Raw genomic sequence first — 56,906 nt, 5'->3', positions numbered from 1 at the left:
TGGAGATGATCGCGAAGGGCGCGCCGAAGCCCGCCGCGATCATCGGCATACCCGTCGGCTTCGTCGGCGCCGCCGAGTCGAAGGACGCGCTCGCCGCGAACGAACTGGGCCTCGAACACCTCGTCGTACGAGGACGCAGGGGCGGCAGCGCCATCACCGCCGCCGCGCTGAACGCGATCGCGACCGAGGCGGAGATCATGGAGGACCGGGCATGAGCGGGAAGCTGTATGGCGTCGGGCTCGGGCCCGGTGACCCGGAGTTGATGACCGTCGCGGCCGTGAAGGTGATCGCCTCCGCCGACGTCATCGCGTACCACTGCGCGCGCCACGGGCGTTCCATCGCCCGCTCGATCGCCGCGGAGCACATCCGCGAGACCCAGATCGAGGAGCGGCTGATGTATCCGCTCACGGTCGAGACGACGGATCATCCCCGCGGATACCGGGGCGCGCTCGACGACTTCTACGAGGAGGCGGCCGCCACCCTTGCCGCGCACCTCGACGCCGGGCGCACGGTCGCCGTGCTCGCCGAGGGCGACCCGATGTTCTACGGCTCGTACCAGCACATGCACAAGCGGCTCGCCGACCGGTACGAGGCGACCGTGATCCCGGGTGTCACGTCCATCAGCGCCGCCGCCGCACGGCTCGGGCAGCCGCTGTGCGAGGACAAGGAGACGCTGACCGTCATCCCCGGCACGCTGCCGGAGGACGAGCTGTCCGCGCGGATCGCCGCCGCGGACTCCGCTGTCGTCATGAAGCTGGGGCGTACGTTCACCAAGGTGCGGGCGGCGATCGAGAGTTCGGGGCGGCTCGACGACGCGCGTTATGTCGAGCGGGCGTTCATGGACGGCGAGCGGACGGGGGCGCTGGCCGACATCGACCCGGAGTCCGTGCCGTACTTCTCCGTCGCCGTGCTGCCCTCCCGGGTCGACGCGGTGCCGGTGGCGGACCTGGACGCGGAGCTGGATCCGGCTCGGGGCGAGGTCGTGGTCGTGGGTACCGGGCCCGCGGGTGCGCCCTGGCTGACGCCGGAGTCGCGCGGCGCGCTGGCCAACGCCGACGACCTGGTCGGGTACACCACGTACCTCGCGCGTGTGCCCGGACGGCCGGGGCAGGTGCGGCACGGGTCGGACAACAAAGTCGAGTCCGAGCGTGCCGAGTTCGCCCTCGATCTGGCGCGGCGCGGGCATCGTGTCGCGGTCGTCTCCGGGGGTGACCCCGGTGTCTTCGCGATGGCGACGGCGGTGCTCGAAGTCGCCTCGGAGGAGCGGTACTCGGGGATTCCGGTGCGGGTCCTGCCGGGGGTTACGGCGGCGAACGCGGCGGCGGCGAAGGCGGGGGCGCCGCTCGGGCACGACTACGCGACGATCTCCCTTTCCGACCGGCTGAAGCCGTGGGAGGTCATCGCGGAGCGGTTGCGGACGGCTGCGGCGGCGGATCTGGTGCTGGCCCTTTACAACCCGGGGTCGCGGAGCCGGACGTGGCAGGTGGGCAAGGCGCGGGAGTTGTTGCTTGAGCTGCGGCTGCCGGATACGCCGGTGGTTCTTGCGCGGGATGTCGGCGGGGCCGAGGAGAGCGTACGGGTCGTCCGGCTCGCCGATCTTGACCCCGAGGTCGTCGACATGCGTACGTTGCTGATCGTCGGGTCGTCGCAGACCCAGGCGGTGGTCCGTGCGGACGGCCGAACGGTGACATGGACCCCGCGCCGCTATCCAGAACCCGGCACCGCGTAACGGCCACGGGGCTCCGCCCCGGACCCCGCGCCTCAATCGCCGGCGGGGCTTGAGCTATCAAGCCCCTGCGGCGATTGAGCAGCGGGGTATGGGGCAGAGCCCCAGTCTTTCAGGGCCGGGGGGCGTTGAGCCAGTGTGTGGCTTCCTCCACGGTGGTGGCGACGGGGACACCGGTCGGCACCGGGGGGCGGCGGACCACCACCACCGGGATGCCCGCCTCCCGCGCAGCGGTCAACTTCGGGGAGGTCGCGGCGCCGCCGCTGTCCTTGGTCACGAGGACGTCGATGGCGTGGTCGGAGAGGACCGCGCGTTCGCCGGACAACGTGAACGGGCCCCGGTCCAGCAGCACCTCCATCCGCGGCGGCACCGGCGCCTCAGGCGCATCCACGGACCGCACGAGGAACTCCGCGTCATCGACGTGGGCGAACGCGGCAAGCCCCATCCGCCCCGTGGTGAGGAAGACCCGCCCCGCCCCCCGCACCGCCTCGGCCGCCTCCGCCAGGGAGCCGACCTCCCGCCAGTCGTCCCCCGGACCCGGCACCCAGCCGGGCCGCCGCAGCGCGAGCAGGGGAACATGGGCGGTGGCGGCGGCCCGCGCCGCGTTGAAACTGATCGTCTCGGCGAAGGGATGGGTGGCATCGATGACCGCGGACACGGCCTGCTCGAGGATCCACTCCGCCATGCCGTCCGCCCCGCCGAACCCGCCGATCCGCACCTCACCGGCCGGCAGCCGGGGCGCCGCGACGCGGCCCGCGAGCGAGCTGGTCACGCGGACCCGCGGGTGCAGGGCCTCGGCCAGGTGCCGGGCCTCGGTCGTCCCGCCGAGAATCAACACGTGCGGCATCGGGGAACTCCATGAACGAATCGACTGAGCCGAAAGGCGGGCGCAGCGCCCAACTCAAGCACACCGGTCTGCGGCCCGGCTGGACGACCGGCGCCTGCGCGACCGCCGCGACCACGGCCGCGTACACGGCGCTGCTGACCGGCGAGTTCCCCGACCCGGTGACGATCACGCTGCCGAAGGGCCAGACACCGGCCTTCGCGCTCGCGGTGGAGTCCCGCGACGCGGAATCGGCGACGGCCGGTGTCGTCAAGGACGCCGGCGACGACCCGGACGTCACGCACGGCGCCCTCGTACGGTCCACGGTGCGGCGCCTCCCGCCCGGCTCGGGAGTGGTGTTCAAGGCGGGGCCGGGCGTCGGCACGGTCACCCGGCCCGGACTTCCGCTGCCGGTCGGCGAACCCGCCATCAACCCGGTGCCGCGCGAGATGATCCGCACGCACCTCGACCGGGTGGCAGCGGAACAGGGCGACCCCGGCAACGTAGACGTAGAGGTCACGATCTCCATCGACCACGGCGAGGAGATCGCCCGCTCGACCTGGAACCCGCGGCTCGGGATCCTCGGCGGTCTGTCGGTGCTCGGCACGACGGGGATCGTCGTGCCCTACTCGTGCTCGGCGTGGATCGACTCGATCCGGCGGGGCGTCGACGTGGCGCGCGCCGCGGGCCGTACGCATGTCGCGGGCTGCACCGGCTCGACGTCCGAGAAGACGGTCGTCCGTGAACACGCCCTGCCCGACGACGCGTTGCTCGACATGGGCGACTTCGCGGGCGCGGTCCTGAAGTACATCCGCCGCCACCCGGTCGACCGTCTGACCATCTGCGGCGGCTTCGCCAAGCTGTCGAAACTGGCGGCGGGCCATCTGGATCTGCACTCGGGCCGTTCCCAGGTCGACAAGGGTTTCCTGGCCGAACTGGCGCGCGGCGGCGGGGCGTCGGAGTCCCTCGCCCAGGAGGTCGCCGAGGCCAACACAGGACTCGCCGCCCTCCAACTGTGCACGGCGGCGGGTGTCCCGCTCGGTGACCTGGTGGCGAGGGCGGCCCGCGACGAGGCTCTCGCGGTCCTCCGCGGCGCCCCGGTGGCCGTGGACGTCATCTGCATCGACCGAGCAGGGAACGTAGTAGGCAAATCAAGCCCCTGCGGCGATTGAGCAGCGGGGCCCGGGGCAGAGCCCGGCAACCTAGGCCCGTTCCCGCCCCACGGAGTACAGGTGGCTGTCCCGGAACTGGGAGGCGCCCAACGTGCGGCCCACGATGATCACGGCGGTCCGCAGCACACCCGACGCCTTCACCTGGTCCGCGATGTCGGCGAGGGTGCCGCGCAGGACCAGTTCGTTCTCGCGGCTGGCGTAGGCGACGACCGCGGTGGGGCAGTCCGCGCCGTAGTGCGGAAGCAGTTCGGAGACGATCCGGTCCACGTAGCGCGCGCCGAGGTGCAGGACGAGGAGCGCGCCGCTCGCGCCGAGTGTCGCGAGGTCCTCGCCGGGCGGCATCGGTGTGGCCTGCTGGGCGATACGGGTCAGGATCACCGTCTGGCCGACCGTCGGCACCGTCAGTTCGCGCTTCAGCGCCGCTGCCGCCGCCGCGAACGCCGGGACTCCGGGGACCATCTCGTACGGGATGCCGAGCGCGTCCAGGCGGCGCATCTGCTCGGCCACCGCGGAGAACACGGACGGGTCGCCGGAGTGCAGGCGGGCCACGTCGTGTCCTGCCTCGTGCGCCGCCGCGAACTCCCGCTCGATGGCGTCGAGATCGAGGTTCGCCGTGTCGATCAGCTTCGCGTCCTGCGGGCATTCGGCGAGGAGTTCGGCCGGGACCAGCGAACCCGCGTACAGGCACACCTGGCAGTTCGCGAGCGTGCGCGCGCCGCGGACCGTGATCAGGTCGGCGGCGCCGGGGCCCGCCCCGATGAAGTAGACGGTCATGGCTGTCCCACCTTTAGAGTTCCGCTGTTTTCGTTACCGACCATTGCGTGACCGGCATCGCCTGCCGCCACCCCGTGAAGCCGCCGACCGGCACCGCGTGCGCGACGGACAGCTTCACCAGGTCGCCACCGTGGCGCCGGTACCAGGTGGCGAGCAGCGCCTCGGATTCGAGGGTGACGGTGTTGGCCACCAGGCGGCCGCCCGGTGCGAGCGCTGCCCAGCAGGCGTCGAGGAGGTCGGGGGCGGTGAGGCCGCCGCCGATGAACACGGCGTCGGGGGGCGGGAGTTCGGCCAGCGCCTTCGGTGCGGGGCCGGTGACGGCGGTCAGGCCCGGCACGCCGAGCCGCGCCGCGTTCCGCTCGATGCGGGCCGCGCGCTCCGGGTCCCGCTCCACGGCGTACGCGCGGCAGGACGGGTGCGTGCGCATCCACTCGATGCCGATGGAGCCCGAGCCGCCGCCGATGTCCCACAGCAGTTCGCCGGGGGCGGGGGCGAGCGCGGCGAGGGTCGCGGCGCGGACGTGGCGCTTGGTGAGCTGGCCGTCGTTCTCGTACGCGGTGTCGGGCAGGCCGGGGGCGGCGCCGAGGCGCAGGGTGTCGGGGGCGCGGCGGCAGTCGACGGCGATCACGTTCAGCGGGTCGCCGGGCGCGTGCGTCCAGGCCTCGGCCACGCCCTCGTACGACGTCTCCTCCTCGGCGCCGAGGCGTTCCAGGACGGTGAGGCGGCTCGGTCCGAAGCCGCGCTCCGTGAGCAGCTTCGCGACCTCGGCGGGGGTGGCCGCGCCGGCGGAGAGGACGAGTACGTGGCGGCCGTGGTGCAGTGCGGCGGCGAGCCGGTCGGCCGGGCGGCCCACCAGCGTGACCACCTCGGTCTCCTCCACGGGCCAGCCGAGGCGGGCGCAGGCGTAGGAGGTGGAGGACGGGTGCGGCAGCACGTGCAGTGCGTCGGGGCCGACGATTTCGGTCAGCGCCCGGCCGATGCCGTAGAACATCGGGTCGCCGCTGGCCAGGACGGCGAGGCGGTGGCCCGCGTAGCGGGCGAGGAGGGTCGGGACGGCGGGGCGCAGGGGGGTGGGCCAGGGGACGCGGTCGCCCTCGCACTCCGGGGGGAGCAGGGCGAGTTGGCGGGGCCCGCCGATGACTGCGGTCGCGGTGCGGAGGGCCTCGCGGGAGGTCTCCGGGAGGCCCGGCCAGCCGTCCGCGCCGATTCCGACGACGGTGGCCATCGGTGGGGCCGGGTTCGCGGGGGTCACTGCCAGGTACCTCGGGTCGTCAAGAGCGCCAACGTCGAAGCCGCACTCTATCGGGCGACACCAGCCCCGCCCCGACCCCGGCCCCCCGCGCCTCAATCGCCGGCGGGGCTGAAAAGACCCGGGGCTCCGCCCCGGAACCCGCGCCTCAATCGCCGCAGGGGCTTGAAAGAACCAATCGCCGCGGCGACGGGGGCGGAGCCCCAAATCAAGCCCCGCCGGCGATTGAGGCGCGGGTTCCGGGGCGGAGCCCCGAGGCGCGGGGTCCGGGGTCCGGGGCGGAGCCCCGAGGCGTGGGCGACGCGCCGCGCACACCCCCGGTCCCCCGTACCGTCGCGGCCACCGTGTTACCTCAGAGCGAATCGCATCGGCGGGAGGCAGGACGACATGGCGGGTTACGGGATGGCACGGGCGTGGGCCGTGACCGCCATGGTGGTCGGGGCCTCCGCCCTGCCCGCCACCACGCCGGAGGCGAACGCCGCGGAGGAGCCCGCACCCACCACCGTCGTCTGGCCGGTGACCGCCACCCCGCACATGACGGCGGCAGCCCTCGGCTCGGGTTCGGACGCGAAGCCCGTCTTCGACGACGACTCGCTCGCCGGCCTGTTCGCCCCCGGCGGCCGCCTGCGCGAGGTCGTCGACGCGGGCAAGGGCCGCGACGTCAGCTGGGTGCTCGACCCGGACGTGGTGATCGCCGCGCAGGAGATGTCCACCGGCTACCGCGTCGCGAAGAACGCCGCCTCCGTCTCTCCGCAGGACACCACCGAGGGCACGGGCCAGGGCGCGGCCCGCAGCTGGCTCACCGCGCTGCGGGAGGCCGTGAAGGGCCGCGAGGTCTGGCTCCTCCCGTACGCCGACACGGACCTCGCCTCGCTGGCCCACCACCCCGGCACCGACACCGAGGACCTCACGGAGGTCGTGTCCGGGCTCGCGGCCGACGCGAAGAAGCGCGTCGACCGGGCCCTCGACACCTCCGCCCGCCCGGGGCTCGGCTGGCCCGCCGACGGCGCGCTCGACTCCGACGTGACCGCGCTCGGCGCCAAGCTCGGCGTGACCCGCGTCCTCGCCTCGGGCCAGGGGCTCACGCCCGCGGACACCGCCCCCGTGACCGTGGGCAGCGGCGACGACGCGATGACGGCGCTGCCCTACGAGGCCGACGTGACGGCCGCGCTCGGCCGCGTCAAGGACCAGGCGCCCTCCCCCACTCCGACCGCGTCGGCGTCGGCGTCGGCGTCACCCAGTGACTCCGGCTCCTCCCCCGGCCCGGAGGCCTCCGCGAGCCCCGACACCGCAGGCAAGGCCACCGTCGGCCGCATCACCGCGCTCCTCAAGGCGAACACCCGCCCGGTCCTCGTACCGCCCCGCAACCTGTCGGGCACGGCGGCGGACGCGCTCGGCTCCGCCATCGACGCCGGCACCGAGGACGGCTGGCTGGACCTCCAGGACCTCCGCGCGGCCGACGACGACCCGGTGAAAGGGGCGGCCGGGTCCCCGTCCGCGTACCCCTCACGACTGCGCGCGGGCGAGCTCGGCAAGGAGCAACTGACCGACGCAGCAGGCGACTTGGACCGGCTCGCGACCCTCGGCAAGGTGCTCGCCGACCCGAAGGACACCACGGAGTCCGTGCACGCGGCGATGGCCCGCGCCCTGGGCACCGCCTGGCGGGGCGAGGAGGACACGGCGCAGCGGACGTTCCAGGACCGCACGACGGCCTTCCTGTCGACGTCGGTGACGTCACTGCGCCTGGTGCCGAAGACCACCGTCACCGTCACGTCGGGCGACGCCTCGATCCCGGTCACGGTCGACAACGCGCTGCAACAAGAGGTCTCCGGGCTCGAACTGCGCCTCACGTCCAGCGACTCCGAGCGTCTCAAGGTCAACGACGACGAGATCTCCGTGTCGGCCGAGGGCTCGGCGAGCCACACCTCCCAGATCGACGTCACCGCGAAGGCCAACGGCAAGGCGCGTCTGACGGCGCAGCTCTACACGACGAGCGACGGCAAGCCGTGGGGCGACGAGATGACCTTCGAGGTCGATGTGACGTCGGTGTCCTCCGGGTCGATCGCCGTGGTGGCGGCGGGCGTCGGGCTCATCGTCCTGGCCGCCGTGTTCCGCATGCGCCGCGTCCGCAGACGCAATGGAAACGGGAGCGGGAGCGGCCAGGGCGGGGCCACCCCAACCGGCTGATGACGAGTCCTCGTCCGCCTTTCTCACCGCCGCCCGCGCGTCAGCGCGCCCAGTCCGGCGTCCAGAACTCGTCGGCGTCGCCGCCCTTCTGACGCTCGTACCGGTCCGTCAGATACGTCAGGAGCGCCGCGAGGCCCGGGTGCCGGTTGTCGGCCCGCCACAGCAGCGACAGCGGGTAGAGCGGGGTCGGACGGCGTACGGGGATGAAGCGGAGCTCGATGTCGGCCGGGCGGGTGAGCGGCGTGCGGGTGCCCATGATGGTCGCCACGTCGTCCGCCGCCGCGACCGTCCGCAGCAGGTGGCCGCCGCCGAAGGTGCTGCCGCCGACGTCGATGGTGAGGCCGAAGGCGCGCTCCAACTCCTCGTAATACGTGGCCCATTCGCTGCCCTTGACCATGCCGGGCATCCAGATCCGGTGCCCGGCCAGCTCGGCGGGCGTGACCTCGGTCCGGTCCGCCAGGGGGTGCGCCGCGCCGGTGACGAGGATGGCCGGCTCGTCGATGACGCGGGCGCTGCGCACCTCGCGCGGCAGCCGGTCCGCGGGCACGGCGCACGTCCAGAACGCGGCGTCGACGCCCCCTTCCCGTACGGAGGCGAGCGCGGCACGCCCGCCGTGGCCGAGGGCGACGACGTCGAGCGGGAGGTGCTGGTGGGCCTGGTGGAAGTCCTGCACGACCCCGTTGGTGATCACGTTGGCGGCGAGCACGTCCACGCGCAGCGGGCGCCGGCCGCCGCGCACGGAGTCGGCGGCCCGCTCGGCGACGGCGAGCAGCTCGCGCGCGTGCGGCAGGAAGGTCTCGCCGTCGAGGGTGAGCCGCACGCCGCGCGGGGTCCGGGTGAACAGGCGCGCGCCGAGCCCCCGCTCCAGGGCGGCGACGCGCTTGGAGGCGGCCTGCTGGGTGATGCCGAGTTCGGCGGCGGCGATCTGGATCTGCCCCTCGCCGGCGACGGCGACGAAGGTGCGTACGTTCTGGAAGTCGATGGCGTCCATGGGGTGCACGCCCCTTATACAACCATTGGTTGTACAGATGTGGGTGCCAGTTGTTTGCCGCGGCGCGCCCCCGGCCGCTTGGATCGCCGGGTCACAACAGGAGACGGGAGGCGGTTCGGTGCGGCTCGGGCGGGATTTCGGGTGGCTGTGGGCCGCCTTCGCGGTGAGCACCGCCGGTTCCTGGCTCGCGCTCGACGCGTTCCAGCTGATCGCGGTCCTCGTGCTGCACAGCGGCGCCGCTCAGGTGTCGTTCCTGGCGGCGGCCGGGCTCGCGGTCGGCGCGCTGCTCGCGGTGCCGCTCGGGCCGTGGGTGGAGTTCCGGCGCAAGCGGCCGGTGCTGGTCCTCGCGGACCTGGTGCGCTGCGGCGCCCTGCTGACACTCCCCCTCGCGTATGCCCTCGACGCGCTCACCTTCGCCCAGCTCGTCCTGGTCTCGGTGGTCGTGGCCGCCGCCGACATCGTGTTCCGCGCGGCGAGCGGCGCCCACCTCAAGGCGCTCGTGCCGGACGCGGGACTCCTGACCGCCAACGCCCGCTTCGAGTCGACGCAGTGGACCGCCACGGCCGTCGGACCGCCACTCGGCGGCGCGCTCATCGGCGCCTTCGGTCCGCTGACGACGGTCCTCCTGGACGCGGTGAGCTACGTCCTGTCGGCGGTGGGCGTGCGCGCCATCCGGGCACCCGAGCCGGAGCCCGCGCGCAGCAAGAGCGGCGGCCGGTTCAGCGCCGCCGACATCGCCGAGGGCTGGCGCCACTTGTGGCGGCAACCCCGGCTGCGCGCCCTGTTCCTCAACAACAGCCTGGTGAACGCCCTGATCATGGTGGGCTCCCCGCTGATGGCGGTGCTGCTCCTCGACGATCTGGGGCTCGCCCCCTGGCAGTACGGCCTGGTCTTCGGGATCCCGTGCCTGGGCGGACTCGCCGGCTCCCGCCTCACCGGGCCGCTGGTGCGGCGGTACGGGGAGCGGCGGGTGCTCCTGGTGAGCGGTACCGCGCGGGCGTGCTGGCCGGTCGGGCTTGCGTTCGTGGGGCCGGGTGTCGCGGGGATGCTCGTGGTGGTCCTCGTGGAGTGCGGCCTCATCACGTGCAGCGCCGTCTTCGCCCCGGTCATGGCGGTCGAGCGGCTGCGGCTCACGGACGACGACCGGGTGGCGCGGGTGCTGTCCGCCTGGACCGTCACCCAGCGGGCCGTCACCGCCGCGCTGACGCTGGTATGGGGCGCCTTCGCCGCGCTGATCGGTGCGCGCGGGGCGCTCGCGCTCGCCGGAGTGCTGCTGCTGGCGACGCCCCTGCTGCTGCGCGGCCTGCGCTCCCCGGCGTGTACACCCCGCCCCGCGGCGCCCACGCTGCCAGAGTGACCACGAACAACCACCCCATATGTGCCGGATGTCCAGGACAGCCCGGTTAAGGGAGTTTTCGTGGCACACGTACACGTGATCCTCAATCAGAAGGGCGGCGTGGGAAAGTCCACGCTCGCCGTGAACCTCGCGGCCGTCACCGCCGACGTGCTCGGCGCGGGCGCCGCCGACGCCGAACGCCCGCCCGTCGTCGCCGTCTCCATCGACCCGCAGGGCTCGGCCGTGTGGTGGTCGGAGCGGGTCGGTGAGGGCCTCCCCTTCGACTTCGTACAGGCCCACGACGACCTCTCGGGGCTCGCCGCGCTGTCCCGCATCCCGTCCGCGCAGCACGTCTTCGTCGACACCCCCGGCTGGCTCGACCTCGCGGACGACGACGGCGCGGACCCCCTCGGCAAGGGCGCTGCCGCCGACGCGCTGCGCGCGGTGCTCTCCAACGCCACCGACGTCATCGTCCCCATCGAGCCCGAGCCGCTCGGCTTCCAGCCCACGCAGCGCACGGTGGAGCGGGTCGTGAAGCCGCGCGGGCTGCCCTTCCGCGTGGTCATCAACAACTGGGACCCGCGCGACGGCAAGGCCGACCTGGAGCAGACCCGCGCGTTCGTCGAGGCGCAGGACTGGCCGCTCGCGCGCACCGTCGTACGCCACTACAAGCTGCACACGCGGGCCAGCGCGGACGGCCTCGTCGTCACGCAGTACGGCGCGAACCGGGTCGCGCTCCAGGCCCGCGAGGACTTCTTCCGGCTCGCCCTGGAGGTCGGCCTCGCGGCGATCCCGGCCCCGGCGCGCAGCAAGAAGCCCCGCCAGTCCTCCAGCACCACGAAGGCCACGAAGGCCGCGAAGGCCACGAAGAAGAAGGTGAACAGCTGATGGGGCGCCGTACCGACCTGTCCTCGCTCCTGTCCTCCGAGAAGGCGGCCGCCGAGGAGCAGGACGCGGCGCCCGCCCAGCGCAGACGCCCCGAGACCAAGCCGCTCACCGTCCCGATCGGCGACCTCACCGAGAACCCGGACAACCCGCGCCACGAACTGCGCGACCTCGACGGGCTCGCCGAGACGGTGCGCGAACGCGGCGTCCTCCAGGCCCTCGGCGTCGTCTCCGCCGCCGTCTTCCTCGCCGCGCGGCCGCACCACAAGGAGGCCGTGGGCGACGCCCCGTACGTCGTCCTGCACGGCCATCGGCGGCTCGCGGCGGCCAGGATGGCGGGCCTGGACGAGGTTCCGGTCCTGGTCAGGGACGATGCGACGCGTTCCGACGAGGACGCGCTCATCGAGAACGTGCAGCGCGACGACCTCACGGAACTGGAGCAGGCCCAGGCCATCCAGGGCCTGATCACCTCCTACGGCTACTCGCAGCGTCAGGTCGCCGCCCGGATCGGCAAGACGCAGGGCTTCATCTCGCAGCGCCTGTCGCTGATGAAGCTGCGCGAGGACATCCAGGAGGCGCTCGCCGACGGCCGCGTCTCCATCGAGGACGCCCGCCGCATCGCCCGTCTCCCGAAGGACGATCAGGTGCTCCCCGGCGAGCCGGATGCCGCCGCGACCGTCCCGGCCGCCCGCAAGGAGAAGCGGGGCCGTGATTACGGCGTAATCAAGATCGACAGCCGGGGCACCCCGGACGACCTGGTCGAGGCGCTGCGTCGGCATCTGGCCCCCGCCACCCTCGACCGGATCGTCGAACTGCTGGGGCGATAGCCGCCCGTGCCGTCGATGCGGCCGCCGTGGTCGCTTACCGTGGCCCCGTGCTCGAAGTGCCGACCGTGCCGTCCACGTCCCTGACCCCGCAACCGCCCGCCGAGGCCGTCGCCCCGCTGATGCGCGGCCTGGACGTGCTGCGGCGCCTCACGGACGCGGACGGCACGCTCGCCCTCGCCGACCTCGCCCGGGCCACGGGCCTGGCCCGCTCCACGGTCGACCGGATCTGCGCGACCCTCGCCCACCTGGGCTTCGTACGCCTCGACGGGCGTGACGCCGCGCTCGCCCCGCCCCTGATGACCGTCGCCAACGCCTGCCTGGACGCGCTGCGGGTGCCGGGGCTCCTGGGCCCGCTCGCCGACCGGCTCGCGGACGAGCTCGACGAATCCGTCTCCCTCGCGGTCCCCGACGGCGACGACATCCGCTTCGTCCACCAAGTGCTGCGCAGGCGGGCCCTGTCCATCAGCTTCCGCGTGGGCGATTCCCTGCCGGGGGGCGGGTGTGCGCCGGGGTTGGTGTTCCGGGAGTCCCTCCCCCTCGCGGTCGACGACCAACTCGTGGAACCGGGCCTGGTGGCGGTGGCGGTCCCCGTGCGGGGGCCGGACGGTTCGGTGGTCTGCGCGCTGAGCGTGGTCAGCCACACGAGCCGGCACGCCGCCGGGGAGCTGGCGGGAGCGGTGCGGGGGCCGTTGGAGGCGTGCGTACGGAAGATGGAAGCGGAACTGAATTATCAAGCCCCTGCGGCGATTGAGCAGCGGGGTCCGGGGCAGAGCCCCGCGACCGGGGACCCAACCCCCGCAACGATCCAGTCCCTGGCCAGAGGCCTCCGCGTGCTCACCGCCTTCGACGCCGCCCACCCCACCCTGACGCTCACCGAAATCGCCGAAGGCACCGGCCTCGCCCGTGCAACGGCCCGCCGCGCCCTCATCACCTACGAACACCTCGGCCACGTCACCCACCAGGACCGCACCTACCGCCCCACCCCCCGCATCCTCGCCCTCGGCTGCGCCCCCCTGTCGCGCACCACGCTCCCCCGCATCGCCGCGCCGCACCTCGCGGCCCTGTCGAAGCGGCTCGGCGAATCCGTCGGCCTGTCCGTAGCGGACGGTGACACGTCCGTACGCTGCACCGCGCGGGTGACGCCGCGCCGGGTCATGAGCGTCGACATCGGCGTCGGCTCCCGGCTGCCCGTACGGGACACGGCCGCCGGGCGGCTGCTGCGCGACGGCGGCGAGCGGGCGGTGGCCGACGGGCCCGAGGCCGGACTGCGGTCGGTGGCCGTGCCGGTACGGGACCGTGCGGGCCACGTGGTGTCCGCGCTCGACGTCACCGCCCACCAGGGCCGCGGGGACGACGACACGTGGGCCGAGGCGCTGCGGGACACCGCGGCGCTGATCGCGGCGGACCTGCACGTGACATCGCGCTTCGTGAGCGTCCCCGTGCACTGAGACCCGGATCTCACCGGCGTACGGACCTTCGTCCCTACTCTTCGCGACGAATGCCCCGCATTCTCATATGTGATGAAACCCGGCAGCTCGAGCAGCTACTACCAGTCCTCGATCCGTGGCGCGGCCCCCTCGGCCTCCCGCCCCACGGGCGGCTGGCGTGCCATGGTGCTGCTCGTCTCGGTGATGGCGCTCATCATCGTCACGCTCGACGTGGCGACGCCGGCCGACTTCCGGGCGCGCGCCCTGCTCGGCCTCGTGCCGATCATGGTGGCGCTGCTCGCGCCCGTGTCCGTCACCGCCGTCGTCACCGGGCTGCTGATCTGTGTATACCTCGGACTGCAAACCGTGGCGCCGCTGCCGGCCGGCACCAGCTGGGCCGTGCTCGGGCCGCTGATGATCGGCACCGGCGGCCTGCTCGGCGTGCTGATCGCGCGCCGCAGGGAGGAGCAGCGGGCCCGCGTCCAGGCCCTCACGGACATCGCGGAGGCCACGCAGCGCGCGGTGATGCGCGGCCTGCCCGAGCGCCTCGACGACCTGCACATCGCCGACTTCTACCAGCCCGCCGCCCGCGCGGCCCGCGTCGGCGGCGACTGGTACGACTTCCAGCCCTCGCCGCACGGGGTGCGCGCGGTGCTCGGCGACGTCAGCGGCAAGGGCCTGCCCGCGGTGTCGGCCTCGGCGTGGCTGCTCGGCGCGTTCCGGGAGGCGGCGTACCACGAGGAGCGGATCGAGGAGGCGGCCCGGCGCCTGGAGATCGCCATGCAGCGCTACAGCGCCTGGACCCGGATCACCGACGACGAGGGCCTCACGGACGCGTTCTCCACCGGGCTGCTGCTGCACTTCCCGCCGGCGTCCCCCGAGTGCGTCGACATCGTCAACTTCGGGCACGAGCCGCCGCTGGTCGTCACGGCGGACGGCCGCGTGCACACCCCCGAGCTCCCTGCCGGGCTCCCTCTCGGCATGGGGACGCTGGGCGCCGAGGCGCCGCGCGTGGCACGGCTGCCCTTCGGGACCGGGGACACCCTGATCCTCTTCACCGACGGCGTGACCGAGTGCCGCGACGCGGGCGGCACCTTCTACCCCGTACGCGAGCGGCTGCCGCGCCTGCTGTCGCCGCGCGGCGCGCAGGAGTCGCCCCAGGCGCTGCTGCGCCGCCTGGCGGAGGACCTGCGCGAGCACCGGCACGGCCCGCCCAGCGACGACGCCGCGATCACCGTGATCCGCAGGACCGCACAGCGCGCGCCGTACCAGAACGAGGCGGACGCCGAGCTGTACGCGTACCGGCCGAAGGAGGCCGCGGACGAGACCGCGGGCACGGCCGTTCAGGGCGCCATGACTCAGTACGCCACCGACATGCGCTTCCTGGAGTGCGCGTCGCGCTCGATCTCGTCGACGAAGACCAGCGCATAGTCCTCGGCGCTGATCCGGCTCGCGCCGTCCGCGTCCGTCATCAGCCGGTCGCCGCCGATCCGGAACTCCTCGGTGCGCTCCCCCGGGCCGATCTCCGCGGCCGGCGAGATGTACGTCCAGTCCACGTCGTCGACCGTACGCAGAAGCGCCAGAACGTCCCGGTGCGCGAGCGCCTCGCCGCGGTACGCGTCGGGGAAGTCCGGCTGGTCCATGAGCGCCTCGCCGGGCGCGACCTCCAGGCTGCCCGCCCCGCCGACCACCACGAGCCGCGCGATCCCGGCCCCGCGCACCCCGGCGACCAGCGCCTCATTGAGTGCCAGGAACGGCAGAACCGGGTCCGATCCGTCGCGGGGCGGCGCGAGGGCGGAGGCCACGGCGTCGTGCCCGCCCGCGAGTTCCGTCAGCCGCTGCACGTCGGAGACGTCCGCGGCGACGGCCGTGACACCGGGGACGGGCACGTCGCCCGAGCGGCTGACGGCGGTCACACTGTGGCCGCGGCCCAGGGCCTCGGCGGCGATGCGGCTGCCGACCATGCCGGTGGCGCCCAGGAGCAGGATGTTCATGCGCTCAGCGAAACACGGTGCGCCACCGCGCGCATGTTGCGAAGGGCGTGCCACAAGAGGTCAATGGAGAGCGAAGGACGCGAGACTCGGGACATCCGAGGGCGCGTCCGAGGGGGCCTGGCAGAAAGGAGCCAGTCATGGCTCAGCATGCGGCACCCGCACCGCGACGCAGCACAGGTGGCGCGGCGCTCTCCCCGACGAGCGCGGCCGTCGTCGTCCCCGTCGTGACCGGCATCGTGTACGGCTTCTGGGCGGCGAGCATCGACCGCTTCGGCGGTGAGGTCACCGGAGCCAACATCGCGCTCGGCTTCGTCACGGGCATCATCGTGGCGGCGCTCTGCTTCGGCATCCACCACTGGTCCAAGCAGCTGGCGGGCCGGCACTTCCTGGCGCGGGCCTCGGCCTGGGGCGCGTTCACCGGCATCGCGATCGGTTTCCTGCACAGCCTCTCGGACCCGGCGATCCTGTGGTCGATCATGCTCGGCCTGGTGATCGGGGCGTCCACGTTCGTGGGCACGTACTACCGGTACTACTCGGCGAGCGAGTACGCGCCCGTATAGCCTTATAGAACGTACGTTCTAGTGCCGTCCGTTCTAGTACCAGACGCCGAACTCCCGGGTCTCGGTCTCCCGGTAGTACCACCCGCTCGGGCCGTGGTCACGATCGTGCCGCGGCCCGTCGGACGGCGCCTTGGACGTGCAGCTCGGCACGCCGCGGCCACCGGTGTCGACATACGCGGCGCTGGCCCAGCCGCGGGCGCCCGTGAACCAGTACCAGGTCGAGGTGGAGTGCACGGACGAGCCGTCCGTGGCGCACTCGATGCGGTCCTGGCTGCCCGGCGCGAGCCGGTACACGACGGATGCCGAGGTGCTCGGACCCGAGCGCAGGTTGAGGTCGGACGGGGAGACGACCGTCCCCCAGACGACGTCCCCGCTGTTCGCACCGGCCGGTGCCGCGGCTGTCACGGCGAGCAGTCCGCCCGCCAAGAGCCCGGCGGCAGCAAGGGCCGGGGTGGTTCGGCGCATGGTTCGGCGCATGATCGGCCTCCTAGGGTGAACCCTGGATCCCCACGATCTCCACGCCCCCACGTCCAGGAAACACCCGTTCGGCCCAGTGCTCCACCGGAGCGCTCGCGCCCCGCGCGGCTTGGGCCTTGCCTGGCAGACGTGACCCGAAAAGCGCCCGCGAAGGCAGTCCTCTCCTCGGTGCTGCTCGTCATCGCCTGCCTCCTCGTCCCGCTGGGCACCCTCTCCACCTGGGCGAAGTACGAGATCGGCGACAGCGACCGGTACGTGTCCGCGATGGCGCCGCTGGCCGGCGACACGGACGTGCGGGGCGCCGTCGCCGACGCGGTGACCACCGGGGCCATGAAGAACCTCGACGTGGGCGCGCTCCATTCGGTCGTCGAGGACTACCTCCACGACGCGGTCGTCTCGTTCACGGACACCGACGCCTTCCGCGGCGCCTGGAACACCGCGAACCGGGCCGCCCACGACGCCGTGCAGCAGGCCCTCGACGAGGGCACCACGGGGCCCGTCACGCTCGACCTGGCCCCCGTCACCCGGCAGGTCAAGCAGCAGCTGGAGGCGGACGGGGTGCCGTTCGCCGAGCGGATCCCGGTCGCCCACACCGAGGTCACCCTGCTGCCGGCCGGCGACCTGGCCGGGCTGCGGAAGGGCTTCCACGCGTTCCAACTCGCGGGCCTGTGGCTGCCGTTGGCCGCCGTGGTGTGCGCCGTCGCGGGCCTCGCGCTCGCCGCGCGCCGCCGCCGCGCGCTCGCCTGGACGGCCCTCGGCGTCGCCCTGGGCGCGGCGGCGCTGCTCGCCGCGCTGCCGCTCGCCCGCGCGCTGACGCTCTCCGACATCTCCGGCGCCGCGAACAAGGCGGCGACCGCCTCGGTCTACGACGCCCTGACATCGCCCATGCGGACCGCTTCGTGGGTGCTCGTCGCGGTGGGCGCGGTGGTGGCGCTCGCGGTGTGGCTCGGCGGGCGCCCGTTCAGCCGCGTACGCGATGCCGCCTCGCTACCCCGGCGCGAGCGCTCCGGTGGCAGTCCCCCGGACCATCAAACCGGCCTGACGGTGCACCACCCCGGCTAGCCTGGAGCACTCCGAACGGGTGGACACGGGGGCCGGGCCTTGGACCAGCGGCAGCAGCACATCACGGACGAGGCGCCCGGCGCCCCGCGGTACGAGACGCGGGACGCCGGGCGCCGCCGCGTCAACAGGACGGGAGCGTGGGCGGCGGCGCTGCTGTTCGTGGGGGTCAGCGCGGTGGTCGGCTTCCGGGCCGCCGGCCGTGACGGGCCCACACCCGTACCCCAACTCCTCGCGTTCCTCCCCTGGTTGCTCGCCCCCACGGCCGCCGCCCTGCTCCTCGCACTGCTGTCCCGCTGGCGTACGGGCATGGTCTGGGGCCTCGTCGTACTCGGCGCGCTCGCCTGGTACATGGAGCCGTACGGGACGGACGGCGAGCCGGACGGCGCCCCCGTCTCCGGCGTCCGGGTGCTCGCGTCCAACGTCCAGTTCAGCCACGGCACGAACGCGCTGATCGACACGGTCGCCCGGCACCGCCCCGACATCGTGTTCGTCGAGGAGTGCGGCCGCCCCTGCCGGGACGCGCTGGACCGGGAGTCGCTGCGGGCCCGCTACCCGCACCGGCGGGCCGTGGCGGCGGACGGCTCGGAGGGGTCGATGATCCTGAGTACGTTCCCGCTGAAGGCGGCGCCGACGGTGGCCGGGACGATGGGCATGCCGGCCGCCGTCGCGGACGTACGGGGGCACGCGGTGCGCCTCCAACTCGCCCATCCCATGCCGCCGTTGCCCGACCAGGTCGGCGTGTGGGAGACCGAACTCGGCCGCCTCGCGGACGCGGCACGGGCCGGCGAAGGGCCCGGGATCGTGGCGGGGGACTTCAACGCGACGCAGGACCACGCCGCGTTCCGCCGGCTCCTCGACGCGGGGGCGCTGCGCGACGCGGCCCGCCTCACCGGCCACGCCCGCACCCCGAGCTGGCCGTCGAAGGCGCCGGGACCGCTGGGCACGCAGATCGACCACGTACTGGTCACCGACGACTTCTCGGCGGACACGTCCCGCTTCATCGACCTCGCGGACACGGACCACCGGGCGCTCCTGGTGGACCTGACGCTGCACGGCTGAGCGCGCACCGCGGAACGCACCTGGCCGCCGCCCGTGGGGAGACGGGCGGCGGCCGGGTGTGTGCGGGAGGCGGCGGCCCGCTGCGGTCGGCTCGCAGGTGGGGGGGCCGGGCCGCGCGCCTCGCCCGTGGGACCGCCTAGCGCAGCGCGGCCTCCGCCTTGTGCAGGGCCTTCGCGAACCCGTTGGCCCACAGGGATTCCACCTGGGCCTTCTCGTTCGCGTCCGGGTTCGGGTTGGTGCACGAGGGGCCGGGTCCGCCGCCCGACATCAGCTCGCTGCACGGCCCTTCGTAGTGGTCGGGGAGGCCGAGGACATGGCCCGTCTCGTGCGTGGTCACGCGCGTGGAGTCGTACTCCTGGTTCTGCGCGTAGTCCAGGAAGACGTACCCGCTGCCGTGCCCGTCCGTCGACGCGTACGAGCCGCGCGAGTCGTCCCCCTCGCGGTACGAGAAGTCGCCCCCGCCGGACGAGGCCTGGAGCTTCACGTTCGACACCGACGAGTTCCAGATCGACGCGCTGCTGGCTATCTGCTGCTGGAACGTGGGGGCTTGTGAGGCGTCGTACGAGATGGTGACGGACTCGGCGCCGGGATTGGCGGCCCGCTTCTCGGCGACGGACTTCATGACGGCCTGGAAGAAGGCCTTGTTGGCTGCGGCCTCCTCGGCGGAACCGGCGTAGCGTGCGACCCGCTCGGTGGACCCGGAGGCGGAGGCGGACGCGGGGGCCGCGGCGAGGGCGGCGACGGTGAGCCCGGCGCCGAGGGCGCAGGCGAGCAGACGAACAGATGTGGGGGGTGTCATGTTCATGCATGAGATTCTGGGGCGGACGGGACGCACGAGGTAGATGCCACTGCGCGATAACTCCGCGTTATCCCCACACAGTTGACTCCGGTGAGTCTGGTGCGGCGTACGGTACCGGCCTACGCTCAACGCCCATGGAGCTGGAAGTGCGGCACCTGCGCGTCCTGTGTGCGATCGAGGACACCGGCAGCCTGCACAAGGCGGCCCGCCACCTCGGCATGACCCAGCCCGCCCTCAGCACCCAGCTGCGCCGCATCGAGGACCACCTCGGCGGCCGCCTGTTCACCCGCGAACGCACCGGCTGCCGCGCGACCCCGCTCGGCCGCACCCTGCTCACGCGCGCCCGCCCCCTGGTGGACGACCTGCGCGCGCTGGTCGACGAGACGCGCGCGATGGCCCAGGAGGCGGCCGGCGACCGCCTGCGCATCGGCTCCACGGCCAGCCGCGCGATACCGGGCTGGCTGCGCCGCCTGCGCGCGAGTTCGCCGCACGAACCGTCGCTGCGCATGGACGTCTCGGCGCACGCGCTGCTCCGCCTGGTGGCCGAGGGCGGCCTCGACGTGGCGTTCGTCCACGAGGTGGAAGGCAGTCCGCTGCGCATACCGGAGCCCCTGACCTGCAAGGTTCTGGTAGCCCGCGAACCGCAGTACGTCTCCCTGCCGGCGGACCATCCGGCGGCCGGCAGACCGGTCGTGCGCCTGACGGACCTGGCGGAGGACCGGTGGATGATCGACCCGACGGTGGACGGCGAATGGGACGGCCTGCTCAGGGCGTTCCGCTCGGCGGGCCTCAACCCCCGTGTCCTGCACGGTGATTACCTGACCGCGTCCAACCTCGTCGCGACGGGTGAAGTGGTGACGCTCTGCCAGCCGACGTCCCTGGCCCGCCCCGACATGGCGATCCGCCCCCTGGAGGGCGACCCGGTGGCCGTACGCCTCCTCCTCGCGGCCCGCTCCGCGCCCGTCCTGGACGCGGTGCTGCCGGCCCTGCGGGAGGCCTATTGGGAGTCGGCACACCAGTCACCGGCGTATCGGACACGTCTTACGGAGTCGGGCGTGATCGAGTGAATCCATACAGAAAGGGCGGCAGTTGTCCGCTCGGTCGAACGGCCCGACCCTGCCCAAGATCACGGCCCGCGGCGGCTAACCTTACGTGTCCGTCCTGGCCAGGGGTTCCAGGGACTTCGGGGACAACTCATGCGGAAGGTTGCGCACATGGGCATTCTGGATCGGCTGCGGAACGCGTTCGGGCGTTCGGGCAAAAAAGACCAACCCGCTGCCGCTACCGACCAGGCGCCAACGGTTCCCGCCCCTTCCAAGGGCGAGGCCGACGACCTGGTCTCGGCAGCTTTCGACAACATCTCGGTCCCCAAGCCGTCCGCCCCGGTGGGCGGCGACCGCGTGCCGCCGGAGCCGGCGGAGGAGCGGTCTGCGGCCGCGACGGAGGCCGAGACCGCGGCGCCGACTCCGGCTGAGCCCAAGCCGGAGGCCGAGGCGCCGGCGAAGGCCGAGGCCGAGGCCGATGCTGCGGCGGAAGCTGCGGCAGCGAAGGCCGAGCCGAAGGCGGAAGCTGCGCCGGCGGCGAAGGCCGAGGCTGCGGCGGCGGCCAAGAAGAAGGCAGAGGCGGAAGCTGCGGCACCGGCCGAGCCCAAGGCTGCCGCTCCGTCCTCTGCCCCGGCGGAGCCCACGATCGAGACCGAGGCCGAGCCTGCCGCTCCCGCCGCGGAGACGGCCGAGGCAGAGGCCACGGCTTCAGCGCCGGCCGAGGCGAAGACCGACGCCGAGGCCTCCACTCCGGTCGAGACCGAGACCAAGGACGACGCCGCAGACCCGGCTCCCGACCCCGCCGCGGCCAAGGCCCAGGACGACCCCGAGCTCCCGACTCCCGCCCCCGCTGTGGCCGGGCCCCAGGACGACCCCGAGCTCCCGACTCCCGCCCCCGCTGTGGCCGGGCCCCAGGACGACCCCGAGCTCCCGACTCCCGCCGCGGCCAAGGCCCAGGCGCAGGCCCCGGCCGACCCCGCAGACCCGGCTCCCGCCCCCGCTGTGGGCAGGCGTCCCGCAGGGCGGGACGGGTGGGCACAGCCCCCGGCGCAGGCCGAAGAGGGCAAGGGGGCCGACCCCGCCACGGCGGAGGAGCCCGTCACGGCGGAGGAGCCCGCTCCGGCGCAGGCCGACAAGACCAAGAAGGTCGACCCCGTCGCGGCAAAGACCCCGGCGCAGGCCGACAAGGACGGGAAGCCCGCCCACACCCCCGCCAAGGTAAAGACCCGCGCACCCGGCCTCGCCGCCGCCCACAAGGCCGCCGGCGCCGAACTCCGCAAGCGGAACCTCACCGGCACCCGCGCCACGGTCTACCTCGTCCTGGACCGCTCCGGCTCCATGCGCTCGTACTACAAGAACGGCTCCACCACCGCCCTCGCCGAACAGGCCATCGCCCTCGCCGCTCACCTCGACGACCGCGAGACCCCCACCGTCCACACGGTGATCTTCTCGACGGACATCGACGCCGCCGGCGACCTCACCCTGGACGCGTACGAGGGCAGGATCGACGCGTGGCACGCGGAGGCCGGCCGGATGGGCCGCACCAGCTACCACCGCGCGATCGAGGAGATCGTCGCGCACCACGAGAAGTCGGACGACCCCACCGCCCCGGCCCTGGTGATCTTCCAGACGGACGGCCCCCCGGACGTCCAGCGCCCGGCGAACGAGGCGCTCGCCAAGGCCGCCGCCCACCCCCTCTTCTTCCAGTTCGTCACCTTCGGCGAGCCGGACTCGAAGAACTTCGACTACCTCCGCAAGCTGAAGGCGGAGAACACCGCGGTCTTCCACGCGGGCGAGACCCCGCTGGAACTCACGGACGCGGAGCTCTACAAGGGCCTCCTGGAGGCCTGGCGCCCGTAACCCCGCCCCGTAACCCCGCTCAACAGGGCCCCGATACCCCATGGCCGTCCGCGCAGTAAACACCGCGCGGGCGGCCGCCCCATGTCGGCTACGATTTCTAGATTCCGCTCACACCAATTCCATCCACGTCACAACCCGGGAGCAGCCCCCGATGGCTCGACACCTCATCACCAGCGCCCTTCCGTACATCAACGGGATCAAGCACCTGGGCAACATGGTGGGGTCCATGCTCCCGGCGGATGTGTACTCCCGTTACCTGCGCAAGCGCGGCCACGACGTGCTGTACATCTGCGCGACGGACGAGCACGGCACCCCCGCCGAGCTGGCGGCCAAGGAGCGCGGCATCCCGGTCGCCGAGTTCTGCGCGCAGGCGCACGACGCGCAGAAGGCGGTCTACGACGGGTTCGGCCTCGCGTTCGACCACTTCGGCCGCAGCTCATCGGAGCAGAACGCGGAGATCACCCAGCACTTCGCCCGCAAGCTGAACGAGAACGGGTTCATCGAAGAACGCGAGATCCGCCAGGTCTACAGCCCGGCGGACGGCCGCTTCCTCCCGGACCGCTACGTCGAGGGCACGTGCCCGCACTGCGGCTACGACAAGGCCCGCGGTGACCAGTGCGAGAACTGCACGCGCGTGCTCGACCCCACCGACCTCATCGAGCCGCGCTCCGCGATCTCCGGCTCCACGGAGCTGGAGGTCCGCGAGACCAAGCACCTCTTCCTGCTCCAGTCGAAGCTCCAGGTCGAGGTCGAGGCGTGGATCGACGAGGTCGCGGGCGAGTGGCCGCAGCTCGCCTCCTCCATCGCCCGCAAGTGGCTGACCGAGGGGCTCAACGACCGCTCGATCACCCGCGACCTGGACTGGGGCGTCCCCGTCCCGGCGGACACGTGGCCGGAGCTGGCGGCCGACGGCAAGGTCTTCTACGTATGGTTCGACGCCCCGATCGAGTACATCGGCGCGACGAAGGAGTGGGCGGACCAGGCTCCCGACGGTGAGACGCGCGACTGGAAGTCGTGGTGGTACGAGCCCGCCGGCGCCTCCGACGTCCGGTACACGGAGTTCATGGCGAAGGACAACGTCCCGTTCCACAGCGTCATGTTCCCGGCCACGGAGATGGGCATCCGTGAGCCGTGGAAGAAGGTCGACTACCTGAAGGCCTTCAACTGGCTGACGTACTACGGCGGCAAGTTCTCCACGTCGCAGAAGCGCGGCGTCTTCACCGACCAGGCCCTGGAGATCCTCCCGGCCGACTACTGGCGCTACTTCCTCATCGCGAACGCGCCCGAGTCGGACGACTCCTCGTTCACCTGGGAGCACTTCACGGCGACGGTGAACAAGGACCTGGCCGACACCCTCGGCAACTTCGTCAACCGCGTGCTGTCCTTCTCCCGCAAGCGCTTCGGCGACGACGTCCCCGCGGGCGGCGAGCCGGGCGAGGCGGAGGCCAGGCTCGGCCAGGAGATCTCCACCCTCCTCGCCGAGTACGAGACCCAGATGGAGGCCCTCCAGTTCCGCAAGGCCGCGGCGGCGCTGCGCGCCCTGTGGTCGGCGGGCAACTCCTACCTGGAGGAGAAGGCGCCCTGGCTGGAGATCAAGACCGACAAGGATGCGGCGGCGCTGACCCTCCGTACGGCGATGAACCTCATCCGCCTCTACGCGGTGGTCTCCGAGCCCTTCATCCCGGCGTCGGCCGCCGCCATGCGCGCCGCGTTCGACCTCCCCGGCGACGACGCCGACTGGGTCACCGCCGAGGAGGCCACGGCGCTGACCACGGTCCCGGCCGGCACCCCGTTCACCGTCCCCCCGGTCCTCTTCGCCAAGATCACCGACGAGGACCTGGCCTCCCACAAGGAGCGCTTCGGCGGCGAACCGGCCGCGTGAACGGCTTCGGGATCACGCGTCCCGCCGCCGCAGCGCCACCCACCCGATGACCAGCGCCCCGCCCGCGTAGGCGGCGAGGACGGCGATGCCCGTCCAGGGGGCGAGCGGAGCCGTACCGGTTCCGTTCGTCGTCTGGACGGCGAGGCCCGCCGTCATCGGGGAGTACTTCTGGACCCGGTGCAGCACGTGCTCCGGCATCTGGATGATCAGCGTGGCGAGGTAGGGCCCGTACAGCAGCGCCATCACCGCCCCGACGGCCGCCGCCGCGTGCCGCACCACCAGCGCCGCCCCCACCGCGAGCAGCGCGACCAGCAGCAGGTAGACGACCGTGCCGAGCGCCGCCCGCCACAACGTGGGGGAGGACAGCGGGAGTTGGGGGAAGCCAGATCGTCCCGACAGGACCGTGCGGCCCGCCGCCAGGGAGCCGAGGGCGGCAGGGAGCGCGGCGGCCAGGACCGCCGCCACCGTCACCGCCGCCTTCGCCAGGAACACCGTGGTGCGCCGCGGGTTCGCCGCGAGGGTCGTGCGGATCATGCGCGGGTACTCGCAGGAGACCACGGCGATCGCGACGAGCGCGGCCGCCGTCTGCGCCAGGTAGACCCCGGACAGGGACAGCGCGGTCGGCGCGAGGACGCCCGACTGGCCCTTCCCCGCGCTCGCCGCGATCAGCGCGGTGAAGGCGACCATCGCCCCGGTCAGGGACACCACCGTCCACAACTGCCCTGGAACGGTGCGGAGTTTGGTCCACTCCCCGCGCACCGCACGCCCCGCTCCGACGGCCGTCATACGTCCCGCCCGGTCAGCCGCCACCGCGCCGCCCCCAGCACCACGGCCACGTACAGGCAGAGCACCCCGAAGCCCACCCACGGTGTGACGACGGTGTCGAGGAGCCGGCGGGTCTGCTGGACCGCGAGGCCCGCCGTGGGCGTGGCCCGGCCGACGAAGTCGCTGAACCCGATGGACGTGGACTGCGCGACGATCGGCAGCACCACGAACGTGACGATCATCAGGACCACGGCAGGCACGGCCCGCCGCAGCAGCGCCCCGACCCCCAGGCTCAGCACGGCGGCCAGTGCGAGGAACGCCGCGCTGCCGACGATCGCCCGGATCGTGGCCGGGTCGGTGAGGGAGAGATCCGGGAAGAGCGGCGGGGCGAAGCCGTTGTCGCGCAGGGCGGGGCGGGCGACGAGGAACTCCGCCACGCTCGCGACCAGGCCCACAACGAACACCGTCGCGCCGAGGACGAGCGCCTTCGCGGCGAGCACCCGGCCGCGCCGCGGACTCGCGGTGAACGTGGTGCGCAGGGTCCCGGTCTTGTACTCGGACGTGATGAACAGGACGCCGAGCGCGATCACCGCGATCGTCGCGATCTGGATGCCGTCGTCGAGGGCCATCTTGACCACGTCGGGCTGTCCGCCGAGCTGTCCGACGCCGCCCATGCCGAGTCCGCCCAGGTCACCGCTGCCGGTGACGGTGAAGGTGCCGTCGTGTGCGCGGAACGGCTTCGGGTCGGCGACGGGGTCGGCCATCTCCCCCTCCTTCACGGTCTGCGCGATGTCCGCCTGCCGCCAGCCGCCGGTACCGGTCGGTGCGGGGAAGGCGACGTGATCGAAGACGGCCCTGCCGAGGGTGGCCTCGGGGTGCATGCGCAGCTCGCCGGGGCCGGTGCGCTCCTCCTTGCCGTCCATGGGCGACGTGACGAAGAGGCCCGCCTCGGCCGTCCGGGGCAGCCCGGCGACAGTGAGCGTGCCGACCTTGTGCCAGGCCCGGCCGTCGGCGGACTCGTAGCCGGTGACCTTGTCCCCGGCCCGTACGAGCCGCAGCCAACGCGGGGCGTCCGCGCCGCCGGAGCCGGTCAGTTCGTGCTTCCCGTCGGTCATCATCCGCACGCCGTGCTCCGGCGTCACCATCAGGGCGGCGTACGAGGATCCGCTCGCGGTGCCGTCCTTCAGGAGCAGTCCCGCCTTCGCCCAGCCGGCACTGTTCTCCTGCGCGGCGACGCGCACCGTGAAGGTGCCGTCGCCCGCGGCCGTGCGGTGCACGAAGGACAAGGAGTCGTACTGCTTCGGGCCGCCGTAGCCGAACTGGCTGCCGCTCGCCGACGCGACGGTCAGCAGCAGGCTGAGGGCGAGCATCGCGATCAGCGCGAGGGGGGTGCTGCGGACGCTGCGCAGCTTGGTCCACTCGGCGCGCACGGCACGCACCATCGGCGACTTCACGACGCCTCCTGTGTAGTGAACTCCGTTGCCGTGCCGGTGAGTTCCATGTACGCCTCCTCCAACGTGGCGCGGTGCCGGGACAGTTCGGAGAACGCGATGTTGTGCGCGCCGAGCCGGGCGACGACCTCCTCGGCGGCCAGACCGGTGACGGTGAGCGAGTCGGGCCCGGTCACCGCGACGGTGGCGTCGCCGCCCGCGAGGACCGCCAGGGCCTCGGCGCGCCGCCCGGTCCGCAGGGCGACACGTTCGCCGGACGCCTCGTCGAGCAGCGCGTCGACGTCGGTGTCGGCGAGCAGCCGCCCCCTGCCGATCACGATGACGTGGTCCGCGGTGTCCTGCAGCTCGCTCATCAGGTGCGAGGAGACGAGGACCGTACGCCCTTCCGCTGCAAGGGACTTGAGGAAGCGCCTGATCCACTGGATGCCCTCGGGGTCGAGCCCGTTGACCGGCTCGTCGAGGATCAGCACGGGGGGATCACCGAGCAGCGCGGCCGCGATGCCGAGCCGCTGGCGCATCCCGAGGGAGAAGCCGCCCGCGCGTTTCTTCGCGGCGGAGGCGAGGCCGACCTGGTCGAGGACGAGGTCGACGCGGCGGCTCGGCAGCCCGTTGTAGTGAGCGAGCCACAGCAGATGGTCGCGGGCCCGGCGGCCCGGGTGCAGCGCCTCGCAGTCGAGCAGGGCGCCGACGGTGGACAGCGGGTCGGCGAGCCGCGTGTAGTCCTGCCCGCCGATGAGCGCGGTCCCACTGTCGGGCCGGTCGAGCCCGAGCATCATCCGCAGCGTCGTCGACTTCCCGGCACCGTTGGGCCCGACGAACCCGGTCACCCGCCCTGCCTCGACGGTGAAACCGAGCCCGTCCACGGCCGTGGTGGCCCCGTACCGCTTGCACAGCCCGCGAACCTCGATCGTCATATCGGTCATGCCAGTTGACGTTAGGGACCGGGCGGCGCAACGGCGTCCCGCCCGGCGGTGGTCTCCCGAGGGGCCCGCTCCCCCCGCAGGGGGACGCCCACCGCGCCCCGGCCCGCCGATAATGACCGGCATGACGGGGACCTGGACCACGGCACGGGCCTGGGCCCAGCGCGCGGCGGGCGCACGTGACCTGCCGCTGCTCGCGGCCGTGGTCCTGGCCGTGTCGGCCCTCGCCGAGGTCACCGGGCGGGGCCACGACCCGGAGCCCGAACTGCCCGGCCTGCTCGCCCTGGCGCTGGGCGCGACCGTCCCCCTCGCCTTCGTCCGGCCCCAGCTCCTGCTCACCGCCACGGCGCTCACCGCGGCCACGCTGCTCGCCCCTCTCACGTACGGGCAGACGCTGTACGCGGGCCTCCCGGCGCTCGCCGCCGCCCTGTACCTGGTGGGGCGGCGCGGTTCTGGCCGCACCGCCGTCCTGTTCGCCGTGCCCTTCACCGCGTACGCGCTCACGGACGACAGCGGCCCCTACGGCGTCGTCCTGCTCGCGGGCGCGGCGGCGGCGCTCACCGCGGGCGGTGCCCGGCGTTCGAAGGCCGAGGCGGCCCGCCGTTCCGCCGCCGACTGGGCGTACGCGGACACGGCCCTCGCCCATGCGGCGCTCGGCGAACGGGCCCGGATCGCAAGGGAGTTGCACGACATCGTGGCACACCACATCTCGACGATCTCGGTGCAGGCGGAGACGGCCAGATACACCACTCCCGGCCTGCCGCCGGAGGGCGCCGAGCGGCTCCTGGCGATCGGCGACACGGCCCGCCTCGCCCTCACCGAGATGCGCCGGCTGCTCGGCGTCCTGCGCGAGGACGCCCCCGCCGAACCCGCCGCGGCCGCGCCCCGCTCGCCGCAGCCGGGCCTCGACCAGCTCGTCACCCTCGTCGACGAGGCCCGCGCGGCGACCGGCACCGCCGTCCGCCTCATCGTCCGCGGCCGGGTGACCGCCCTCGACCCCGGCCTGGAACTCACGGCGTACCGCATCGTCCAGGAAGCCCTGACCAATGCCCGCCGGCACGCGCCCGGAGTCGCCGTGGACGTGGAACTGCACTACAGGGAGGACCAGTTGGCGATACGCGTACGGGACTGCGGCCCTGGCACGGGCCCCGGCGAGCCGGGCCACGGGCTGCTCGGCATGCGCGAACGCACCGCGATGGCGGGCGGCACCCTGCACGCGGGACCCGCCCCGGCCGGCGGCTTCCTCGTGGAGGCGTCCCTGCCGGTGGGGGGCCCGGCCCGGTGAGCGCCATCCGCATCGTCGTCGCCGACGACCAGGACGTCGTCCGGGCGGGCTTCGGCGCGCTCCTCGACAGCCAGGGCGACTTCACCGTGGTCGGCAGCGCGCCCGGCGGCGCCGACGCCGTCCGTGTCTGCCGCGAGACCCGCCCCGACCTCGCCCTGATGGACGTCCGCATGCCCGGCATGGACGGCATCGAGGCGACCCGCCGCATCACCCGCGACCTGCCCGCGACCCGCGTCGTGATGCTGACGACCTTCGACCTCGACGAGTACGTGTACGACGCGCTCGCCGCCGGCGCCAGCGGCTTCCTGCTCAAGGACATGCAGGCCGAGCGGCTCTTCGAGGCGGTGCGCGTGGTGGCCGCGGGCGAGGCGCTGCTCGCACCGACGGTCACCCGGCGGCTGATCGCCGAGTTCGCCCGCCTTCGCCCCCGGGCGTCGCCCCAACAGGCCCTCGCCATCGACGCGTTGACCCCGCGCGAGCGCGAGGTGCTGCGGCTGATCGCGGAGGGCCTGTCCAATCAGGAGATCTCGGCCCGCCTCGTCGTCGGCGGCGAGACCGTGAAGACCCACGTCAGCCGGATCCTCGCCAAGCTGGGCGTCCGCGACCGGGCGCAGGCGGTGGTGGCGGCGTACGAGTCGGGGCTCGTGGTGCCGCGCTCGGGCTGAGCCCCTGATCACCCCGTGAACGGGTGAGGGCCCGGGGTCGGTGACCCCGGGCCCTCAACTCAAGCGTGCGTCGGTTACTTCTTCTCGACCGGCTTGCGCAGCTGGATGTTGAGTTCGCGCAGGCGCGACTCGTCCAGCTCGGAGGGCGCGCCCATCATCAGGTCCTGCGCGTTGCCGTTCAGCGGGAACGAGATGGTCTCCCGGATGTTCGGCTCGTCGGCGAGGAGCATGACGATGCGGTCGACGCCCGGGGCGATCCCGCCGTGCGGCGGGGCGCCGAAGCGGAACGCGCGGAGCATGCCCGCGAACTCGGCCTCGACGGTCTCCGCGTCGTAGCCGGCGATCTCGAAGGCCTTGATCATGATGTCGGGCTCGTGGTTCCGGATCGCGCCGGAGGACAGCTCCGTGCCGTTGCAGACGATGTCGTACTGCCAGGCCAGGATGGACAGCGGGTCCTTCTCCTCCAGGTCCTGCATGCCGCCCTGGGGCATGGAGAACGGGTTGTGGGAGAAGTCGATCTTCCCGGTCTCCTCGTCCTTCTCGTACATCGGGAAGTCGACGATCCAGCAGAACCGGAAGACGCCCTCCTCGAAGTGGCCCGCGCGCTTGGCGGCCTCGACGCGGACCGCGCCCATGATCTTCGAAACCTCGTCGTACTCGCCCGCACCGAAGAACACGGCGTGGCCGGCCTTGAGGCCGAGGCGCTCGGTGAGGACCTTGACGTTCTCCTCGGTGAGGAACTTGGCGATCGGGCCCGCGAACGCGCCGTCCTCGCCGACGCGGATCCAGGCCAGGCCCTTCGCGCCCTGCTCGACCGCGTAGTCACCGAGGCCGTCGAAGAACTTGCGGGACTGCGATGCGGTGTCCGGGACGGGCAGCGCGCGCACGTGCTTGCCGGCGAAGGCCTTGAACTCCGAGCCGTCGAACACGTCGGTGATGTCGACGAGTTCGAGCTTGGCGCGCAGGTCCGGCTTGTCGTTGCCGTACTTCAGCATCGACTCGCGGAACGGGATGCGCGGGAACGGGGAGGTGACCTCGCGGCCGCCGCCGAACTCCGTGAAGATCTCCGTCATGAGCTTCTCGATCGGGCGGAAGACGTCTTCCTGCTCGACGAAGCTCATCTCGATGTCGAGCTGGTAGAACTCGCCCGGCGAGCGGTCCGCGCGCGCGTCCTCGTCGCGGAAGCAGGGCGCGATCTGGAAGTAGCGGTCGAAGCCCGAGATCATCAGCAGCTGCTTGAACTGCTGCGGGGCCTGCGGCAGCGCGTAGAACTTGCCGGGGTTCAGGCGGGACGGGACGACGAAGTCGCGGGCGCCCTCGGGAGACGTCGCGGCGAGGATCGGCGTCGCCATCTCGTTGAAGCCGAGGTTGACCATCTTCGAGCGGATCGAGGCGATGACCTCGCTGCGCAGCATGATGTTGCGGTGCATGCGCTCGCGGCGCAGGTCCAGGAAGCGGTACTCCAGGCGGCGCTCCTCGCCCACGCCGTCGTCCTGGTTGATCTGGAACGGCAACTGCTGCGCCGCGCCGAGCACCTCGACCGCGGAGGCCTCGATCTCGACCTCGCCGGTGGGCAGCTCCGGGTTCACGTTGTCGGCGCCGCGGGAGACGACCTTGCCGTCGATGCGGACGACGGTCTCCTTGGTGAGCTTGTCGAGAACCTCGGCAGCTTCCGTACCCGGGCGGGCGACGAGCTGCGTGATGCCGTAGTGGTCGCGCAGATCGATGAAGAGGATGCCGCCCAGGTCTCGGCGATTGTGCAGCCAGCCGCTCAGCCGGACGTCGGACCCGACGTCAGAGGAGCGGAGCTCGCCGCAGGTGTGGGACCTGTACCGATGCATCGTCGTTCATCCAGCCTTTGCGCTTGGGTTTCCCCGGGAGACAACCGGGATCCCCCCAAGCGTACCGGCAGATCTTTTCAGCCCCGCCGGCGATTGAGGCGCTGTGCATTTCAAGCCCCTGCGGCGCTTGAGCAGCGGGGTCCGGGGCGGAGCCCCGTGACGTCGGCCCGGCTCCCGGAGCCACTCCCACCCCCGTCGGCAGCCTCTGGTGGCCGGGAGCGATCAACTCTTCCTAGAGTGGGGCAATGCGCACTGGTGAGCCCCTCCCGCCCGTGGGAGACGTCCTCGCCGCTCTCGCGACCGGCCTGTGGCGATGGGACAACCGGGCGGGGCTCGTCACCTTCGACGCCGAGGCCGCCCGGCTGCTCGGCCTGCCCCCCGCCCCCGACGGCGGACAGGTCACCTTGACGGAGTCGGCCGTCCGCTCCCGTTTCCACCCGGTCGACTGGAACGAGATCGACGGGATCGTGCAGCTCGCCGTCGCCGAGGGCACCCTCGCCGAGGCCCGGCTGCGCATCATGGACGGCCAGGGCCATGTGCTGCGCACCGTACGCAGCCGCTCCAGGCCGATCGTGCACGGTGACTCCGCGGACTTCACAGGCTCGTACGAGCTGATCGGCACGCTCCAGGAGGTCACGGAGCCGGGGCCGGAGGCCGCTTCCCGCACCCCGGTGACCGGCGACTGGCGGCGCTCGCGCGAGGCCTTCCTGCTGGACGCGGGGCGCGCGCTCGCGGAGGCCGGTTCCACGGAAGAGGTGCTGCGGGTCGCCGCCGGGCTCTCGATGCCGGGGTTCTCGCCGGACGGCCTCGCCGTGTTCGGCGTCGCGGGCGACCGGCTCAACGTCATCGGGCACCACGGCCAGGCGGACGGCGAGGAGGACCCCTTCACCGATATGGACCTGGCGACGGACTACCCGGCCGCCGAGGTCGTCCGTACCGGCCGCGCGGTCTATCTGTCCTCGCCGGAGGCGTACCGCGGCCGCTACCCGGCGGCCTGGCCGCTGGCCGCCCGCTTCGAGCGCAAGTCGTGGGCGTTCCTGCCGCTGATCGTCGCGGGCCGCACCATCGGGGCGTGGATGGCGGGGTTCATGTACCCGGTGTCGTTCACGCCCGACGAGCGCTCGGTCCTCACCACGGTCGCGCGGATGCTGGCGCAGGCCCTGTCCAGGGCCGGGGTCGCCGAGTCGGAGCGCGAGCTCACCGACGGCCTGCAGAAGACGATGCTGCCCTCGCTCGGCCCGGAGATCCCCGGCATGAGCATCGCCGCCCGCTACGTGCCGACCGGCGGCGGACTCCAGGTCGGCGGCGACTGGTACGACATGATCCCGCTGCCCGGCGGTGGCATAGCCCTGGTCATCGGCGACGTACAGGGCCATGACGTGCGCGCGGCGGGCCTGATGGGCCAGCTCCGCGTCGCCCTGCGCGCGTACGCCTCCGAGGGGCACGGGCCCGATGCCGTGCTCTCCCGCGCCTCCCGCTTCCTGCACGGCATCGGCGACACCGACGAACCGGGCGCGGACCCGCGCTTCGCGACCTGTCTGTACGTGCAGGCCGACCCGGCCACCGGCATCCTCGAGATCGCCCGCGCCGGGCACCCGGACCCTGCGATCCGGATGACCGACGGCACGGTCCTCGTCCGCCCCACGGCCGGTGGCCTGCCGCTCGGGATCGACCCGGACGCGGACTATCCGACGACCCGGCTCGTCCTCGAGGCCGGGGAGACGCTCCTCCTCTGCACGGACGGCCTGATCGAGACGGGCGGGCACGACCTGGACACCGGCTGGTCGCGGATCCGCGCGGCCCTGGAGTCCGGCCCCGACGACCGTCTGGAGGAGCTGGCCGACACCCTGGTGCGGGCGGTGCACGGCCCGTCCTCGCACCACACCACGGGGCCGCTCGCGGACCGCCGTGAGGACGACATCGCGCTGTTGCTGCTGCGCCGCACCACCCAGTCGGCCGTCGGCACCGTGGCCCGGCGCACGGCGATGACCATCGCGCAGGCCGAGCCCGAGCGGATCGCGGCCGCCCGCCAGCAACTGCGGGAGCTGCTGCACGACTGGGCCGACACGGACCAGATGGACTCGGCGGTGCTGCTCGTCTCCGAGATGGTCACCAACGTCCTGGTGCACACCGACGGTGACGCACTCCTGGTCGCCGAGATGACCCGGCACGGCGTCGAACCGCGCCGGCTGCGCGTGGAGGTCGCGGACGCCTCCGACGACCTGCCGCACAGGCGCCGCCCCGGTGAACTGGCCTCATCGGGGCGCGGGTTGGTGCTCATGGAGCTGCTCGCCGACCGCTGGGGCGTGGACCCGCGGGGCGAGGGCAAGAGCATCTGGTTCGAGCTCTACGAGCCTTCGGACACGGGTGGGGACGCGGCCGGCCCAGTTTCACGTGAAACCGAGTCAGAGGCTTCGTAGCGTCCGCGCAGTTCGCTGAGGATGCCGAACGCGGCGGCCGTCAGCGGCACCGCGAGCAGCATCCCGAGGATCCCGGCGACAGAGGCCCCCGCCGTGATCGCGAGCAGCACCGCCGCCGGGTGCATCTGCACCGTGCGGGACTGGATCATCGGCTGCAGTACATGCCCTTCGAGCACCTGCACCGCGAGCACCACGCCCAGCGCCCACAGGGCGATGACGAACCCCCGGTCGGCGAGCGCGACAAGGACGGCCACCGCCCCGGAGATGAAGGCGCCGAGGTACGGGATGTAGGCGCCGACGAACACCAGCGCCGCGAGGCCGACCGCGCCGGGCACCTGAAGGATGAGCAGCCCGACGCCGATGCAGGTCGCGTCGATGAGGGCGATGAGGGTGGTGCCGCGCATGAAACCGGAGATCGCGGCGAAGGCCCGGCGGGCGATGGCCTCCAGGGTCTCCCCGGCCGAGCCGGGCGCGGCCTGCCGCAGCGCTTCCCGGAAGCGCGGGACGTCACGCAGGAAGAAGAAGCAGAGCAGCAGCGCGAGCACCGCCATGGCGCCGACCTCCGCGGCCGCGCTGAGCCCGCTGATCACGCCGGACGCGGCGTTGCTGCCGTACTTCTTGATCAGGTCCTGGGCGCTGTCGGCGAGGTGGTCTAGGTCGAGCGCGCCGGTGCCGAACCGGTCGGAGAGGTCCTGCGCGGCCTGCTTGAGCGAGGTCACGATCTGGTCGCCGGTGTCGATGAGGGCCGCGACCACGATGTATCCGGCGCCGCCCACGACCACCAGGATCAGCGCGCAGGTGAGCCCGGAGGCGAGGGAGCGCTGCACCTTGGCGCGGCGCAGGGCGAGGTAGACGGGCCGCAGCAGCGCGGTGCCGAGCAGGGCGAGCAGCACCGGCACGACGGCCGTCCTGAGCTGGACGCACAGCACGATCCCGAGCCAGCCGACCCCGGCGGCGAGCAGGACGACGGCGCACCAGGCGGCGAGGCGGCGGGCGGGTTCGGGGAGGAGTGGCTTACCGGTCTGCACCCCGCCAGTTGATCATGCACGCGAACGCCCCGCCTTCCCGGCCGGTCTGGCCGGGTGACGGGGCGTCACGGCTGCTTGCGCATCACGTGTGCGGCAGGCGCTCCTTACTGGGGATGACGCCCAGGCGCCCGGCCTGGAAGTCGTCGAAGGCCTGCTGCAGTTCGGCCTTGTTGTTCATCACGAACGGGCCGTAGTGCGCCATGGGCTCACGGATCGGCTGCCCGCCCAGGATGACCACTTCGAGGTCGGGGGTGTTCGCGTCCTGCGACTCGTCGGCGCGCACGGTCAGGGACGAGCCCGCGCCGAACACGGCGGTCTGTCCCGTGTGCACGGGACGCCGGTCGGGGCCGACGGTGCCCTTGCCCGCGAGTACGTACACGAGCCCGTTGTAGTCCTCACGCCAGGGCAGCGTCGCCTCGGCGCCCGGGCGGACGGTGGCGTGCACCATCGTGATCGGGGTGTGCGTGATGCCGGGGCCGTCGTTGCCGTCCAGTTCACCGGCGATGACGCGGAGCAGCGCGCCGCCGTCGTCGGTGGTGAGCAGCTTGACCTGGCCGCCGCGGATGTCCTGGTAGCGGGGGCTCTTCATCTTGTCCTTGGCAGGCAGGTTGACCCACAGCTGGAGGCCGTGGAACAGACCGCCGCTCATGACGAGCGACTCCGGCGGCGTCTCGATGTGCAGCAGACCCGAGCCGGCCGTCATCCACTGGGTGTCGCCGTTGGTGATGGTGCCGCCACCGCCGTGCGAGTCCTGGTGGATGAAGGTGCCGTCGATGATGTACGTGACGGTCTCGAAGCCGCGGTGCGGGTGCCAGGGCGTGCCCTTGGGCTCCCCGGCCTCGTACTCCACCTCACCCATCTGGTCCATCATGATGAACGGGTCGAGGTGCTTGTAGTTGATCCCGGCGAACGCGCGGCGCACCGGGAATCCCTCCCCTTCGAAGCCGCTGGGCGCGGTCGTCACAGCGAGCACGGGGCGCGCCACGGCGTCCACCGGCGCGGCCACACGGGGCAGGGTCAGCGGGTTCTCGACGGTCACAGCGGGCATGGCGGCCTCCTCGGGGTGTGCGTCCAATTTAGTTGAACGATGAACATCCAGCAAGTCGCACCGTATTCCCGACCGCAGCGGGGCCGGGTACGGACACACAAAAGACCCGGACGCCGTGGGGCATCCGGGCCTGTACGGAACAAGGGGGGGCGAGCGGTTAGCCGTACATGCGGCGCATCGCGAAGCCGACCATCTCCTCGACCGCCTTCGCGTCGAAGACCATCCGGTGCTCGCCCTCCATGTCGAGGACGAAGCCGTACCCGGTGGGCAGCAGGTCGATCACCTCGGCGCCGGTGATGACGAAGTACTTGGACTCCTTGCCCGCGTACCTGCGCAGCTCCTTGAGCGTGCTGAACATCGGGATCACCGGCTGCTGCGTGTTGTGCAGCGCGAGGAAGCCCGGGTTGTCACCGCGCGGGCAGTAGACCTTCGACGAGGCGAAGATCTGCTGGAAGTCCTCGGCGGACATCGAGCCCGTGGTGAACGCGCGGACCGCGTCCGTGAGCGAGGGCGGCGACGGCTCCGGGTACAGCGGCGGAGCCTGCTGCCCGTACCCGCCCTGCGGCGGCGCGTACTGCTGCTGCCCGGCGCCCGGGCTCTGGTCGTAGCCGTACATGGAGGCAAGACTACCGACGCCCGAGGGGGCGGCGGGACGAGAGCGCCAGAGCGCCTAGTTCGTCACAGATGGACCACTGGGGGTTGATTCTTATTACCCGCGGGTAGCATTGTGTTGGTTACTAGTTGGTATGCGTACGAGGACGGTCCGGGCCAACCCGGGACGACCCGCCTCCCCGATCTTTTACGGAGCCGTCGCCATGGGGCATTACAAGTCGAATCTCCGCGACATCGAGTTCAACCTCTTCGAGGTACTCGATCGCGACAAGCTGTACGGCACCGGACCGTTCGCGGAGATGGACGTCGACACCGCCAAGAGCATCCTCGAAGAGGTCACCCGCCTCTCCGAGAACGACCTTGCGGAGTCCTTCGCGGACGCCGACCGGAACCCGCCGGTCTTCGACCCGGAGACCAACACGGCGCCGGTCCCGGCCTCCTTCAAGAAGTCCTACAAGGCGTTCATGGACGCCGAGTACTGGCGTCTCGGCCTGCCCGAGGAGATCGGCGGCACCACCGCCCCCCGCTCGCTCATCTGGGCCCACGCGGAGCTGATCCTGGGCGCCAACCCGGCGGTCTGGATGTACTCCTCCGGTCCCGCGTTCGCCGGCATCCTCTTCGAGGAGGGCAACGAGCAGCAGAAGAAGGCCGCCGAGATCGCCGTCGACAAGCAGTGGGGCTCGACGATGGTGCTGACCGAGCCGGACGCCGGTTCGGACGTCGGCGCCGGCCGCACCAAGGCCGTCGAGCAGGCGGACGGCTCCTGGCACATCGAGGGCGTGAAGCGGTTCATCACGTCCGGTGAGCACGACATGTCGGAGAACATCCTCCACTACGTCCTCGCCCGCCCCGAGGGCCACGGCCCCGGCACCAAGGGCCTCTCCCTCTTCCTCGTCCCGAAGTTCGAGTTCGACTGGGAGACCGGCGAGCTGGGCGAGCGCAACGGCGTCTACGCCACGAACGTCGAGCACAAGATGGGCCTCAAGGCCTCCAACACGTGCGAGATGACCTTCGGTGACCAGCACCCCGCCAAGGGCTGGCTGATCGGTGACAAGCACGACGGCATCCGCCAGATGTTCCGCATCATCGAGTTCGCCCGCATGATGGTCGGCACGAAGGCGATCTCCACGCTGTCGACGGGCTACCTCAACGCCCTCGAGTACGCCAAGGAGCGCGTCCAGGGCTCCGACCTGGCCCGCAGCACGGACAAGACCGCGCCGAAGGTCACCATCACGCACCACCCGGACGTGCGCCGCTCCCTGATGACGCAGAAGGCGTACGCGGAGGGCATGCGCACGCTCGTCCTCTACACGGCCTCCGTGCAGGACGCGATCCAGGTCAAGGAGGCCGCGGGCGAGGACGCCACGGCCGAGCACGCGTTCAACGACCTGCTGCTGCCGATCGTCAAGGGCTACGGCTCCGAGAAGGGCTACGAGCAGCTGGCCCAGTCGCTGCAGACCTTCGGCGGCTCCGGGTTCCTCCAGGAGTACCCGATCGAGCAGTACATCCGGGACTCGAAGATCGACACCCTCTACGAGGGCACGACCGCGATCCAGGGTCAGGACTTCTTCTTCCGGAAGATCGTCCGCAACCAGGGTGCCGCGCTGAACGCGCTCTCCGAGGAGATCAAGAAGTTCCTCGCCGTGGAGACCGGCGGCGAGGAACTGGCCGCGGCCCGCGAGACGCTCGCCAAGGCCGCCGGCGAGCTGGAGGCCATCGTCGGCCTCATGATCAACGACCTGGTCGCCACGGAGCAGGACGTGAAGTCCATCTACAAGGTGGGCCTCAACACGACCGGCCTGCTGATGGCTTCGGGCGACGTGGTCGTCGGCTACATGCTCCTCAAGGGCGCGGCCGTCGCGGCGGAGAAGCTGGCGGCGGGTGCCGCGGGCAAGGATGTGGCGTTCTACCAGGGCAAGATCGCTGCTGCGAAGTTCTTCGCGGCGAATGTCCTGCCGGGTGTCACCGGTGCGCGGAAGCTGGCGCAGACGACGAGCGAGTCGGGCGCGGACATCATGGACCTGGACGAGGCGTCCTTCTAGACCGTGTCGTGGTGAGGCCCGTCGTCCCTGTTGCGGGGCGGCGGGCCTTGCCGCATCTGCGCGTGCGGGGCGCGGCTTCGTCGACGGGCTGCGGTCCCGCTGTGGGTTTGCGCACCGCGCCCCTGAAAGGGGCGCGGGGAACTGCGCGAACCGGACCACGACGGGACCGCCGCCCGCCGGCGAACCCGCCCCCGCGAAGGACAGACGCGGATCTCAGGGGCGCGGGGAACTGCGCGAACCACAACGGGACCGCAGGCCGCCGGCGCTCACTGAAGGCAGGGCGACGGGGCGCGCCCCCCGGAGGAGCCTGGCCTACCCTTGCCGCATGCGCACCCCCTCCGCCCCCTTCGATCGTGGGCACACCGACGACCTGATGGCCTTCCTCGCGGCGAGCCCCACGCCGTACCACGCCGTGGCCAACGTGGCCGCACGCCTGGAGAAGGCGGGCTTCCAGCAGGTCGCGGAGACCGACGCCTGGGACGGGACGTCCGGAGGCCGGTTCGTCACGCGCGGCGGCGCCGTCATCGCCTGGTACGTGCCGGAGGGCGCGGCCGCCCACACGCCGTTCCGGATCGTCGGCGCACACACCGACTCCCCGAACCTGCGCGTGAAGCCGCAGCCCGACCTGGCGAGCAACGGCTGGCGGCAGGTCGCCGTGGAGATCTACGGCGGTCCGCTGCTCAACTCCTGGCTCGACCGCGACCTGGGCCTCGCGGGCCGCGTCTCGCTGCGCGACGGCACCGAGCGCCTGGTGAACGTCGACCGGGCCCTGCTGCGCGTCCCGCAGCTCGCCATCCACCTGGACCGATCGGTCACGTCGGACGGCCTGAAGCTGGACAAGCAGCGCCACATGCAGCCCATCTGGGGCCTGAGCGGCGACGTTCACGAGGGCGACCTGATGGCGTTCCTTGAGGACGAGAACGGGCTCGAGCGCGGCGCCATCACCGGCTGGGACCTCATGACGTACGCCATCGAGGCGCCCTCCTACCTGGGCCGCGACAAGGAACTGGTCGCCGGTCCCCGGATGGACAACCTGCTGTCCGTGCACGCCTGCACGGCCGCGCTCGCCGAGGCCGCCAAGCAGGAGGACCTCGCGTACATCCCCGTGCTCGCCGCGTTCGACCACGAGGAGAACGGTTCGCAGTCCGACACCGGGGCCGACGGCCCGCTGCTCGGGAACGTCCTGGAGCGTTCGGTGTTCGCGCGCGGAGGCAGCTACGAGGACCGGGCGCGTGCCTTCGCGGGAACGATCTGCCTCTCCTCCGACACCGGTCACGCCGTGCACCCCAACTACGGCGAGCGCCACGACCCGACGCACCACCCGCGGGCCAACGGCGGCCCGATCCTCAAGGTGAACGTCAACAACCGTTACGCGACGGACGGTTCGGGCCGGTCCGTGTTCGCGGCGGCGTGCGAACGGGCGGGCGTTCCGTTCCAGTCGTTCGTGTCGAACAACGCGATGCCCTGCGGCACGACGATCGGCCCGATCACCGCGGCCCGGCACGGCATCAAGACCGTCGACATCGGCACGGCGATCCTGTCGATGCACAGCGTCCGCGAACTGTGCGGCGCCGACGACCCGTACCTGCTGGCGAACGCGCTGACGGCGTTCCTGGAAGGCTGATCGGTTCGACCGCCAACAGCGGTGTGAGGACGAGGGGTTCGAGGGTACTCGGGCCCCTCACGCATTTCCGCACACACCGCAGGAGGCGAAGCTGATGAGCCTTGGAGGTTCCATCATCCTGGTCGCCGTCGGGGCGATCCTCGCGTTCGCGACCGACTGGCACATGCAGAGCGTCAACCTCGACCTGGTCGGCTGGATCCTCATGATCGTCGGCCTGATCGGGGTCTTCGTGTTCCGCAGCGTCGGACGGCGCAGGGGCCTGGTCCCACCGGCCGGTCGCACGACCGTCGTCGAGGACGAGCGGGACCGGCACATCTGAACCGTTGGACCGTCAGGCCGGGCCCAGACGATGCCCCGTCGTCGAGTCGACGTGGGCCGGCACCCGGTCGTGGGCGTCGCCCGTCGAGGAGGTGCCGGTCGGTTCCAGGAGGAGGATCGCGGTGCCGGGCGCCGCGCTGGGCTTGTGCCAGGTGCCGCGGGGAACGGTGAGGACGGAGCCGCGGGGGAGGACCACTTCGCGTTCGCCCTGCGTCTCGCGCAGGCCGATCGTGAGTTCGCCCTCGACGACGAGGAAGAACTCGTCGGTGTCCTCGTGGACGTGCCAGACGTGCTCGCCCTCGGCCTTCGCGAGGCGGACGTCGTAGTCGTTGAGCGTCGTGACGATCCGGGGGCTCCACAGGTCGTCGAAGGTGGTCAGGGCCTGGGTGAGGGACACCGGTGCGAGTTCCATGCCGTTCATCCTGGGGCCGCCGCCGCGCTCGTACAAGTGCTAGAAATCGCTCATGGCGCAAGGATCCTCGCACCTCGTTCAGCACGTCGTCGTCCTCGTCGACGAGGGCATCAACCGTTCGAAGTCGGCGTCGCCACCGAGGTGTTCGGGCTGCCACGGCCCGAACTCGGCGACCGGGCCCCGCTGTACACGCTGACGCTGTGCGCCCCCGGGCCCGGCATCCGGATGAACCACGGGTTCTTCACGATGGCGGGGGCGGCGGGCCTGGAGGCGGTCGACTCCGCCGACACCCTGATCGTGCCGGGCCGCCCCGACAACGTCGTGCCGCGCACCGAGGCCGTCCTTGAGGCCGTCCGGCGGGCCCATGCGCGCGGGGCGCGGATCGTCAGTTTCTGTACGGGGACGTTCGCGCTCGCCGAGGCGGGGCTGCTCGACGGGCGGCGGGCCACGACGCACTGGAAGTGGGCCGGGAAGTTCCGGGAGCTGCATCCGAAGGTGCTGCTCGAACCGGATGTGCTGTTCGTCGACGAGGGCGATGTACTGACCGCGGCGGGGAGTGCGGCCGCGCTCGACCTGGGCCTGCATCTCGTGCGGCTCGACCACGGTGCCGAGGTCGCCGCCTCCGTGTCCCGGCGGCTCGTCTTCGCCGCCCACCGGGACATGGGGTCTCCCCTGCTCGAACGAAGTTGAGAGCTTGGGGAAGGGCAGCGGCGTTCATCGAGCGGCCGGCGCCCGAGGTGCCGGACGCCTCGCTCGCGCCGGTGCTCGCCTGGGCCCGGGAGCGGCTCGACGAACCGCTCACCGTCCTCGCCCTGGCCGCCCGCGCCGCCGTCAGCCCGGCCACCCTGCACCGCCGCTTCCGCGCCGAGCTTGGCACGACGCCGCTGGCCTGGCTGCTCGGTGAGCGTGTGGCTCTCGCCTGCCGGATCATCGAGCGCGGCGAGGACCGGATCGACGTCGTCGCGGCGAGGAGCCGGCTCGGCAGCGCCGCCAATCTGCCGACGCACCTGAAGCGGGCGACGGGTCTGAGCCTGTCGGCGTACCGGAAGAGGTTAGGTCCAGTGGGCCACCGAGCAGGTCGAGACCGTACGGGAACGGGTTCCCTCCGTCACCCGCACGGTGCGTACGCGGGACCCCTCGGGGGCCGTCGGAGCGCTCATCACGCTGCTGTCCGCGACCGCGTGCAGCCGGTGGCCCGGCTGCTGCGGTGGTCCCCGGCGGTGTAGCCACCGCCGGGGACCGGCCGCGGGGTTAGCGCAGCGGGTTGCCGAACAGGGCCTTGGCGTCCGGGGCGCCGAGGTCCTTCGGGTTGATGGCGGTCGAGCCGGTCGCGGTGATGCCGGTGGTGGTTCCGGGGAACGACCACACGGCGCCGGCCGACGCGTTCTCGCCGGTCGCGGAGACCGCGAGGTCGCTGTTGCCGTCACCGTTCGTGTCGGCCAACTGGCAGCCCGAGCCGAACGCGTCGTCCGACTCGGCGACGCCCGGCACGTCCGCCGAGTTCTGGTTGAGCACCTGGGAGCCCTCGCCGGTCACGCCGTCGGCGGAGCCGTGCAGCAGCGCGACGGAGCCGGCGTTCGACAGGCCGCTGAAGTCCTCGCCCGAGATGCCGAGGGCGACCTCGGCCCTGCCGTCGCCGTCCACGTCGCCCACGGAGACGCAGGAGCCGAGGTGGTCGCCGTCCTCCTGAGCGCCGTAGAAGCCGGGCAGGGACTGGTCGAACTCCTGGGTGCGGTCGCTCTTCAGGCCGTCCTGCGTGCCGAACGCGAGGGTCACCTTCTGCATCGACTCACCGATGTCGGGGTCCTCGGGGTCGGAGCCGACGACCAGGTCGTCGATGCCGTCGCCGTTGACGTCACCGGAGGCCAGTTCCCCCTGGGTCTCCGGTGCCCAGCCGCGCTTGAAGCCCGAACCGCTGCCGTACAGGACGGTGTTGTTCCAGACGCCGTCGCCGTTGTACGAGCGCAGGGCCAGGTCGTCGCGGCCGTCGCCGTTGAGGTCGCCGACGGCGTTGAAGAACACGGGTCCGGTCGTCGAGTCCGGCCCGTCCACGCAGCCGTACTCGTCGTCGACGCAGGTCGCGTCGTCCTTGCCGTAGCCCCACCACTCGGACTTGTCCATGAAGGGCAGCTTCTCGGCGGGGGCGCCGGCCTTGGAGACCGGGCCCTTCCACAGGGCGGCCGACTCGGTCTCGGGGTCGTCGCCGTAGCTGCCCATGTCGGCGAGCAGGGCCAGGTCGGGCTTGCCGTCGCCGTCGAAGTCGCCGATCTGCGGCGACCTTCCGTACGTGGCGATCTTCGTGCCGCCGGTCAGGCCGGAGGCCGATCCCCAGACGATGACGCCGCCGGCGTCCTCGCTCTTGGAGCCGATCACGAGGTCGCTGTAGCCGTCGCCGTCCAGGTCACCCTTGGTGAGGTACTGGCCGAACGCCTCCTTGGCGGCGGCCGAGCCCGGGATCCCGCTGGTGGAACGGGAGATCAGCGTCTTGCTCGCGGGGTCGAGCCCGTTCGCCGAGCCGTACGTCACCGCGACGTAGCCGGCGCCGGCCTTGCCGGAGATCGTGCCTCCGGTCGCGGCGGTGACGAGGTCGGCGTAGCCGTCGCCGTTGAAGTCCTCGGCGGTGTCGGCCTTGGCGGCGGTGGTTCCGGCGGCGGGGGCCGCCTGGGCCGGGGTCAGTGAGACGGCGGTCAGGCCGCCCGCGACGAGAGCCGCGGACAGGAGGCCGATCCGGTTTCTGCGGACACCGTGGGGTCGTGCGCGCAACATGCGGTTCCTTTGGTCGTAAGGTCACGTCCATCTCATACGACCCATTAATCCCTCGAACGGTTGCACGTACCACTGAATTCGCTTTCTACGTGCGGCTTTTGGGGGCCCGTGCGAGGCGCCGTTCCGCCATCCGGCCCCGATTGGTCGTCTCGAGGAGGGTCCTCACCCCGGGATTCGGGCACTGGTGAACGTATGCGCTACGAAGTGAAAGAGCGGATCTTCGGGATCGGCGAGGACTACTGGATCGAGGACGAGCACGGCCGCAAGGCGTTCCTCGTCGACGGCAAGGCGATGCGGCTGCGGGACACGTTCGAGATCAAGGGGCCCGACGGGCAGGTCCTGATCGACATCCACAAGAAGGTGTTCGCGCTGCGGGACACGATGGTGATCGAGCGCGGTGACGAGGAGCTGGCGAAGATCAAGCGCAAGCGGCTGTCCCTGCTGCGCAATCACTACCGTGTCCAGCTGGCCGACGGCAGCACGGAGCTCGACGTCAGCGGGAAGATCCTGGACCGGGAGTTCGCCGTTGAGTACGAGGGTGAGTTGCTCGCCGAGATTTCGCGGCGGTGGTTGCGGGTGCGGGACACCTACGGCGTCAACGTGATCCGGGAGGACGCGGATCCGGCGCTCCTGATCGCGGTGGCGGTCTGCGTGATCCACCTCGCGGAAAAGGAACACGGCGACGACTGAGGCTGTCCGGGGGGGGCGGGGGCCGCGGGGCTCAGTCCGTGTGCGGGGAACGTGGCTGAGGCCGCGGGGCTCTGCCCCGGACCCCGCTGCTCAATCGCCGCAGGGGCTTGATATGCCGGGCTTGATGGTGCCGGACCAGATATTGCTGGGCTCGGCGGTACCGGGCTTGGCGGTACCGGGCTTGGCGGTGCCGGGCTCGAGATTGCCAGGGGCGATTTATCCGCCAACCGCCCATCTCCCACCCACCCGCCCCTCCGGGGCGTCGGCCTCACGGGGTGCCGCAACCGCTCAAGCGCCCCGCCGCGAGCGCGGCTCCCCACCCGTGACAGCGGGCCGCAACCGCCATGGGCGATCCCGCCGTCGGAACGGCTCCCCGCCCACTGCGGTCGACCGCCACCGCCTTGGGCAACCTGCCGCCGGTGAACGGCCCACCCTCCCGAAGCAACGGGCCGCCACCGACTTGGGCACCCTGCCGCCTTGGGCGGCAGGGTGGGCAAGGCGGTGCGCCACGGTGCCGCGCAACGAGGACGGCGGGCGTCGGCCACGGTGCAGATCGGAGCCCAGCGCAGCGCACACGTCACCGCAGGCGCCGAGCCCGGTACAGAGCCCCCGGCTCAGGCCGACGTCAATAACCGGTCGGCGCCGGTAGGCCCAGGCGGCGGTCCTTCAGGGCCGGGAACTGGTTCCGGGTGACCCCGACCTTCGCCGGGTCGAACTCCACCCGCAGCACCTCTTCCCCGGCCCCCGCCTCCGCGAGCACCTCACCCCACGGATCGACCACGACGCTGTGCCCGGCCTGCACAACCCCCGCATGCGTACCCGCACTTCCGCACGCCAGCACGAACGCCTGGTTCTCCACCGCCCGCGCCCGAGCGAGCAGCGTCCAGTGCGCGCGCCGCCGCTCCGGCCACCCCGCCGACACGATCAGCGTCTGCGCGCCCCGGTCGACCAACCCCCGGTACAGCTCCGGGAACCGCAGGTCGTAGCACGTGGTCACGCCCACCACGGTCTCCGGCAGCCGCACCGTCACCAGTTCCTCGCCGGCGCCCATCAGTACCGCCTCGCCCTTGTCGAAGCCGAACCGGTGGATCTTCCGGTAGGCGGCGGCGAGTTCGCCGTCGGGGGAGAAGACGAGCGAGGTGTTGTAGAGCGGGCCTTCCGGGTCCCGCTCGGGGATCGAGCCCGCGTGCAGCCACACGCCCGCGTCCCGCGCGGCCTTGGCCATCGCTTCGAAGGTCGGCCCCTCCAGCGGCTCGGCCTCCTCGGCGAACCGCTCGTAGGCGAAGGCCCCGGTCGTCCACAGCTCGGGGAGCACGACGAGGTCGGCGCGGACCGCCTCCGCCCGTACCAGTGAACTCACGCGCTCGCGGCGGGAGTTGACGGGCTCGACCGCTTTGTCGTCATTTACCGCGATCTGGATGAGCGAGGCGCGCACACTACCACCGTCCTGGCATTCGAGCCGTCGGCTCTACGTCAACAACAGCCCTGCGTTCGTCACACCAAAGCACTGCCGGGGTGCCTACCGGCAGCGTAACTTAGCCTCTCAAGACACCCACGCCCATGCCCGACGACTGTCTCAACGCCCGTGTACCACCGCTCGAGGGGTCCCCTTCCGTGAGTCTCCACCCCAGCCTTCAGACCTACGCCGACGCCTGGACCCACTCCGTGGAAGCGATATCCGAGCTGGTCACCCCGCTCGCCGAGGGGGAATGGAGCCGGGCCACGCCCTGCCCGGGCTGGTCGGTGCGCGACCTCGTCTCGCATGTGATCGGCACCGACTGCGAGATGCTCGGCGACCCGCGGCCCATCCACACGCTGCCCCGCGACCTCTACCACGTACAGACGGAGTCGCAGCGGTACCAGGAGGTCCAGGTCGACATCCGCCGGCACCACACGGCACCCGAAATGGTCTCCGAGCTGGAGTACACGGTCATCCGCCGCAACCGGCACCTGCGGAACGAGTCCCGCGACCCCTCGACCATCGTGCGCGGCCCGCGCGGCATCGAGGAGACCCTCGAATTCGCCATGCGCAGGCGGGCGTTCGACATCTGGGCGCACGAGCAGGACCTGCGCTGGTCCCTCGGCAAGCCCGGCAACCTCGACTCCCCGGGCGCGTACGTCACCCGTGACCTGCTGCTGTCGATCCTGCCGAAGATCGTCACGAAGGACGCGGGCGCCCCGGCGGACTCGGCCGTCGTGTTCGATGTGCACGGCCCCGTGGAGTTCCTGCGCACGGTGCGCGTGGACGCGGAGGGCAGGGGCACGGTCGACGGGTCCCCGTCGCTCGGTCCGGCGGTGACGATCTCGTTGGACTGGGAGACGTACGTACGGCTGTCCTGCGGACGTGTCGCGTTGGACGCGGTGGCGGACCGCGTGAAGACCGAGGGCGACGTTGACTTGGCGTCGGCGATCCTGAGGTCCCTGACGGTCACGCCCTGACCCTCCGGGCTTCTTTTGAGCCCCGCCGTCGGACGAGAGCCAGCGGGGTCCGGGGCGGAGCCCCGGGGCACGGTCGACCGCACGGGGCTCCGCCCCGGCCCCCGCGCCTCAAACGCCGGCGGGGCTTGATGTGGTCACACCGGAACGTGCACCGACGCCACCCGTGACGCGACCACCCGCTCCCGCTCGGCGCGAGCCGCCCGTCCCCGCAGCCGCAGGATCTGGCTCACGCCGAGCGCCTCAAGGATGAACACCGCCGAGAACGCCACCCGGTAGTTGTCCCCGGTCGCATCGAGCAGCACCCCCACCGCGAGCAACGTCGTCATCGAGGCGATGAACCCGCCCATGTTGACGATCCCGGACGCCGTCCCCTGCCGCTCCGGCGGATTCGCCGGCCGCGCGAAGTCGAACCCGAGCATCGACGCGGGCCCGCACGCCCCGAGCACCACGCACATCACCACGAGCAGCGCCATCGGCGACCGCCCCGGCCACACCATGGGCAGCGCCCACATCACGGCGGTCATCGCCACCGTGCCGAGCGCCAACGGCAGCCGCGCGGCATGGTGCCGCGCCACGATCTGCCCGTACACAAGCCCGATCACCATGTTGGACAGCACCACGAGCGTCAGCAGTTCACCGGCCGTGCCCCGCGAAAGCCCCTGCGCCTCCACGAGGAACGGCAGCCCCCACAGCAGCAGGAACACCATCGCGGGGAACTGCGTCGAGAAGTGCACCCAAAGCCCGAGCCGCGTCCCCGGCTCCCGCCACGTCGCCGCGATCTGCCCGCGCAGATACGCGGCGCCCTTGTGCGTACCGGCCGGCGGAGCGGGCTCGAACCCCTCGGGGTGGTCCTTGAGGAACAGCAGCATCAGCACGAGCACCACGACACCCGCGAGCGCACTGCCCGCGAACGCGCCCGTCCACCCGATGCCGTGCAGCAGCCGCGCGATGACCAGCGTGGAGATGAGGTTTCCCGCCATGCCGACGAGCCCGGCCAGCTGCGCGACCAGCGGCCCGCGCCGCGCCGGGAACCACCGCGTGCCGAGCCGCAGCACGCTGATGAACGTCATGGCGTCGCCGCAGCCGAGCAGCGCGCGCGAGACGAGCGCCATCGAGTACGAGGAGGAGAACGCGAAGCCGAGCTGGCCGACGGTGAAGAGGATCACGCCGAGCGTCAGCACCTTCTTGGTGCCGAGCCGGTCGACCATCAGGCCGACGGGTATCTGCATGCCCGCGTACACGAGCAGCTGGAGGATCGAGAACGTCGAGAGCTCGGAGGCGCTGATGTGGAAGCGCTCGACGGCGTCGAGGCCCGCGACGCCCAGCGACGTACGGAAGATGACGGCGACGAAGTAGACGGAGACGCCGATCGACCAGACGGCGACGGCCCGCCGCCCGCCGGGTGGATCGCCGGGCAGCGTGACCGACGAAGACGTGGCTGAACTCATCGCTCGTCACCCCGCGCCAGGCCCCGCACCCAGCTCACGTGCCGGCGCATGACGGCGACGGCGGCCGTCTCGTCCCCGGCCCGCAGGGCGTCGAGGATCTCGCTGTGCTCGGAGAGCGTCTTGGCGATCCGGTCGGGGTGCGAGCGCATCACGGCGACGCCCATCCTCAGCTGCCGGTCGCGCAGCTGATCGTAGATGCGGGAGAGGATCTCGTTGCCCCCACTGCGGACGATCTCCGCGTGGAAGCAGCGGTCGGTGGTGGCGGCCTCCGTGAACTGTCCGGCGGCGGCCTGCGCCCGCTGCTCCTCCAGGAGTTCCTCCAGGCGCGCGATGAGCTGCGGCCGGGCGGGGACGGCCTTGCGCACCGCGTGTTCCTCGACGAGCAGCCGGGTCTCCACGACGTCCGCGATCTCCTGCGCGGAGACCGGCAGGACCAGGGCGCCCTTCTTCGGGTAGAGCTTGAGCAGCCCCTCGACCTCCAGCTTGAGCAGCGCCTCGCGCACGGGCGTGCGGGAGACCCCCACGGCCTCGGCGAGCTCGCCCTCGGTGAGCAGCGTCCCGCCCTCGTAGCGGCGCTCGAGAACGCCTCGTTTTACGTGGTCGTAGACGCGCTCGGCGGCGGGTGGCCGCTTCTCGGCGGCGGGCTTCCCGGCAGCGGCCTGTTCTGTGACGGTCGACGGCATGCGCACATCATAGATACAACACGTACGCAAGACGGAAGGCGTCCATGATGCGGGACGCCCCGACCCGGCGCCCACCCCTTTCGCGCAGCCACCCTTTCCACGCAACCACCCGGCCGCTCCACGTGTCTCACACAGCGCGCCCCCAACCTCAACGGGCGCAATTCCAGGCACATTTGGAGCACTTGCCTTGAAAACTCGCATTGCGGGCACAGCCGTTCTCGTCGCGGGAGCCGTGATCACCAGCGGCGCGCTGGCCACCACCGCGCAGGCCGCCACGGCACCGGCCAAGCCTTCGGTCGCCGCGGTCGGCGGCTATGTGATGAACAACGGGACGGGGTCGAGCCTGTACACGAAGGCCGCGGACACCCGCAGGTCCACCGGCTCCACCACCAAGATCATGACCGCCAAGGTGGTGCTGGCCCAGAGCAATCTGAACCTGGACTCCAAGGTCACGGTCCAGAAGGCCTACAGCGACTACATCGTCAAGAACACCGCGTCCTCGGCCCGCCTGATCGTCGGCGACAAGCCCACCGTCCGCCAACTGCTGTACGGGCTCATGCTCCCCTCGGGCTGCGACGCGGCGTACGCGCTCGCGGACAAGTTCGGCTCGGGGTCGACCCGTTCGGCGCGCGTGAAGTCCTTCATCGGCAAGATGAACAAGTCCGCCACCGACATGGGCCTGAAGAACACCCACTTCGACTCGTTCGACGGCATCGGCCACGGCGCCAACTACTCGACGCCGCGCGACCTGACGAAGATCGCTTCCTCGGCGATGAAGAACTCGACGTTCCGCACGGTCGTGAAGACGAAGTCGACGAAGCGGAAGGTCACCACGGAGTCCGGCGGCTACCGCTACATGACGTGGTCCAACACGAACAGCCTGCTCGGTACGTACTCCGGCACCATCGGCGTCAAGACCGGGTCGGGCCCGCAGGCCGGATACTGCCTGGTCTTCGCAGCGACGCGAAGCGGCAAGACCGTGATCGGTACCGTCTTGAAGTCGACGTCCGTGAGCGCACGAACGTCGGACGCCAAGAAGCTGATGGACTACGGCTTCAAGCGCTAGCAAATCAAGCCCCTGCGGCGATTGAGCAGCGGGGTCCGGGGCAGAGCCCCGAAACCCCAGCCCCGTCGCCGCAGGGCTCCACGTCACGCCCAGGTCAGCAACCGCTTCGGACGCTCCAGGATCGCCGCGACGTCCGCAAGCACCTTGGACCCCAGCTCCCCGTCCACCAACCGGTGGTCGAAGGACAACGCCAGCGTCGTCACCTGCCGCGCCTTGACCTTCCCCTTGTGCACCCACGGCTGAAGCTTGATCGCCCCGACGGCAAGGATCGCCGACTCACCCGGGTTCAGGATCGGCGTACCGGTGTCAACGCCGAACACCCCCACGTTGGTGATGGTGACCGTCCCGCCCTGCATCGCACCCGGGGACGTCTTGCCCTCGCGCGCGGTGGCAACCAGCTCGCCCAACGCGGACGCCAGTTCGGGCAGGGTCTTGGCCTGCGCGTCCTTGATGTTCGGCACGATCAGACCGCGCGGGGTGGCCGCGGCGATGCCCAGATTCACGTAGGACTTCTGGACGATCTCCTGGTTCGCCTCGTCCCAGGCCGCGTTGACCTCGGGGTTGCGCTTGATCGCGACGATCAGCGCCTTGGAGATGAGCAGCAGCGGGTTGACCCGCAGCCCCGCCATGTCCTTGTCGCCCTTGAGCTCCTCGACGAGCTTCATCGTGCGCGTCACGTCGATGGTCACGAACTCCGTGACGTGCGGCGCCGTGAACTTCGATTGCACCATCGCCTGCGCGATCGCCTTCCGCACCCCCTTGATCGGGATCCGGATCTCGCGGCCGGAGTCGTACGGAGCGGGGGCGGGGGCCGCAACCGGCTCGGGGGCCGGTGCGGGCGCCTCGGGCGCGGGCGCGACGGCCGCGTGCACGTCCTCGCGCGTGATGATCCCGTCGGAACCGGACGGGATCACGACGGCCAGGTCGACCCCGAGGTCCTTGGCGAGCTTGCGCACGGGGGGCTTGGCCAAGGGCCGAGGAAGGGAGGCGGTCCCATTCGCTGCCGCTGTGGGCAACTGTTCCGCAGGGGCGAGGGGGGTCCCCGCTGCTCGAGCGGAGTCGAGAGCTTGGGGGAGGGTGGGCACAGCCCCCGTTGCAGCGTCCGAAACGGCGGCCTCAGCCCCATTGGCCTCCTTGCGGGCCCGACGCTTCGTAGAGGATTCGGCGACGCCGTAACCCACGAGCACGGGCTGCCGCCCACTCGTCGCCTCGGCCTCGGCCTCGGCCGCCGGCTCCGCAACCGGCGCGGACGCAGGCGCATCCCCCGCCACGTCCACCGAAATGATCACCTGGCCGACGTCGACCGTCGTCCCCTCCGGGAAGAGCAGCTCCCGCACCACCCCGTCGTACGGGATCGGCAGCTCGACGGCCGCCTTCGCGGTCTCGACCTCGCACACGACCTGGCCGTCCGCGACGGAATCGCCCGGCTGGACGTACCACTTGAGAATCTCGGCCTCGGTCAGGCCTTCGCCCACGTCGGGCATCTTGAACTCACGAGCCATGACAGTGAGCCCCTTTCAGTACGCGAGCGAGCGGTCGACGGCATCGAGCACCCGGTCCAGGCCCGGCAGGTACTCCTCCTCCAGGCGCGCCGGCGGATACGGCGCGTGGTACCCGCCGACCCGCAGTACGGGCGCCTCCAGGTGGTAGAAGCACCGCTCGGTGATCCGGGCCGCCAGCTCCGCGCCGGCGCCGAGGAAGACGGGCGCCTCGTGCACGACGACGAGGTGGCGCGTCTTCTCCACCGACTTCTGCACGGCGTCGAAGTCCATCGGCGAGATCGAACGCAGGTCGAGGACCTCCAGGGACTTGCCCTCTTCCTCGGCAGCCGCGGCCGCCTCCAGGCAGACCTTCACCATGGGCCCGTACGCGACGAGCGTCAGGTCGGTGCCCTCGCGCGCCACGGTGGCCTTGTGCAGAGCGCCGGGCACGGCCTCCGTGTCGACCTCGCCCTTGTCCCAGTAGCGGCGCTTGGGCTCGAAGAAGATCACCGGGTCGTCGCTCTGGATGGCCTGCTGGAGCATCCAGTAGGCGTCGCTCGCGTTCGACGGCGAGACGACCTTGAGCCCCGACACGTGCGCGAACAGCGTCTCGGGCGACTCGCTGTGGTGCTCGACCGCGCCGATGCCGCCGCCGTACGGGATCCGGATGACGACGGGCGTCTTGACCTTGCCGAGCGCGCGGGCGTGCATCTTCGCGAGCTGCGTGACGATCTGGTCGTACGCGGGGAAGACGAAACCGTCGAACTGGATCTCCACGACCGGCCGGTAGCCGCGCAGCGCGAGGCCGATCGCGGTGCCGACGATGCCGGACTCGGCGAGCGGGGTGTCAATGATCCGGTCCTCGCCGAAGTCCTTGTACAGCCCGTCCGTCACCCGGAAGACGCCGCCGAGCTTGCCGACGTCCTCACCCATGACGAGGACCTTCGGGTCGTTCTCCAGCGCCGTGCGCAGGGACTCGTTGATCGCCTTGGCGATCGGAAGCTTCTTCACAGCCATGTCCTCAGGCCCCTTCCCCGGCGGCTTCATCGGCGAATGACGCCTGGTAGGCGGCGAATTGCGCGCGCTCCTCGTCGACGAGCGCGTGCCCGTCCGCATACACGTTCTCGAAGATCGCCATGAGGTCCGGGTCCGGCATGGCCCGTACGACATCGCGTACTCGCTTGCCCAACGTCTCGCTCTCGGCGTCGAGTTCCGCGAAAAATCCCTCATCCGTGTCGGTTTGGGACTCCAGATACGCGCGCAGGCGCAGAATCGGGTCCTTCGCCTCCCAGGACACGCGCTCGTCGTCGGACCGGTACTTCGACGGGTCGTCGGACGTCGTGTGCGCGCCCATGCGGTACGTGAACGCCTCGATCAGTGCAGGACCCTCGCCCTGCCGGGCCCGGTCGAGGGCCCAGCGCGTCACGGCGAGGCAGGCCAGCACGTCGTTGCCGTCCACGCGTACGCCGGGGAAGCCGAAGCCCTGCGCGCGCTGGTACAGCGGCACGCGCATCTGGCGCTCGGTGGGCTCGGAGATCGCCCACTGGTTGTTCTGGCAGAAGAACACCACAGGGGCGTTGTAGACGGCCCCGAAGTTGAAGGCCTCCAGGACGTCGCCCTGGCTGCTCGCGCCGTCACCGAAGTACGCGATCACCGCGCTGTCCGCGCCGTCCTTGGCGACGCCCATCGCGTAACCGGTGGCGTGCAGCGTCTGCGAGCCGATGACGATCGTGTACAGGTGGAAGTTGTTGCTGTTCGGGTCCCAGCCGCCGTGGTTCACGCCGCGGAACATGCCGAGCAGGTTCGTCGGGTCGACCCCGCGGCACCAAGCGACGCCGTGCTCGCGGTAGGTCGGGAAGACGTAGTCGTCCTCGCGGGTGGCCCTGCCGGAGCCGATCTGGGCCGCCTCCTGGCCGAGCAGCGACGCCCACAGGCCCAGCTCGCCCTGGCGCTGAAGCGCGGTGGCCTCGGCGTCGAAGCGGCGGGTGAGGACCATGTCGCGGTACAGGCCGCGCAGCTCGTCGTCGGTGACGTCGGCGACGTAGCGGTCGTACTCGGGGTTGTCGACCCGCTTGCCCTCAGGGGTCAGCAGCTGCACCAGGTCGCTCTGCGGCGCCTCGGCCGTGGCGGCCTTCTTGGTGACCCGCTTAGCGGGGGCCTTGGCGGCAGCGGCTGTCTTGCCGGGGGATTTCTTCGCAGACTTCTTCGCAGCGGTCCGCTTGCGCGGCGGCTGTGCCTTCTGCGCTGCGGCAGTGCTGTCGGCACTGTCTACGCTCACGTGTGCTCCTCCGTCGGTCCGGCCCCGGGATTGCCGGATGGCCAGTCGGCTCGGCTCGCCTGGTCCGTCCCACGCACGGGGTGGGTGCGAGGCGCCGGACAACAGGCGTGATGGAAACAGCTCGGCGCTCCGGCAAGCACCCTTCACCCAGCACGTTACCCAGTGGGTCACACATCTGCGAAACCCCATCTGACCTGCGATTTTGCTTGGATTTCCAAGTAAGCCGTTGGTTGGATTTCCTAGTATCGCGAAGTAAGACGAAGCGTCGCAGGTCACAGCTGTGCGACGGGTCCTGGGTCTCAGCCTGGCAGGGGGCCGGAACACCGGCACGTTATCCCGGTCACCCCACGATCATCTAGGGCGCGGCCAAGGTTGATATGTGAGACTGAAGCCGTGCGCGAAGATGGAAAAATCCGTGTATTTCTGCTCGACGACCACGAAGTGGTCCGCCGCGGCGTCCATGAGCTGCTGTCGGTCGAGGACGACATCGAGGTGGTCGGAGAGGCCGGAACGGCCGCCGACGCCCTGGTGCGCATCCCCGCGACCCGGCCCGACGTGGCGGTGCTGGACGTGCGCCTGCCGGACGGCAGCGGGGTCGAGGTGTGCCGGGAGATCCGCTCCCAGGACGAGTCGGTCAAGTGCCTGATGCTGACGTCGTTCGCGGACGACGAGGCACTCTTCGACGCGATCATGGCCGGCGCCTCCGGATACGTACTGAAGGCGATCCGCGGCAATGAGCTGCTCTCCGCCGTACGGGACGTCGCCGCCGGCAAGTCGCTGCTCGACCCGGTCGCCACGGCCCGCGTCCTGGAGCGGCTGCGCGACGGCGGCCGCAAGAGCGACGACAAGCTCTCCGGCCTCACCGACCAGGAGCGCAAGATCCTCGACCTGATCGGCGAGGGCCTGACGAACCGGGTCATCGGCGAGCGTCTGCACCTCGCCGAGAAGACCATCAAGAACTATGTGTCCAGCCTGCTGTCGAAGCTCGGCATGGAGCGCCGCTCCCAGGCGGCCGCATACGTGGCCCGTATGCACGCCGAAAAGCGCTGACGCCTCGTCGTGACGGCCGGCGGGTTACTCGCCGCCGGTGTCGCCCCCGATGACACCGCCGGCGTCCTCGGTGGGCGGCGGGCTGTTCTCGCCGCCTCCGGGGGACGTCTCGGTCGGAGTCGGCTCGTCCGTCGGGTCGTCCGTCGGGTCGTCCGTCGGCTGGTCCGATGTCGGCTGGTCCGTCGGCTGGTCGGACTGCGTCGGCGTCGGGTTCGTGGTGGTGGGCTGCTGCGTCGGCGTGTAGCCGGTGTCGCCGCCCGTGCTCGTGCCCGGCTCCTCCGTCGCACTCTGCGACGCGTCGTCGTCGGCCGACTTGCTGGGCTTTGACGTCTTCTCGGACTTGGTGGCGCTCGGCGACTTCTTGTTACCGGGGTCCTTGTCGCCGTCGCCGCCGCTGCTGAGCGCCCAGGCGACGCCCACCGCGATCGCGATCACCGCGAGCACGGCGACGATCCACAGCTTGCCGCGGCCGCCTCCGCCGCCGCCCTTCCCGTTCCCGTCGAAACCGCCGTCGTCGCCGCCCGGCGGACGCAGCATCGGCTGCTGGGCCGTGCCGTTGTCACCGGGGTGCTGCATCGCCGTGGTGGCCGCGACACCCATCGCGGGCGTCGAGCCGCCCTCGTGCGCGTCGACGGGGCCGGTGTTCCAGGTGCCGGTGTGGCCACCCTGCTCGTACAGCATCTGCAGGCTGTACTGGACGAGCCCGCGCATCTCCTCGGCCGTCTGGAACCGGTCGTCCGGGTCCTTGGCGAGCGAGCGCATGACGAGGCCGTTCAGCTCCGGCGGCACCTCGTCCGTGACCTCGGAGGGCAGCAGGGGGGTGTCCTGGACGTGCTGGTAGACCACGGACAGCGGGGTCTCACCGGTGAACGGCGGGCGCAGTGCGAGAAGTTCGTAGAGCAGGCAGCCGACGGCGTACAGGTCGGAGCGGTGGTCGACGGCCTTGCCGAGGGCCTGCTCGGGCGAGAGGTACTGCGGGGTGCCCATGACCATGCCGGTCTGCGTCATGGTCGACTGCGCGCCGTGCAGGGCGCGCGCGATGCCGAAGTCCATCACCTTCACCGCGCCGGTGTTGGTGATGATCACGTTCGCGGGCTTGATGTCGCGGTGCACGATGCCGTGCTGGTGCGAGTACGCGAGCGCTTCCAGGACACCCGAGACGATGATCAGGGCCTGCTCGGCACCCGGCGCCTCCGCGCTGAGCAGGAGGTCGCGGATGGTGCGGCCCTCGACCAGCTCCATGACGATGTACGGGACCGTGCTCCCGGCGACGACGTCCTCGCCGGAGTCGTAGACCGCCACGACCGCGTGGTGGTTGAGCCCCGCGACCGACTGTGCCTCGCGGGTGAAGCGGGCCTTGGAGACCGGGTCCTCGGCGAGGTCGGAACGGAGCAGCTTGACGGCGACCTGGCGCCCGAGACGTACGTCCTCGGCGGCGAACACCTCCGCCATGCCGCCCCGGCCGAGTCTGCCGGTGAGGCGGTACCGCCCATCCCCAACGAGCCCGCCGTTACCCCACATCTCCGGCATATCTGACATACCGCCGCCAGTCGCCTCGGGGTCGGACGGGCCCTGAGCGCGCTGCTGCTGTGCCATCAGTCCTCGCCGTCGTTTCTGTCCATGCTTATCTGGGCTGCCGGATCCATGCTTCGGAGTACGTGCGGTTGCGAAATACCGACTCCGTCGGGCCACGCTACAGGCATCGGCCATGTCGCTGTTCCGAGATGGACCGGACATCCAACCCGTTGCCGTGCAGGCCTTGCAAATCGTGAGCGGGATATTTGCAGGCGGCCGATGACGATTCCGTGATCACTTGGGGCGATCGGCACCTGTCGTCGTGGCCAAGTTCACGCACGCGTAGGGGCCCGCCATGGGACGGGCCCCTACGTGTGTATCTGTTGACCTGTGTGTTGACCAGAGGTCCTGTGTGTTGACTAGAGGTACGGGCCGCCGGAGCGGCCGCCCGCGCGCGGGTCCTCGTCCTCCTCGTCGCCGCCGACCCCGGGCGGCAGAGCCCGGCGCATCTGCTCGAGCTGGGCGCGCGCCGCCATCTGCTGGGCGAACAACGTCGTCTGGATGCCGTGGAAGAGCCCCTCGAGCCAGCCGACCAGCTGGGCCTGCGCGATGCGCAGCTCGGCGTCGCTCGGGGTCGCCTCCTCCGTGAAAGGCAGGGAGAGCCGCTCGAGTTCCTCGACGAGTTCGGGGGCGAGACCGTCCTCGAGCTCCTTGACCGAACTGGAGTGGATCTCCTTGAGGCGCTGCCGGCTCGCTTCGTCCAGGGGAGCCGCGCGCACCTCTTCGAGCAGCTGCTTGATCATGCTGCCGATGCGCATCACCTTGGCGGGCTGTTCCACCATGTCGGTCACCGGGATCTCGCGGGACTCGTCGCCGCCACCGCCGCCAAGCGCCATGCCGTCCTGGCCCACGACCAGGACCTGCGG

The 56,906-nt window shown here is 71.7% G+C and carries 49 protein-coding genes and 1 pseudogene (2 of these 50 cut by a window edge); 26 read left to right on the top strand and 24 right to left on the bottom strand.

Going from position 1 to position 56,906, the window contains the following annotated elements:
* On the top strand, positions 1-215 hold the final stretch of the coding sequence (locus tag ACWD2L_RS07855; protein ID WP_351338606.1) for a precorrin-8X methylmutase. 436 nt of this gene lie to the left of the window's left edge; only the last 215 of its 651 coding nucleotides appear in the window; its start codon lies beyond the left edge, outside the window; the stop codon is at positions 213-215.
* Entirely contained in the window at positions 212-1,729 is a 1,518-nt protein-coding gene (locus ACWD2L_RS07850; protein ID WP_351338609.1) for a precorrin-2 C(20)-methyltransferase, read from the top strand. The genes ACWD2L_RS07855 and ACWD2L_RS07850 overlap by 4 nt, the downstream gene beginning before the upstream one ends.
* A 109-nt stretch (positions 1,730-1,838) precedes the next feature.
* On the opposite strand, the gene ACWD2L_RS07845 is transcribed toward ACWD2L_RS07850, so the two are convergent.
* Entirely contained in the window at positions 1,839-2,573 is a 735-nt protein-coding gene (locus ACWD2L_RS07845) for a cobalt-precorrin-6A reductase (protein WP_351338611.1), read from the bottom strand.
* A gap of 11 nt (positions 2,574-2,584) precedes the next feature.
* Here ACWD2L_RS07845 and ACWD2L_RS07840 point away from each other — a divergent pair, with 11 nt between their 5' ends.
* The gene (locus ACWD2L_RS07840; RefSeq protein ID WP_351338613.1) at positions 2,585-3,721 is read left to right on the top strand and encodes a cobalt-precorrin-5B (C(1))-methyltransferase; all 1,137 of its coding nucleotides are present in this window, start codon (positions 2,585-2,587) and stop codon (positions 3,719-3,721) included.
* Positions 3,722-3,751: 30 nt separating this feature from the next.
* Here ACWD2L_RS07840 and cobM read toward each other — a convergent pair whose 3' ends face one another.
* Both cobM and cbiE read right to left on the bottom strand, forming a co-directional pair.
* Entirely contained in the window at positions 3,752-4,495 is a 744-nt protein-coding gene (cobM, locus tag ACWD2L_RS07835) for a precorrin-4 C(11)-methyltransferase (protein ID WP_351338616.1), read from the bottom strand.
* Between the two features lie 13 nt (positions 4,496-4,508).
* A complete protein-coding gene (gene cbiE, locus ACWD2L_RS07830; protein WP_351338619.1) occupies positions 4,509-5,747 on the bottom strand; it encodes a precorrin-6y C5,15-methyltransferase (decarboxylating) subunit CbiE in 1,239 nt (412 codons plus the stop codon).
* A gap of 384 nt (positions 5,748-6,131) precedes the next feature.
* On the opposite strand from cbiE, the gene ACWD2L_RS07825 reads away from it, so the two are divergent.
* On the top strand, positions 6,132-7,931 hold the full coding sequence (locus ACWD2L_RS07825; protein WP_351338622.1) for a DUF6049 family protein: 1,800 nt from the start codon (positions 6,132-6,134) through the stop codon (positions 7,929-7,931).
* Positions 7,932-7,971: 40 nt separating this feature from the next.
* On the opposite strand, the gene ACWD2L_RS07820 is transcribed toward ACWD2L_RS07825, so the two are convergent.
* Positions 7,972-8,922 (bottom strand): LysR family transcriptional regulator, encoded by a 951-nt coding sequence (locus tag ACWD2L_RS07820; protein WP_351338625.1) that lies wholly within the window; start codon positions 8,920-8,922, stop codon positions 7,972-7,974.
* 118 nt (positions 8,923-9,040) lie between these two features.
* On the opposite strand from ACWD2L_RS07820, the gene ACWD2L_RS07815 reads away from it, so the two are divergent.
* The 5 genes from ACWD2L_RS07815 to ACWD2L_RS07795 all read left to right on the top strand — a co-directional run bounded on the left by ACWD2L_RS07815 (position 9,041) and on the right by ACWD2L_RS07795 (position 14,828).
* Positions 9,041-10,279, top strand: coding sequence for an MFS transporter (locus tag ACWD2L_RS07815; RefSeq protein WP_351338628.1), 1,239 nt, complete (start codon positions 9,041-9,043; stop codon positions 10,277-10,279).
* Positions 10,280-10,339: 60 nt separating this feature from the next.
* Positions 10,340-11,146, top strand: coding sequence for a ParA family protein (locus ACWD2L_RS07810; RefSeq protein ID WP_351338631.1), 807 nt, complete (start codon positions 10,340-10,342; stop codon positions 11,144-11,146).
* Positions 11,146-11,970: a ParB/RepB/Spo0J family partition protein gene (locus tag ACWD2L_RS07805; RefSeq protein WP_351338633.1), complete on the top strand. Its 825-nt coding sequence runs from the start codon at positions 11,146-11,148 to the stop codon at positions 11,968-11,970. Before ACWD2L_RS07810 ends, ACWD2L_RS07805 begins: the two co-directional genes overlap by 1 nt.
* Positions 11,971-12,089: 119 nt before the next feature.
* On the top strand, positions 12,090-13,418 hold the full coding sequence (locus ACWD2L_RS07800; RefSeq protein ID WP_451188162.1) for an IclR family transcriptional regulator domain-containing protein: 1,329 nt from the start codon (positions 12,090-12,092) through the stop codon (positions 13,416-13,418).
* Between the two features lie 72 nt (positions 13,419-13,490).
* On the top strand, positions 13,491-14,828 hold the full coding sequence (locus ACWD2L_RS07795; protein WP_351338638.1) for a PP2C family protein-serine/threonine phosphatase: 1,338 nt from the start codon (positions 13,491-13,493) through the stop codon (positions 14,826-14,828).
* Here ACWD2L_RS07795 and ACWD2L_RS07790 read toward each other — a convergent pair.
* Entirely contained in the window at positions 14,756-15,391 is a 636-nt protein-coding gene (locus ACWD2L_RS07790) for an NAD(P)-dependent oxidoreductase (RefSeq protein WP_351338641.1), read from the bottom strand. The two genes, ACWD2L_RS07795 and ACWD2L_RS07790, sit on opposite strands and share 73 nt — an antisense overlap.
* A gap of 137 nt (positions 15,392-15,528) precedes the next feature.
* On the opposite strand from ACWD2L_RS07790, the gene ACWD2L_RS07785 reads away from it, so the two are divergent.
* Positions 15,529-15,951 (top strand): hypothetical protein, encoded by a 423-nt coding sequence (locus ACWD2L_RS07785; protein WP_351338643.1) that lies wholly within the window; start codon positions 15,529-15,531, stop codon positions 15,949-15,951.
* A 33-nt stretch (positions 15,952-15,984) separates the two neighbouring features.
* On the opposite strand, the gene ACWD2L_RS07780 is transcribed toward ACWD2L_RS07785, so the two are convergent.
* A complete protein-coding gene (locus tag ACWD2L_RS07780) occupies positions 15,985-16,428 on the bottom strand; it encodes an SH3 domain-containing protein (RefSeq protein ID WP_351338646.1) in 444 nt (147 codons plus the stop codon).
* A gap of 129 nt (positions 16,429-16,557) precedes the next feature.
* Here ACWD2L_RS07780 and ACWD2L_RS07775 point away from each other — a divergent pair, with 129 nt between their 5' ends.
* Both ACWD2L_RS07775 and ACWD2L_RS07770 read left to right on the top strand, forming a co-directional pair.
* Positions 16,558-17,490, top strand: a complete 933-nt coding sequence (locus ACWD2L_RS07775) for a hypothetical protein (RefSeq protein WP_351338649.1) — start codon at positions 16,558-16,560, stop codon at positions 17,488-17,490.
* Positions 17,491-17,529: 39 nt separating this feature from the next.
* Positions 17,530-18,549: an endonuclease/exonuclease/phosphatase family protein gene (locus ACWD2L_RS07770; protein ID WP_351338651.1), complete on the top strand. Its 1,020-nt coding sequence runs from the start codon at positions 17,530-17,532 to the stop codon at positions 18,547-18,549.
* 136 nt (positions 18,550-18,685) lie between these two features.
* On the opposite strand, the gene snpA is transcribed toward ACWD2L_RS07770, so the two are convergent.
* Positions 18,686-19,354 (bottom strand): snapalysin, encoded by a 669-nt coding sequence (gene snpA / locus ACWD2L_RS07765; RefSeq protein WP_451187821.1) that lies wholly within the window; start codon positions 19,352-19,354, stop codon positions 18,686-18,688.
* A 128-nt stretch (positions 19,355-19,482) separates the two neighbouring features.
* Here snpA and ACWD2L_RS07760 point away from each other — a divergent pair, with 128 nt between their 5' ends.
* The 3 genes from ACWD2L_RS07760 to metG all read left to right on the top strand — a co-directional run bounded on the left by ACWD2L_RS07760 (position 19,483) and on the right by metG (position 24,133).
* The gene (locus ACWD2L_RS07760; RefSeq protein ID WP_351338653.1) at positions 19,483-20,415 is read left to right on the top strand and encodes a LysR family transcriptional regulator; all 933 of its coding nucleotides are present in this window, start codon (positions 19,483-19,485) and stop codon (positions 20,413-20,415) included.
* A 147-nt stretch (positions 20,416-20,562) separates the two neighbouring features.
* Positions 20,563-22,251, top strand: a complete 1,689-nt coding sequence (locus ACWD2L_RS07755; RefSeq protein WP_351338656.1) for a VWA domain-containing protein — start codon at positions 20,563-20,565, stop codon at positions 22,249-22,251.
* 151 nt (positions 22,252-22,402) lie between these two features.
* Positions 22,403-24,133, top strand: a complete 1,731-nt coding sequence (metG, locus tag ACWD2L_RS07750; RefSeq protein ID WP_351338658.1) for a methionine--tRNA ligase — start codon at positions 22,403-22,405, stop codon at positions 24,131-24,133.
* Between the two features lie 12 nt (positions 24,134-24,145).
* On the opposite strand, the gene ACWD2L_RS07745 is transcribed toward metG, so the two are convergent.
* Genes ACWD2L_RS07745 through ACWD2L_RS07735 form a run of 3 tightly spaced genes read right to left on the bottom strand, consistent with a single transcriptional unit; the run spans position 24,146 to position 27,272 of the window.
* Positions 24,146-24,919, bottom strand: coding sequence for a hypothetical protein (locus tag ACWD2L_RS07745; protein ID WP_351338660.1), 774 nt, complete (start codon positions 24,917-24,919; stop codon positions 24,146-24,148).
* Entirely contained in the window at positions 24,916-26,352 is a 1,437-nt protein-coding gene (locus tag ACWD2L_RS07740; protein WP_351338663.1) for a hypothetical protein, read from the bottom strand. Before ACWD2L_RS07740 ends, ACWD2L_RS07745 begins: the two co-directional genes overlap by 4 nt.
* Positions 26,349-27,272 carry an ABC transporter ATP-binding protein gene (locus ACWD2L_RS07735; RefSeq protein ID WP_351338665.1) on the bottom strand — a complete coding sequence of 308 codons (924 nt, stop codon included), beginning with the start codon at positions 27,270-27,272 and terminating at the stop codon, positions 26,349-26,351. Before ACWD2L_RS07735 ends, ACWD2L_RS07740 begins: the two co-directional genes overlap by 4 nt.
* Positions 27,273-27,393: 121 nt before the next feature.
* On the opposite strand from ACWD2L_RS07735, the gene ACWD2L_RS07730 reads away from it, so the two are divergent.
* Together ACWD2L_RS07730 and ACWD2L_RS07725 are read left to right on the top strand one after the other, a co-directional pair.
* Positions 27,394-28,554, top strand: coding sequence for a sensor histidine kinase (locus ACWD2L_RS07730; protein ID WP_351338667.1), 1,161 nt, complete (start codon positions 27,394-27,396; stop codon positions 28,552-28,554).
* Entirely contained in the window at positions 28,551-29,219 is a 669-nt protein-coding gene (locus ACWD2L_RS07725; RefSeq protein ID WP_351338669.1) for a response regulator transcription factor, read from the top strand. The genes ACWD2L_RS07730 and ACWD2L_RS07725 overlap by 4 nt, the downstream gene beginning before the upstream one ends.
* 74 nt (positions 29,220-29,293) lie before the next feature.
* Here ACWD2L_RS07725 and aspS read toward each other — a convergent pair whose 3' ends face one another.
* Positions 29,294-31,060, bottom strand: coding sequence for an aspartate--tRNA ligase (gene aspS, locus ACWD2L_RS07720; RefSeq protein WP_351338672.1), 1,767 nt, complete (start codon positions 31,058-31,060; stop codon positions 29,294-29,296).
* A gap of 245 nt (positions 31,061-31,305) precedes the next feature.
* Between aspS and ACWD2L_RS07715 the strand changes: the two genes are divergently transcribed.
* Positions 31,306-33,480 carry an ATP-binding SpoIIE family protein phosphatase gene (locus ACWD2L_RS07715; protein ID WP_351338673.1) on the top strand — a complete coding sequence of 725 codons (2,175 nt, stop codon included), beginning with the start codon at positions 31,306-31,308 and terminating at the stop codon, positions 33,478-33,480.
* Here ACWD2L_RS07715 and ACWD2L_RS07710 read toward each other — a convergent pair.
* The 3 genes from ACWD2L_RS07710 to ACWD2L_RS07700 all read right to left on the bottom strand — a co-directional run bounded on the left by ACWD2L_RS07710 (position 33,408) and on the right by ACWD2L_RS07700 (position 36,172).
* A complete protein-coding gene (locus ACWD2L_RS07710; protein WP_351338676.1) occupies positions 33,408-34,508 on the bottom strand; it encodes an AI-2E family transporter in 1,101 nt (366 codons plus the stop codon). The genes ACWD2L_RS07715 and ACWD2L_RS07710 overlap by 73 nt on opposite strands.
* A gap of 82 nt (positions 34,509-34,590) precedes the next feature.
* Positions 34,591-35,556, bottom strand: coding sequence for a pirin family protein (locus tag ACWD2L_RS07705; protein ID WP_351338678.1), 966 nt, complete (start codon positions 35,554-35,556; stop codon positions 34,591-34,593).
* Between the two features lie 157 nt (positions 35,557-35,713).
* A complete protein-coding gene (locus ACWD2L_RS07700; protein WP_351338681.1) occupies positions 35,714-36,172 on the bottom strand; it encodes an SseB family protein in 459 nt (152 codons plus the stop codon).
* A 199-nt stretch (positions 36,173-36,371) separates the two neighbouring features.
* On the opposite strand from ACWD2L_RS07700, the gene ACWD2L_RS07695 reads away from it, so the two are divergent.
* The 3 genes from ACWD2L_RS07695 to ACWD2L_RS07685 all read left to right on the top strand — a co-directional run bounded on the left by ACWD2L_RS07695 (position 36,372) and on the right by ACWD2L_RS07685 (position 40,153).
* Positions 36,372-38,210 (top strand): acyl-CoA dehydrogenase, encoded by a 1,839-nt coding sequence (locus ACWD2L_RS07695; protein WP_351338683.1) that lies wholly within the window; start codon positions 36,372-36,374, stop codon positions 38,208-38,210.
* A gap of 325 nt (positions 38,211-38,535) precedes the next feature.
* Entirely contained in the window at positions 38,536-39,834 is a 1,299-nt protein-coding gene (locus ACWD2L_RS07690) for a M18 family aminopeptidase (RefSeq protein WP_351338685.1), read from the top strand.
* A gap of 94 nt (positions 39,835-39,928) precedes the next feature.
* On the top strand, positions 39,929-40,153 hold the full coding sequence (locus tag ACWD2L_RS07685) for a DUF6458 family protein (RefSeq protein ID WP_351338687.1): 225 nt from the start codon (positions 39,929-39,931) through the stop codon (positions 40,151-40,153).
* 12 nt (positions 40,154-40,165) lie between these two features.
* Here ACWD2L_RS07685 and ACWD2L_RS07680 read toward each other — a convergent pair whose 3' ends face one another.
* On the bottom strand, positions 40,166-40,564 hold the full coding sequence (locus ACWD2L_RS07680; protein WP_351338690.1) for a cupin domain-containing protein: 399 nt from the start codon (positions 40,562-40,564) through the stop codon (positions 40,166-40,168).
* Between the two features lie 52 nt (positions 40,565-40,616).
* Between ACWD2L_RS07680 and ACWD2L_RS07675 the strand changes: the two are divergent.
* Positions 40,617-41,634: pseudogene (locus ACWD2L_RS07675) on the top strand (DJ-1/PfpI family protein); the annotation flags it as partial.
* A 181-nt stretch (positions 41,635-41,815) separates the two neighbouring features.
* Here ACWD2L_RS07675 and ACWD2L_RS07670 read toward each other — a convergent pair.
* Positions 41,816-43,330 carry an FG-GAP repeat domain-containing protein gene (locus tag ACWD2L_RS07670; protein WP_351345927.1) on the bottom strand — a complete coding sequence of 505 codons (1,515 nt, stop codon included), beginning with the start codon at positions 43,328-43,330 and terminating at the stop codon, positions 41,816-41,818.
* Positions 43,331-43,522: 192 nt separating this feature from the next.
* On the opposite strand from ACWD2L_RS07670, the gene ACWD2L_RS07665 reads away from it, so the two are divergent.
* On the top strand, positions 43,523-44,020 hold the full coding sequence (locus ACWD2L_RS07665) for an LURP-one-related/scramblase family protein (RefSeq protein ID WP_351345930.1): 498 nt from the start codon (positions 43,523-43,525) through the stop codon (positions 44,018-44,020).
* A gap of 625 nt (positions 44,021-44,645) precedes the next feature.
* On the opposite strand, the gene ACWD2L_RS07660 is transcribed toward ACWD2L_RS07665, so the two are convergent.
* Positions 44,646-45,455 (bottom strand): carbon-nitrogen family hydrolase, encoded by an 810-nt coding sequence (locus tag ACWD2L_RS07660; RefSeq protein ID WP_351345933.1) that lies wholly within the window; start codon positions 45,453-45,455, stop codon positions 44,646-44,648.
* 179 nt (positions 45,456-45,634) lie between these two features.
* Here ACWD2L_RS07660 and ACWD2L_RS07655 point away from each other — a divergent pair, with 179 nt between their 5' ends.
* Complete coding sequence (locus tag ACWD2L_RS07655) at positions 45,635-46,459, top strand: maleylpyruvate isomerase family mycothiol-dependent enzyme (protein WP_351345936.1); 825 nt, start codon at positions 45,635-45,637, stop codon at positions 46,457-46,459.
* A gap of 134 nt (positions 46,460-46,593) precedes the next feature.
* On the opposite strand, the gene ACWD2L_RS07650 is transcribed toward ACWD2L_RS07655, so the two are convergent.
* Both ACWD2L_RS07650 and ACWD2L_RS07645 read right to left on the bottom strand, forming a co-directional pair.
* Positions 46,594-47,907 carry an MFS transporter gene (locus tag ACWD2L_RS07650; RefSeq protein ID WP_351337222.1) on the bottom strand — a complete coding sequence of 438 codons (1,314 nt, stop codon included), beginning with the start codon at positions 47,905-47,907 and terminating at the stop codon, positions 46,594-46,596.
* Positions 47,904-48,590: a GntR family transcriptional regulator gene (locus ACWD2L_RS07645; RefSeq protein ID WP_351337224.1), complete on the bottom strand. Its 687-nt coding sequence runs from the start codon at positions 48,588-48,590 to the stop codon at positions 47,904-47,906. Before ACWD2L_RS07645 ends, ACWD2L_RS07650 begins: the two co-directional genes overlap by 4 nt.
* Positions 48,591-48,777: 187 nt before the next feature.
* On the opposite strand from ACWD2L_RS07645, the gene ACWD2L_RS07640 reads away from it, so the two are divergent.
* Positions 48,778-49,656 (top strand): D-alanyl-D-alanine carboxypeptidase family protein, encoded by an 879-nt coding sequence (locus ACWD2L_RS07640; RefSeq protein ID WP_351337226.1) that lies wholly within the window; start codon positions 48,778-48,780, stop codon positions 49,654-49,656.
* 83 nt (positions 49,657-49,739) lie between these two features.
* Here ACWD2L_RS07640 and ACWD2L_RS07635 read toward each other — a convergent pair whose 3' ends face one another.
* From ACWD2L_RS07635 to pdhA, 3 genes are read right to left on the bottom strand one after another with little or no spacing between them, the layout of a single operon-like run.
* The gene (locus ACWD2L_RS07635; RefSeq protein ID WP_351337229.1) at positions 49,740-51,158 is read right to left on the bottom strand and encodes a dihydrolipoamide acetyltransferase family protein; all 1,419 of its coding nucleotides are present in this window, start codon (positions 51,156-51,158) and stop codon (positions 49,740-49,742) included.
* A 15-nt stretch (positions 51,159-51,173) separates the two neighbouring features.
* Positions 51,174-52,154, bottom strand: coding sequence for an alpha-ketoacid dehydrogenase subunit beta (locus ACWD2L_RS07630; RefSeq protein ID WP_351337232.1), 981 nt, complete (start codon positions 52,152-52,154; stop codon positions 51,174-51,176).
* 4 nt (positions 52,155-52,158) lie between these two features.
* A complete protein-coding gene (pdhA, locus tag ACWD2L_RS07625) occupies positions 52,159-53,415 on the bottom strand; it encodes a pyruvate dehydrogenase (acetyl-transferring) E1 component subunit alpha (protein ID WP_351337235.1) in 1,257 nt (418 codons plus the stop codon).
* A gap of 393 nt (positions 53,416-53,808) precedes the next feature.
* On the opposite strand from pdhA, the gene ACWD2L_RS07620 reads away from it, so the two are divergent.
* Positions 53,809-54,465, top strand: a complete 657-nt coding sequence (locus tag ACWD2L_RS07620; RefSeq protein WP_351337238.1) for a response regulator transcription factor — start codon at positions 53,809-53,811, stop codon at positions 54,463-54,465.
* 24 nt (positions 54,466-54,489) lie between these two features.
* On the opposite strand, the gene ACWD2L_RS07615 is transcribed toward ACWD2L_RS07620, so the two are convergent.
* Complete coding sequence (locus tag ACWD2L_RS07615) at positions 54,490-56,061, bottom strand: protein kinase domain-containing protein (RefSeq protein WP_351337241.1); 1,572 nt, start codon at positions 56,059-56,061, stop codon at positions 54,490-54,492.
* A gap of 338 nt (positions 56,062-56,399) precedes the next feature.
* Positions 56,400-56,906: the 3' portion of a bacterial proteasome activator family protein gene (locus ACWD2L_RS07610; protein ID WP_351337244.1), read on the bottom strand. Its footprint extends 36 nt past the window's final position; only the last 507 of its 543 coding nucleotides appear in the window; its start codon lies off the right edge, out of view — the gene reads right to left on this strand; the stop codon is at positions 56,400-56,402.

It is taken from the genome of Streptomyces sp. NPDC002754 (assembly GCF_053592315.1).
This window is presented reverse-complemented; position numbering and strand designations above follow the sequence as displayed.

Coding starts and splice junctions, on each gene's coding strand:
- ACWD2L_RS07850 (WP_351338609.1), top strand. CDS start 212: ATGAGCGGGAAGCTGTATGGCGTCGGGCTCGGGCCCGGTGACCCGGAG.
- ACWD2L_RS07845 (WP_351338611.1), bottom strand. CDS start 2,573: ATGCCGCACGTGTTGATTCTCGGCGGGACGACCGAGGCCCGGCACCTG.
- ACWD2L_RS07840 (WP_351338613.1), top strand. CDS start 2,585: ATGAACGAATCGACTGAGCCGAAAGGCGGGCGCAGCGCCCAACTCAAG.
- cobM (WP_351338616.1), bottom strand. CDS start 4,495: ATGACCGTCTACTTCATCGGGGCGGGCCCCGGCGCCGCCGACCTGATC.
- ACWD2L_RS07825 (WP_351338622.1), top strand. CDS start 6,132: ATGGCGGGTTACGGGATGGCACGGGCGTGGGCCGTGACCGCCATGGTG.
- ACWD2L_RS07820 (WP_351338625.1), bottom strand. CDS start 8,922: ATGGACGCCATCGACTTCCAGAACGTACGCACCTTCGTCGCCGTCGCC.
- ACWD2L_RS07805 (WP_351338633.1), top strand. CDS start 11,146: ATGGGGCGCCGTACCGACCTGTCCTCGCTCCTGTCCTCCGAGAAGGCG.
- ACWD2L_RS07800 (WP_451188162.1), top strand. CDS start 12,090: ATGCGCGGCCTGGACGTGCTGCGGCGCCTCACGGACGCGGACGGCACG.
- ACWD2L_RS07795 (WP_351338638.1), top strand. CDS start 13,491: ATGAAACCCGGCAGCTCGAGCAGCTACTACCAGTCCTCGATCCGTGGC.
- ACWD2L_RS07790 (WP_351338641.1), bottom strand. CDS start 15,391: ATGAACATCCTGCTCCTGGGCGCCACCGGCATGGTCGGCAGCCGCATC.
- ACWD2L_RS07785 (WP_351338643.1), top strand. CDS start 15,529: ATGGCTCAGCATGCGGCACCCGCACCGCGACGCAGCACAGGTGGCGCG.
- ACWD2L_RS07780 (WP_351338646.1), bottom strand. CDS start 16,428: ATGCGCCGAACCATGCGCCGAACCACCCCGGCCCTTGCTGCCGCCGGG.
- snpA (WP_451187821.1), bottom strand. CDS start 19,354: ATGAACATGACACCCCCCACATCTGTTCGTCTGCTCGCCTGCGCCCTC.
- ACWD2L_RS07760 (WP_351338653.1), top strand. CDS start 19,483: ATGGAGCTGGAAGTGCGGCACCTGCGCGTCCTGTGTGCGATCGAGGAC.
- ACWD2L_RS07755 (WP_351338656.1), top strand. CDS start 20,563: ATGGGCATTCTGGATCGGCTGCGGAACGCGTTCGGGCGTTCGGGCAAA.
- metG (WP_351338658.1), top strand. CDS start 22,403: ATGGCTCGACACCTCATCACCAGCGCCCTTCCGTACATCAACGGGATC.
- ACWD2L_RS07745 (WP_351338660.1), bottom strand. CDS start 24,919: ATGACGGCCGTCGGAGCGGGGCGTGCGGTGCGCGGGGAGTGGACCAAA.
- ACWD2L_RS07735 (WP_351338665.1), bottom strand. CDS start 27,272: ATGACCGATATGACGATCGAGGTTCGCGGGCTGTGCAAGCGGTACGGG.
- ACWD2L_RS07730 (WP_351338667.1), top strand. CDS start 27,394: ATGACGGGGACCTGGACCACGGCACGGGCCTGGGCCCAGCGCGCGGCG.
- aspS (WP_351338672.1), bottom strand. CDS start 31,060: ATGCATCGGTACAGGTCCCACACCTGCGGCGAGCTCCGCTCCTCTGAC.
- ACWD2L_RS07715 (WP_351338673.1), top strand. CDS start 31,306: ATGCGCACTGGTGAGCCCCTCCCGCCCGTGGGAGACGTCCTCGCCGCT.
- ACWD2L_RS07705 (WP_351338678.1), bottom strand. CDS start 35,556: ATGCCCGCTGTGACCGTCGAGAACCCGCTGACCCTGCCCCGTGTGGCC.
- ACWD2L_RS07700 (WP_351338681.1), bottom strand. CDS start 36,172: ATGTACGGCTACGACCAGAGCCCGGGCGCCGGGCAGCAGCAGTACGCG.
- ACWD2L_RS07695 (WP_351338683.1), top strand. CDS start 36,372: ATGGGGCATTACAAGTCGAATCTCCGCGACATCGAGTTCAACCTCTTC.
- ACWD2L_RS07690 (WP_351338685.1), top strand. CDS start 38,536: ATGCGCACCCCCTCCGCCCCCTTCGATCGTGGGCACACCGACGACCTG.
- ACWD2L_RS07685 (WP_351338687.1), top strand. CDS start 39,929: ATGAGCCTTGGAGGTTCCATCATCCTGGTCGCCGTCGGGGCGATCCTC.
- ACWD2L_RS07680 (WP_351338690.1), bottom strand. CDS start 40,564: ATGGAACTCGCACCGGTGTCCCTCACCCAGGCCCTGACCACCTTCGAC.
- ACWD2L_RS07670 (WP_351345927.1), bottom strand. CDS start 43,330: ATGTTGCGCGCACGACCCCACGGTGTCCGCAGAAACCGGATCGGCCTC.
- ACWD2L_RS07665 (WP_351345930.1), top strand. CDS start 43,523: ATGCGCTACGAAGTGAAAGAGCGGATCTTCGGGATCGGCGAGGACTAC.
- ACWD2L_RS07650 (WP_351337222.1), bottom strand. CDS start 47,907: ATGAGTTCAGCCACGTCTTCGTCGGTCACGCTGCCCGGCGATCCACCC.
- ACWD2L_RS07645 (WP_351337224.1), bottom strand. CDS start 48,590: ATGCCGTCGACCGTCACAGAACAGGCCGCTGCCGGGAAGCCCGCCGCC.
- ACWD2L_RS07635 (WP_351337229.1), bottom strand. CDS start 51,158: ATGGCTCGTGAGTTCAAGATGCCCGACGTGGGCGAAGGCCTGACCGAG.
- ACWD2L_RS07630 (WP_351337232.1), bottom strand. CDS start 52,154: ATGGCTGTGAAGAAGCTTCCGATCGCCAAGGCGATCAACGAGTCCCTG.
- ACWD2L_RS07615 (WP_351337241.1), bottom strand. CDS start 56,061: ATGGCACAGCAGCAGCGCGCTCAGGGCCCGTCCGACCCCGAGGCGACT.